At 58.8% G+C, this 57,671-nt stretch carries 53 protein-coding genes; 32 read left to right on the top strand and 21 right to left on the bottom strand.

Translation table 11 applies throughout. The features are described from left to right. Nucleotides 1–235: 235 nt before the first annotated feature. The 6 genes from O3A94_09985 (at nucleotide 236) to xth (ending at nucleotide 7,240) form a co-directional block, all read left to right on the top strand. Nucleotides 236–922 (top strand): outer membrane lipoprotein carrier protein LolA, encoded by a 687-nt coding sequence (locus tag O3A94_09985; protein MDA1356584.1) that lies wholly within the window; start codon nucleotides 236–238, stop codon nucleotides 920–922. Between the two features lie 18 nt (nucleotides 923–940). After that, nucleotides 941–1,711 (top strand): gamma-glutamyl-gamma-aminobutyrate hydrolase family protein, encoded by a 771-nt coding sequence (locus O3A94_09980; GenBank protein ID MDA1356583.1) that lies wholly within the window; start codon nucleotides 941–943, stop codon nucleotides 1,709–1,711. Nucleotides 1,712–1,884: 173 nt separating this feature from the next. Further along, nucleotides 1,885–2,106: a DUF1127 domain-containing protein gene (locus O3A94_09975; protein ID MDA1356582.1), complete on the top strand. Its 222-nt coding sequence runs from the start codon at nucleotides 1,885–1,887 to the stop codon at nucleotides 2,104–2,106. Nucleotides 2,107–2,419: 313 nt separating this feature from the next. Next, nucleotides 2,420–4,480 (top strand): hydantoinase/oxoprolinase family protein, encoded by a 2,061-nt coding sequence (locus tag O3A94_09970; protein MDA1356581.1) that lies wholly within the window; start codon nucleotides 2,420–2,422, stop codon nucleotides 4,478–4,480. 12 nt (nucleotides 4,481–4,492) lie between these two features. Then, entirely contained in the window at nucleotides 4,493–6,391 is a 1,899-nt protein-coding gene (locus tag O3A94_09965; protein MDA1356580.1) for a hydantoinase B/oxoprolinase family protein, read from the top strand. Between the two features lie 45 nt (nucleotides 6,392–6,436). Next, complete coding sequence (xth, locus tag O3A94_09960) at nucleotides 6,437–7,240, top strand: exodeoxyribonuclease III (protein MDA1356579.1); 804 nt, start codon at nucleotides 6,437–6,439, stop codon at nucleotides 7,238–7,240. Nucleotides 7,241–7,244: 4 nt separating this feature from the next. On the opposite strand, the gene O3A94_09955 is transcribed toward xth, so the two are convergent. Next, on the bottom strand, nucleotides 7,245–7,952 hold the full coding sequence (locus tag O3A94_09955; protein MDA1356578.1) for an RraA family protein: 708 nt from the start codon (nucleotides 7,950–7,952) through the stop codon (nucleotides 7,245–7,247). Between the two features lie 94 nt (nucleotides 7,953–8,046). Between O3A94_09955 and O3A94_09950 the strand changes: the two genes are divergently transcribed. Continuing rightward, complete coding sequence (locus tag O3A94_09950; GenBank protein ID MDA1356577.1) at nucleotides 8,047–9,033, top strand: Gfo/Idh/MocA family oxidoreductase; 987 nt, start codon at nucleotides 8,047–8,049, stop codon at nucleotides 9,031–9,033. A gap of 26 nt (nucleotides 9,034–9,059) precedes the next feature. On the opposite strand, the gene O3A94_09945 is transcribed toward O3A94_09950, so the two are convergent. Both O3A94_09945 and O3A94_09940 read right to left on the bottom strand, forming a co-directional pair. Then, nucleotides 9,060–9,467, bottom strand: a complete 408-nt coding sequence (locus O3A94_09945) for a cupin domain-containing protein (GenBank protein MDA1356576.1) — start codon at nucleotides 9,465–9,467, stop codon at nucleotides 9,060–9,062. Continuing rightward, nucleotides 9,427–10,386, bottom strand: coding sequence for a transcriptional regulator GcvA (locus O3A94_09940; protein MDA1356575.1), 960 nt, complete (start codon nucleotides 10,384–10,386; stop codon nucleotides 9,427–9,429). The genes O3A94_09945 and O3A94_09940 overlap by 41 nt, the downstream gene beginning before the upstream one ends. Nucleotides 10,387–10,508: 122 nt before the next feature. Here O3A94_09940 and O3A94_09935 point away from each other — a divergent pair, with 122 nt between their 5' ends. Then, nucleotides 10,509–10,745, top strand: a complete 237-nt coding sequence (locus O3A94_09935; protein MDA1356574.1) for a DUF1127 domain-containing protein — start codon at nucleotides 10,509–10,511, stop codon at nucleotides 10,743–10,745. A 33-nt stretch (nucleotides 10,746–10,778) separates the two neighbouring features. On the opposite strand, the gene O3A94_09930 is transcribed toward O3A94_09935, so the two are convergent. The 3 genes from O3A94_09930 to O3A94_09920 all read right to left on the bottom strand — a co-directional run bounded on the left by O3A94_09930 (nucleotide 10,779) and on the right by O3A94_09920 (nucleotide 14,672). After that, complete coding sequence (locus O3A94_09930) at nucleotides 10,779–11,267, bottom strand: hypothetical protein (protein MDA1356573.1); 489 nt, start codon at nucleotides 11,265–11,267, stop codon at nucleotides 10,779–10,781. A gap of 42 nt (nucleotides 11,268–11,309) precedes the next feature. Continuing rightward, on the bottom strand, nucleotides 11,310–11,783 hold the full coding sequence (locus tag O3A94_09925; GenBank protein MDA1356572.1) for a cyclic nucleotide-binding domain-containing protein: 474 nt from the start codon (nucleotides 11,781–11,783) through the stop codon (nucleotides 11,310–11,312). A gap of 105 nt (nucleotides 11,784–11,888) precedes the next feature. Beyond that, a complete protein-coding gene (locus O3A94_09920) occupies nucleotides 11,889–14,672 on the bottom strand; it encodes an ATP-binding cassette domain-containing protein (GenBank protein MDA1356571.1) in 2,784 nt (927 codons plus the stop codon). 143 nt (nucleotides 14,673–14,815) lie between these two features. Between O3A94_09920 and O3A94_09915 the strand changes: the two genes are divergently transcribed. The 8 genes from O3A94_09915 to O3A94_09880 all read left to right on the top strand — a co-directional run bounded on the left by O3A94_09915 (nucleotide 14,816) and on the right by O3A94_09880 (nucleotide 22,983). After that, complete coding sequence (locus O3A94_09915; protein ID MDA1356570.1) at nucleotides 14,816–16,108, top strand: glycosyltransferase; 1,293 nt, start codon at nucleotides 14,816–14,818, stop codon at nucleotides 16,106–16,108. Nucleotides 16,109–16,111: 3 nt separating this feature from the next. Next, the gene (locus O3A94_09910; GenBank protein ID MDA1356569.1) at nucleotides 16,112–17,275 is read left to right on the top strand and encodes a glycosyltransferase family 4 protein; all 1,164 of its coding nucleotides are present in this window, start codon (nucleotides 16,112–16,114) and stop codon (nucleotides 17,273–17,275) included. Further along, on the top strand, nucleotides 17,272–17,874 hold the full coding sequence (locus O3A94_09905; protein ID MDA1356568.1) for a histidine phosphatase family protein: 603 nt from the start codon (nucleotides 17,272–17,274) through the stop codon (nucleotides 17,872–17,874). Before O3A94_09910 ends, O3A94_09905 begins: the two co-directional genes overlap by 4 nt. Then, nucleotides 17,871–19,010 (top strand): glycosyltransferase, encoded by a 1,140-nt coding sequence (locus O3A94_09900; GenBank protein MDA1356567.1) that lies wholly within the window; start codon nucleotides 17,871–17,873, stop codon nucleotides 19,008–19,010. Before O3A94_09905 ends, O3A94_09900 begins: the two co-directional genes overlap by 4 nt. Then, complete coding sequence (locus O3A94_09895) at nucleotides 19,007–19,783, top strand: polysaccharide deacetylase family protein (protein MDA1356566.1); 777 nt, start codon at nucleotides 19,007–19,009, stop codon at nucleotides 19,781–19,783. Before O3A94_09900 ends, O3A94_09895 begins: the two co-directional genes overlap by 4 nt. Beyond that, nucleotides 19,783–20,370: a hypothetical protein gene (locus tag O3A94_09890; protein ID MDA1356565.1), complete on the top strand. Its 588-nt coding sequence runs from the start codon at nucleotides 19,783–19,785 to the stop codon at nucleotides 20,368–20,370. Before O3A94_09895 ends, O3A94_09890 begins: the two co-directional genes overlap by 1 nt. After that, a complete protein-coding gene (locus tag O3A94_09885) occupies nucleotides 20,367–22,262 on the top strand; it encodes an ABC transporter ATP-binding protein (GenBank protein MDA1356564.1) in 1,896 nt (631 codons plus the stop codon). Before O3A94_09890 ends, O3A94_09885 begins: the two co-directional genes overlap by 4 nt. A 112-nt stretch (nucleotides 22,263–22,374) precedes the next feature. Continuing rightward, the gene (locus tag O3A94_09880) at nucleotides 22,375–22,983 is read left to right on the top strand and encodes a PA14 domain-containing protein (protein MDA1356563.1); all 609 of its coding nucleotides are present in this window, start codon (nucleotides 22,375–22,377) and stop codon (nucleotides 22,981–22,983) included. Between the two features lie 135 nt (nucleotides 22,984–23,118). On the opposite strand, the gene O3A94_09875 is transcribed toward O3A94_09880, so the two are convergent. Further along, a complete protein-coding gene (locus tag O3A94_09875) occupies nucleotides 23,119–23,622 on the bottom strand; it encodes a hypothetical protein (GenBank protein ID MDA1356562.1) in 504 nt (167 codons plus the stop codon). Nucleotides 23,623–24,028: 406 nt separating this feature from the next. Between O3A94_09875 and O3A94_09870 the strand changes: the two genes are divergently transcribed. The 6 genes from O3A94_09870 to O3A94_09845 all read left to right on the top strand — a co-directional run bounded on the left by O3A94_09870 (nucleotide 24,029) and on the right by O3A94_09845 (nucleotide 31,111). After that, nucleotides 24,029–25,951, top strand: a complete 1,923-nt coding sequence (locus O3A94_09870) for an ABC transporter substrate-binding protein (GenBank protein ID MDA1356561.1) — start codon at nucleotides 24,029–24,031, stop codon at nucleotides 25,949–25,951. 25 nt (nucleotides 25,952–25,976) lie between these two features. Next, complete coding sequence (locus O3A94_09865; protein MDA1356560.1) at nucleotides 25,977–27,209, top strand: glycosyltransferase; 1,233 nt, start codon at nucleotides 25,977–25,979, stop codon at nucleotides 27,207–27,209. A gap of 46 nt (nucleotides 27,210–27,255) precedes the next feature. Then, entirely contained in the window at nucleotides 27,256–28,086 is an 831-nt protein-coding gene (locus O3A94_09860) for a class I SAM-dependent methyltransferase (protein MDA1356559.1), read from the top strand. Between the two features lie 103 nt (nucleotides 28,087–28,189). After that, complete coding sequence (locus tag O3A94_09855; protein MDA1356558.1) at nucleotides 28,190–29,188, top strand: ABC transporter permease; 999 nt, start codon at nucleotides 28,190–28,192, stop codon at nucleotides 29,186–29,188. Continuing rightward, nucleotides 29,185–30,366, top strand: coding sequence for an ABC transporter permease (locus O3A94_09850; protein MDA1356557.1), 1,182 nt, complete (start codon nucleotides 29,185–29,187; stop codon nucleotides 30,364–30,366). The genes O3A94_09855 and O3A94_09850 overlap by 4 nt, the downstream gene beginning before the upstream one ends. A gap of 124 nt (nucleotides 30,367–30,490) precedes the next feature. Further along, nucleotides 30,491–31,111 (top strand): cytochrome P460 family protein, encoded by a 621-nt coding sequence (locus O3A94_09845; protein ID MDA1356556.1) that lies wholly within the window; start codon nucleotides 30,491–30,493, stop codon nucleotides 31,109–31,111. Here the strand turns inward: O3A94_09845 and O3A94_09840 are convergent. Both O3A94_09840 and O3A94_09835 read right to left on the bottom strand, forming a co-directional pair. Next, nucleotides 31,108–31,947: a class I SAM-dependent methyltransferase gene (locus tag O3A94_09840; protein MDA1356555.1), complete on the bottom strand. Its 840-nt coding sequence runs from the start codon at nucleotides 31,945–31,947 to the stop codon at nucleotides 31,108–31,110. The two genes, O3A94_09845 and O3A94_09840, sit on opposite strands and share 4 nt — an antisense overlap. Nucleotides 31,948–31,963: 16 nt before the next feature. Beyond that, a complete protein-coding gene (locus O3A94_09835; protein MDA1356554.1) occupies nucleotides 31,964–32,797 on the bottom strand; it encodes an MBL fold metallo-hydrolase in 834 nt (277 codons plus the stop codon). Nucleotides 32,798–32,991: 194 nt separating this feature from the next. On the opposite strand from O3A94_09835, the gene O3A94_09830 reads away from it, so the two are divergent. Together O3A94_09830 and O3A94_09825 are read left to right on the top strand one after the other, a co-directional pair. Further along, complete coding sequence (locus O3A94_09830) at nucleotides 32,992–33,750, top strand: enoyl-CoA hydratase-related protein (GenBank protein ID MDA1356553.1); 759 nt, start codon at nucleotides 32,992–32,994, stop codon at nucleotides 33,748–33,750. 33 nt (nucleotides 33,751–33,783) lie between these two features. Next, entirely contained in the window at nucleotides 33,784–35,019 is a 1,236-nt protein-coding gene (locus O3A94_09825; protein MDA1356552.1) for an MFS transporter, read from the top strand. Nucleotide 35,020: 1 nt separating this feature from the next. Here O3A94_09825 and O3A94_09820 read toward each other — a convergent pair whose 3' ends face one another. Then, nucleotides 35,021–35,710 (bottom strand): response regulator transcription factor, encoded by a 690-nt coding sequence (locus tag O3A94_09820; protein ID MDA1356551.1) that lies wholly within the window; start codon nucleotides 35,708–35,710, stop codon nucleotides 35,021–35,023. A 105-nt stretch (nucleotides 35,711–35,815) separates the two neighbouring features. Here O3A94_09820 and O3A94_09815 point away from each other — a divergent pair, with 105 nt between their 5' ends. The 3 genes from O3A94_09815 (at nucleotide 35,816) to O3A94_09805 (ending at nucleotide 38,052) form a co-directional block, all read left to right on the top strand. Beyond that, complete coding sequence (locus O3A94_09815; GenBank protein MDA1356550.1) at nucleotides 35,816–36,421, top strand: GNAT family protein; 606 nt, start codon at nucleotides 35,816–35,818, stop codon at nucleotides 36,419–36,421. A 125-nt stretch (nucleotides 36,422–36,546) separates the two neighbouring features. Then, a complete protein-coding gene (locus O3A94_09810; protein MDA1356549.1) occupies nucleotides 36,547–37,497 on the top strand; it encodes a hypothetical protein in 951 nt (316 codons plus the stop codon). A 9-nt stretch (nucleotides 37,498–37,506) separates the two neighbouring features. Further along, the gene (locus tag O3A94_09805; GenBank protein ID MDA1356548.1) at nucleotides 37,507–38,052 is read left to right on the top strand and encodes a L,D-transpeptidase family protein; all 546 of its coding nucleotides are present in this window, start codon (nucleotides 37,507–37,509) and stop codon (nucleotides 38,050–38,052) included. 19 nt (nucleotides 38,053–38,071) lie between these two features. On the opposite strand, the gene O3A94_09800 is transcribed toward O3A94_09805, so the two are convergent. Then, nucleotides 38,072–38,770 carry a YggS family pyridoxal phosphate-dependent enzyme gene (locus O3A94_09800; GenBank protein MDA1356547.1) on the bottom strand — a complete coding sequence of 233 codons (699 nt, stop codon included), beginning with the start codon at nucleotides 38,768–38,770 and terminating at the stop codon, nucleotides 38,072–38,074. 38 nt (nucleotides 38,771–38,808) lie between these two features. On the opposite strand from O3A94_09800, the gene O3A94_09795 reads away from it, so the two are divergent. Beyond that, complete coding sequence (locus O3A94_09795) at nucleotides 38,809–39,405, top strand: thiamine phosphate synthase (GenBank protein ID MDA1356546.1); 597 nt, start codon at nucleotides 38,809–38,811, stop codon at nucleotides 39,403–39,405. On the opposite strand, the gene cysC is transcribed toward O3A94_09795, so the two are convergent. The 8 genes from cysC to O3A94_09755 all read right to left on the bottom strand — a co-directional run bounded on the left by cysC (nucleotide 39,402) and on the right by O3A94_09755 (nucleotide 51,198). Continuing rightward, the gene (gene cysC / locus O3A94_09790) at nucleotides 39,402–41,384 is read right to left on the bottom strand and encodes an adenylyl-sulfate kinase (protein ID MDA1356545.1); all 1,983 of its coding nucleotides are present in this window, start codon (nucleotides 41,382–41,384) and stop codon (nucleotides 39,402–39,404) included. The two genes, O3A94_09795 and cysC, sit on opposite strands and share 4 nt — an antisense overlap. A gap of 6 nt (nucleotides 41,385–41,390) precedes the next feature. Next, entirely contained in the window at nucleotides 41,391–42,191 is an 801-nt protein-coding gene (locus O3A94_09785) for a sulfate adenylyltransferase subunit 2 (GenBank protein ID MDA1356544.1), read from the bottom strand. A 52-nt stretch (nucleotides 42,192–42,243) separates the two neighbouring features. Next, the gene (locus O3A94_09780; protein ID MDA1356543.1) at nucleotides 42,244–43,080 is read right to left on the bottom strand and encodes a sulfotransferase domain-containing protein; all 837 of its coding nucleotides are present in this window, start codon (nucleotides 43,078–43,080) and stop codon (nucleotides 42,244–42,246) included. Between the two features lie 18 nt (nucleotides 43,081–43,098). After that, nucleotides 43,099–45,657 carry a tetratricopeptide repeat protein gene (locus tag O3A94_09775; protein MDA1356542.1) on the bottom strand — a complete coding sequence of 853 codons (2,559 nt, stop codon included), beginning with the start codon at nucleotides 45,655–45,657 and terminating at the stop codon, nucleotides 43,099–43,101. Nucleotides 45,658–45,898: 241 nt separating this feature from the next. Then, nucleotides 45,899–48,142 (bottom strand): tetratricopeptide repeat protein, encoded by a 2,244-nt coding sequence (locus O3A94_09770; protein ID MDA1356541.1) that lies wholly within the window; start codon nucleotides 48,140–48,142, stop codon nucleotides 45,899–45,901. A 21-nt stretch (nucleotides 48,143–48,163) separates the two neighbouring features. After that, entirely contained in the window at nucleotides 48,164–48,997 is an 834-nt protein-coding gene (locus O3A94_09765; protein ID MDA1356540.1) for a sulfotransferase domain-containing protein, read from the bottom strand. Between the two features lie 9 nt (nucleotides 48,998–49,006). Continuing rightward, nucleotides 49,007–49,399: a hypothetical protein gene (locus O3A94_09760; GenBank protein ID MDA1356539.1), complete on the bottom strand. Its 393-nt coding sequence runs from the start codon at nucleotides 49,397–49,399 to the stop codon at nucleotides 49,007–49,009. A gap of 578 nt (nucleotides 49,400–49,977) precedes the next feature. Further along, the gene (locus O3A94_09755) at nucleotides 49,978–51,198 is read right to left on the bottom strand and encodes a porin (GenBank protein ID MDA1356538.1); all 1,221 of its coding nucleotides are present in this window, start codon (nucleotides 51,196–51,198) and stop codon (nucleotides 49,978–49,980) included. Between the two features lie 477 nt (nucleotides 51,199–51,675). Here O3A94_09755 and O3A94_09750 point away from each other — a divergent pair, with 477 nt between their 5' ends. From O3A94_09750 to holA, 4 genes are all read left to right on the top strand, one after another. After that, on the top strand, nucleotides 51,676–52,215 hold the full coding sequence (locus O3A94_09750) for a DUF3576 domain-containing protein (GenBank protein MDA1356537.1): 540 nt from the start codon (nucleotides 51,676–51,678) through the stop codon (nucleotides 52,213–52,215). 111 nt (nucleotides 52,216–52,326) lie between these two features. Further along, on the top strand, nucleotides 52,327–54,927 hold the full coding sequence (gene leuS, locus O3A94_09745; protein MDA1356536.1) for a leucine--tRNA ligase: 2,601 nt from the start codon (nucleotides 52,327–52,329) through the stop codon (nucleotides 54,925–54,927). A gap of 34 nt (nucleotides 54,928–54,961) precedes the next feature. Beyond that, nucleotides 54,962–55,444: an LPS assembly lipoprotein LptE gene (gene lptE / locus O3A94_09740; GenBank protein ID MDA1356535.1), complete on the top strand. Its 483-nt coding sequence runs from the start codon at nucleotides 54,962–54,964 to the stop codon at nucleotides 55,442–55,444. Between the two features lie 26 nt (nucleotides 55,445–55,470). Continuing rightward, a complete protein-coding gene (holA, locus tag O3A94_09735) occupies nucleotides 55,471–56,532 on the top strand; it encodes a DNA polymerase III subunit delta (GenBank protein MDA1356534.1) in 1,062 nt (353 codons plus the stop codon). Here holA and O3A94_09730 read toward each other — a convergent pair. Further along, a complete protein-coding gene (locus O3A94_09730) occupies nucleotides 56,529–57,362 on the bottom strand; it encodes a ParB/RepB/Spo0J family partition protein (GenBank protein ID MDA1356533.1) in 834 nt (277 codons plus the stop codon). The two genes, holA and O3A94_09730, sit on opposite strands and share 4 nt — an antisense overlap. A gap of 53 nt (nucleotides 57,363–57,415) precedes the next feature. Further along, on the bottom strand, nucleotides 57,416–57,671 hold a 256-nt coding region (locus O3A94_09725; protein MDA1356532.1), incomplete at its 5' end, for a ParA family protein.

The raw sequence follows: 57,671 nt of genomic DNA, 5'->3' as shown, positions 1-57,671 counted from the left end.
GGTTACGATCTTACCGCGAAAAAAATCGAGGTACCAGCGGTTGTAGATCACCAACAAAACTAACCTGGAGAAATTTTTGCAACTCGCCTAACACGCGCTTTTTGCCCAGCGAGTATGAAGAACCCGTGGGTCAAGCACCGCGTAGCGCTGTCGGCCCATATTAATTTTAATCCAATTAACGGCCGCTCGCAGATAAAGTTGGCGAACTCTGCCCAAGCGCTTACATAATGGCGGCATGATCCGTTATTTCTCAGCCCGCCCGACAGCGCGCCTGTTTGTTCCGATAGTGCCTATACTGCTGTGGGCGCTGCTGGCTTGGGCGCCGCTCCATGCCGAGGAATCGACGGAGTTTGAGGGCGCCATCCCGGCGGTGCTCAATGCCGATGAGGCGAGCTGGTTGCAGCGCGCCGAGGATTATTTCAATTCGATCGATTCGATACGTGCCGTGTTTTTTCAAACATCGTCGGAAGGCGGCACGGCCGAAGGGGTTTTTTATCTCAGCCGGCCGGGGCGGCTGCGCGTTGAGTATTTGCCGCCGACACCGGTGTTGATCGTGGGCGACGGGCTGTTGCTGCATTTTCACGATACCGAGCTTGGCCAGGTAAACGACTGGCCGATTTTCGATACGCCGCTTGGCGCGCTTAGTTCCGACGAGGTCAAGTTCAATGACGATCTGATCGTTACCGAATTCCGCCGGCGCTCGGGCGCGCTCGCCATCACGCTGGTTAAGCGCGAGGACCCCGGCCTTGGCAGCCTCACGCTTTTTTTTAGTGAAGCGCCGATGGAGCTTAAGCAGTGGAAGGTGATCGACGCGCAAGGGTTGGTGACGACCGTGGCGTTGCTCGACGCCGAGACCAATATCGTGCTCGACAATAGGCTGTTCGTGTTTGACGATCCGCGTGAAGCGCGCCAGGACCGTTGAACGGCGGCGGAGCGGGCGATGACTGACGAAGCGCCGACACCTTTGATCGCGCTTTCGGCCTGCGTGCGCGAGATCGGCATTCACCCGTTCCATGTGGTTGGCGAAAAATACATCACCGCCGTGCGCGACGGCGCGGGCGGCTTTCCGTTGCTGCTTCCGTCGCTCGGCGAGGCCAGTGGGCCTGACGAGATATTGGCGCATGTCGACGGCCTGCTGTTTACCGGCAGCCCGTCCAATGTCGAGCCGCATATTTATGGCGGCCCACCCAGCGCCGATGGCACCCTGCATGATGCCCAGCGCGATGGCGCCACCCTGCCGCTTATTCGGGCGGCGGTGGCAGCGGGGGTGCCGGTGCTGGCGATCTGCCGGGGCTGTCAGGAGTTTAACGTGGCGCTCGGCGGCAGCTTGCATCAGGCGGTGCACGAGGTTGCCGGGCGGCTCGACCACCGCGAAGACAAAAGCCTGGCGCGCGAGGCGCAATATGCGCCGGTGCATGGCCTCGATATTGTCGCCGGCGGAATTCTCGCCGAGCTGTGGCCAGACAAAGACGTTGCGGTCAATTCGTTGCACGCCCAGGGGGTCGACCGCCCGGCGCCCGGATTGCGCGTCGAGGCGAGGGCGCCTGACGGCCAGATTGAAGCGCTGAGCGGCACAGAGGCGGCGGGGTTTTGCCTCGGCATTCAATGGCATCCAGAATGGAAAGTGCGCGACAACGCGTTCTCCCTGGCGATATTTACGGCCTTCGGCGATGCCGCCCGGGAGCGCGCCCGGGAGCGCGCGAAGAATTAACCAGTTATTAACCTGACGCAGCACTGAATGTATTTTGATATGCGTATAACGCATGTCAGGCGTGCCATCCTGTGTGTTGTGAGATTTCCTAAAAACGCCATATTGAGTTTTAGACGCTGGTTATGTGGAACTGAAAGTTGGTTTGCATTGCTGGCGAGACGGCCGGCGAAACAATGCCGGAAAGCTCAAACAACCCGTATTCAGGAGATACACCGATGTTTGCCGATACCTTGATCTCAACCTTTCGCGGCTGGCAGAACCGCAGCCGCGTTAACCATGAACTCAGCGCCATGAGCGATCGTCAGCTCGCCGATATCGGCATTTCACGCAATGATATCGACGCAGTGGTCAGTGGCCGCCTTGTGCGCCGCGGCAGTCATCCGACGCGTTCGTAACGCGCCCGGTGCGGTGCGGGCTGGATCTTCACGTTTTTTTGAATTGTCCGTGCCCACCACCGACGCCACATCCTAATCAACGGTCAGTCCGTATCGGATTTCGTCCATCCCCCCCCGGGGCCTGACCAACGGCCCTTCGGACACAGATACGGACCCCTACCCTACTCAGGGTCCCCCACAACTGGCGGATCGGCGCAAGCCGATCCGTCTTTTCTTTGCCGTCATTTCATCATCTGCTCATCCGTGAAATACTCGCGCCGTTCGGTCTGCGAGTGGCGTGGCCCGAAGCAATAATCATAAGCGGAGGGGGCGTATGTCCTATCGTTTGGGCGTCGATGTCGGAGGGACTTTCACCGACCTTTTGCTGATCAACGAAGCAGACTCTTCGTTCCACATCGCCAAAGTCCCGTCGACCCCCGACGATCCTTCGATCGGCGTGTTGAACGGCACCGACCGGGTGTGCGAGCTGGCCGGCATCGAGCCAACCGAAATCGACCAGGTGATGCATGGCAGCACGATCGCCACCAATGCCATTCTCACCGGCCAAGGCGCGCGCGTTGGCCTGGTGACGACTCAGGGCTACCGCCATATTCTGCAAATCGCCCGATCCTTTGTTCCCGGCGGCCTCGGCGCCTGGGTGATCTTCAACAAGACCCCGCCTCTGGCGCCCCTCAGGCTTACAATCGAAGCGAATGAGCGCATCGGCGCCAAGGGCGAGATTGTCCATCCGCTGGACGAAGCGGCGTTGCGCGACTCGCTCCGGCGCCTCAAACGGCGCGGTATCGAGGCCCTCACCATCTCGTTGTTTAACTCGTATACCAACGATGTCCATGAGCGTGCGGCGGGGCAGATTGCCGCGGAGGAATTGCCCGGCGTGCCGGTATCGCTGTCGTGCGACGTGATTCCGGAGATGCAGGAATATGAGCGCGCCATCACCACAGTGTGCAATTCCTATGTGCGCCCGATCGTCTCAAAATATGTGCGCAATTTGAGCGACGAGTTGAAGCGCCGTTCGCGCAAAGTGAAACTCCATTTGCTGCGCTCCGACGGCGGCCTCACCACGCCGGCCGGCGCCGAGACCGTACCGGTTAACCTGCTCATGAGCGGCCCGGCCGGTGGCGTCGCCGGGGCATTGTGGATTGCTCGCCAGGCCGGCTTCGATAATTTACTCACCTTCGACATGGGCGGCACATCCACTGATGTCTGCCTGATCCAGGGCGGCGTCGCGCAGACCCGGCGCGACACCACGGTCGGCGATTTGACGGTGCGCGCATCGTCCCTCGACGTGCGCTCGGTCGGGGCTGGCGGCGGCTCGATAGCCCATGTGCCCGAGCTGACCAAGGCGCTCCGCGTCGGCCCGGAAAGCGCTGGCGCCGATCCCGGCCCGGCCGCCTACGCCAAGGGCGGCGTGCAACCAACCGTCACAGACGCCAATGTCGTGCTGGGTTATTTGCCGGCCTCGTCACGCCTCGGCGGCGACATGGAAATCGACCGCGCCAAGGCGGAAGCAGCGATTGGCCACATCGCCGACGCGCTCGGTTTTTCCACCGAGCGCGCCGCCCAGGGAATTTACGATATCGTCAACGAACACATGATCGGTGCGCTCAGGCTGGTGTCGGTGCAGAAGGGCAATGATCCGCGCGACTTTGCGCTCATGGCATTCGGCGGCGCCGGGCCGCTGCATGGCAACGCGCTGGCTCGCATTTTGAATTGCTGGCCGGTGATTGTGCCACCCGGGCCGGGGGTGCTGTGCGCCTACGGCGACGCCACGACGCGCTCGCGGGATGAAGCCTCGCGCAGCTTGATGCGGCGCTTTTCCGAAACCAGCGCCGACGAGGTCGGCGATATATTTGCCGAACTTACCGCCGCCGCGTCGCGCACGCTGGACGGCGAGGGAATTTCCGAATCCGAACGCAGCAACAGCTACGAGGTCGATGTGCGCTATTCCGGCCAGATCCTGTCGCTGCCGGTGCCGGTCGATATCGACGCGTTCCGCGAACATGGCCTCAACGCGATTGCCGAGACTTTCGACAGCCTGCACGAGAAGCTCTACACCTTCGCGATTGAAACCGAACATGAGCTCATTAATCTCCGCGCCATCGTGCAGGGGCGCGAGACCCTAGCCTATGCCGAGCGCATCAAAGACGGCAGCGCCGATGCCAGCGCCGCCAAATATTCGGAGGAGAATATCTTCGCCGATGGCGAATGGCAGCAGGCTGCCGTGTACCGCCGCGATCTTCTGAAATGCGGCAATGTCCTTGTCGGCCCAGCGATCGTCACGCAATTGGATTCAACCACACTGATCTTGCCCGGCCATAACGGCGAGATCGACAGGTTCGGCAATATTTTGATCCGCCCGATCGGGCCGAGTTGAGGGAGCGACCACATGCCCGCGACAATCATAGAGACCAATCAAACCCCGTTTCAGACCGTCGATGTTGATCCCGTCGATCTTGATATCATCGAAAATGCGCTCAGAAGTGCGCGGTTTGAGATGGACGCAGTACTGTTCCGCACCGCCATGTCTCCGGGCATCCGCGAACAGCATGATGAGTTTCCGCTTATCGCCAACCGTGACGGCAAGATGGTCGTCGGCCAGTACGGCGCTTTTATCCATACGTTTTTGCAAGTCTATGAAGGAGAAATAGAGGAAGGCGATATCTTCCTGACCAATGACCCTTATTCCTGTGACGGTGCGATCAGCCACACGCCGGATTGGCTGGTCCTGCTGCCGGTCTTCAAGCAAGGCCGCGTCATCGGCTGGGCCTCGATGTTCGGCCATATGACCGATAATGGCGGGCGCGTTCCGGGCAGCATACCAACCGACGCGCAGCAGATTTTCGAGGAAGGGATCATAATTCCGCCGTTGAAGCTCTACCAAAAGGGCGTTCTGCAAAGCGACATTCTCAAGCTCATCCTGCACAATTGTCGCATGCCAGAATGGAACCGCAGCGATCTGCACTCGTTGATCGCGGGCTGCCGCCTGGCAGCCAATCGGGTGAGCGAATTGTCCAGCCGCTTTGGCGACGATGTCTATTACTCGGCTCTGAATGAACTGCTAGAGCGCACCCGGCGCGCAGTGCGCGATCTGATCATCGCCAATGTTCCAGAGGAGAAACAATATTTCGAGGATTGGGTGTGCGACGACGGCTTGGGCATGGGCCCTTACCGCATTGCGTGCTCCATGTGGCGCGAAGGCGAAAAGCTGATGATGGATTTCACCGGGACCGACCCGCAATCCGCCGGCCACATTAACTTCTACTGCAATGAAGAAATGACCAAAATGTATTGCGGCGTATTTATGATTTATCTCGCCGATCCGCAAATATTGTTCAATGACGGCTTTTACGATGTGATGGATATCAAAATACCTAAGGGCTCCCTGCTTCTGCCGCAAAAGCCGGCGGCACTTTCGGGCCGCACACATGCGCTTGCCCGGGTGTGTGATGTGCTGAACGGCCTGTTCGGCCAAGGCAATCCGGACTACCTCTGCGCCGCAGGCTTCTCCGCTAGTCCGCATTTTTTCTTTTCCGGCCACAATGAATATGGCGAGTGGTTTCAGCAATATCAGATCGGCTTCGGCGGTATCGCCGGCAAGCCGTCAGGCGATGGCGCCGACGGCCACGCGATGTTTCCGGATTTCATGAATGTGCCGAATGAATTTGTCGAGGCGATGTATCCGCTCAGAATCGAGATATACGCGGCGATACCCGACACCGGCGGCGCCGGATTGCACCGCGGCGGCAACGGCATCCACACCGGCTACCGCTTTTTGCGCGAGGGCCAAGTATCGATCCATGACGATCGCTGGCTGACTCACCCGTGGGGCGTCAAGGGCGGCCTGCCGGGTGCGCGCAGCTCCAAAATTCTTGAGCGCGCCGACGGCACGCGCACGGTGCTGCCGGCCAAAGTAGACCGCGTCAAAGTGGTGCCGGGCGATATTTTGCATTTCCGCACCTGGGGCGGCGGCGGCTGGGGTGACCCCTTCGCGCGGCCGCCAGAAATTGTTCTGGAGGAAGTGGAAGGTGGGCTGGCGACGATTGAAGGGGCGACGCGCTATGGCATCGTCATCGTCGAAGCAGACGGTGATTTCAGCATCGATGCGGACGCCACCGCAGCACTCCGCAAAAAAATGATCGCGGCGCGCGGCGACGATATTCCGCTATTCGACAAAGGCGGCACATTGTCCGAGCTGATCGCGCGCTGCGAGGAAGACACCGGGCTCGCCCCGCCGTCGCCACCGGTGTTTCCGAGCTGGGTGCAAAGGGACCAAGCGGCAGAGTAGATGCGCGACCGTCACAGGTGACAGAAAAAGAAAGATCAAAACACCATGCGTATCTGTACTTGGAATGTGAATTCCGTCCGTATCCATACCGAGCATATCGAACGCCTGCTCAGCGAACAGCAGCCCGACCTTCTCTGCCTGCAGGAAATCAAGGTGGTGAACGAATTGTTCCCGCCGGGGCTGGGCGAAGCGCTCGGCTATCAGCATCAATTGATCCACGGGCAAAAGGCCTATCACGGCGTCGCCATTCTCTCGCGCCTGCCGTTCACACACAGCGAGACACGCCACTGGTGCGGCAAGGAGGATGCGCGCCATGCCTGGGTGACGGTGAAAGCCGAAGACGGTAAAAAGCTTGAGCTGCATAATTTTTACGTGCCCGCCGGCGGCGATGTACCGGACCCGGAGGAAAACGAAAAATTTGCCCACAAGTTGCAATTTCTTGACGAGATGGCAGCGTGGTTCACGGAACGGCGCAAGAAATCAAATCGCTTCGTGCTGGTCGGCGATCTCAATGTGGCGCCGCTCGAAAACGATGTGTGGTCGCACAAGCAGCTGTTGAAAGTGGTCAGCCACACGCCGGTCGAAGTGGCGGCGATGGCGCGGGTCTATGACTCGCATGACTGGGTCGATGCGATCCGCCACTTTGTGCCCGAGGACGAGCAGATTTTTTCGTGGTGGAGCTACCGCGCGCGCGATTGGGAACTGTCGAACCGCGGCCGGCGGCTCGACCATATCTGGGTGACGCCGGCGCTGAAGGACAGCCTTGCCGCAGTGGCGGTGATCAAAGAAGTACGTGGCTGGACCAAGCCGTCCGACCACGCGCCGGTTATTGTCGATTTAAATTTATGATCGCTTAGTGAATATCGCCGGCCTCGGCGAACGCCTTCTCGATCATATCGACGGAAAAATTGCCGCTCTTGCAGGCGTCCAGCACCGGTTTTTCACGCCGCATGCAGAGCGCCGCGGCTTCGGGCACCTGGCGCGCTACGTCATGCGGGATGATGACCGCGCCGTGACGATCCGCATGGATCAGATCGCCCGAGCGTGTGACCATGCCATGGACATTCACTTCGCCGCCGCAATCGACCAGATGCACAAAGGCGTGGCTCGGGCTGACCGAACCGGAGAGCAGCTGAAAACCTTCGGCGATCATGTCGAGATCGCGCACCGAGCCGGAGGTGACGACGCCGAGCGAACCCAGCGCCTTGTGCACATTGGTATGCACTTCTCCCCACCACGAACCGAAACCGGGCGGCGTGTCGATATCCTCGATCACCATCACGGTGGGACCGGCGCCCGCTTCGATATAGCGATAATAGGCCAGGCGCGCCGCGGTCTGATCCTGATTGTCGGCCGAAGGCGATGCCGCCGCGCGCACCCGCGCAGTGCGGGCATAGCCAACCATTGGCGGCAATTCGGGAAAGGCGCAATGCAGATGGCTCACGGTGAAGCCGACCGCGCGCCGTTCCGGCGAAACAATTTCCAACGCGTTGCAGATTGTGGGAGTGTCGATCTCGCTCAGCAGCGATAATTCCTGTTCGTTCAGCGGTGTATCGGTCATCAGCGGTGTATCGATCAATGGACTGGCCTTTCTGGTTCACGCATGTGATCGCAACGGGATATATAACGCGCCCTGAAGGGCAAGGACAGGAAGCGTGGCAAAAAAGCTAAGAATGGGCGTCGCCGGCGTTGGCCATTTCGGCAAGTTTCACGCCGCCAAGATCGCCGCCTCACCGGCCGCCGATCTGGTGGCGGTGGCCGATAGCAACGGCGAGCAGGCGCGCGAAGTGGCGGCGCTGTACGGCATTCCCGGCTTTGACGACCCGCGCGACATGCTCGGACAACTCGATGCCGTGACAGTAGCCGTGCCGACACGGGCGCATTTCGAGGTGGCACAGGGCTTTCTCGAAGCCGGCGTGCATGTGCTGCTGGAAAAACCGATCGCCGACAATCTTGATGACGCTCGACGCCTGATCGCGCTGGCGCATGAAAAAAACCTGGTGTTACAAATCGGCCATCTGCCGCGCTTCTCCGGCGCGGCGCAATTTCTTCACCGCCGCCTCAACAACCCGCTGTTCATTGAGAGCCTTCGCATCGCACCGTTCAAGCCGCGCGGCACCGATGTCAGCGTGATCCTCGATCTGATGATCCACGATCTCGATTTCATCCTATCGCTGGTGCAGGCCCCGATCGCGTCGATCGACGCCGCCGGCGCGCCGGTGTTTTCTGATTCGGAAGATATCGCCAACGCCCGGGTTAAATTCGCCAACGGCTGTATCGCCAACATTACCGCGAGCCGCATCAGTCTGAAGACCGAGCGCCAGATGCGCATCTTCCAATCGGACGCCTACATCGCCGTTGATTTCGACAAGCGCAAGACGCGCATCGTTGCTAAGAAAAGCGCCGGGCCGGTCGCCGGCTTTTCTGACATCGATGTGGAAGAGCAGAGCTATGAGGAAGTGGACGAGCTTGAGCGCGAGGTCGAAGCCTTCATCGCCGCGGTGCGCGACGGCACGGCGCCGGTGGTGAGTGGCGAGGATGGTCTCAGGGCCCTCGAAGCCGCGTTGAATGTAACCGACAGCCTGCGCGCCAACTGGGACATCGTGCAGGCCGCGACGAGTAAAGCCGAAGACGACTCGTAAACCGGCCGCCACGCTGACTCGGTGAACTAGCTCTCGGTCGTGCTGAAATCAGCCGGGCTTGTGACTTCGAGCAGCTCGAGATCCGGCGAATGGCCGAGCACGGCATGGTGGATGCCGGGCGGTTGAAGAACGCTATCTCCGGCTTCGAGGCGCACTTCGCCGACGCCTTCATAGTCGAACGTCATCCAACCCTTGAGGATATAGACAAGCTGGAAATCAAGCTCATGCCAATGTTCCGCCGCGACCTGCTGCCCGGTGCCGCCGATGCGCACGATTTGGGCATGAAACCGGCCTTGCGTCGCTGCGGCAATATCGAGATCGCGGTATTCGAATTTCTGCCGCAAGCCGCCGCTCTTAAATCCACCGTCCCGCGCGCGCGAAATTGCAAAGCCTTCAGGATTGATTTGCTTCGGCTTGGCTACGCTCTTCGCCATGACTCGCCTCCTGGCTGGTACGCGCTTCTTCCAGCAACCAATTGCTAAAAGCAGCGACCGCAGGGCGCTGCATTGCTCCCTCAGGATAGGCGATATAATAGGCAAAGTCGCCTGGTAAGCCCATGGCTTCGAACGGCCGCACCAAGCGACCGTCCGCCAAAGCGTCGGCGACTAAGACGCCACGCCCCAAGGCGACGCCCTGACCATCGACAGCGGCCTGAATCACCAAATAGGAATGGCCAAAAAATGGGCCGCGTTCGCTGTCGATACCGCCATCGGCACCCACCGCACGCAACCAGGTTTGCCAGTTCACGTCGCCATGCGCGTGGGTCATGTCATCGTGCAACAGCGTATGATGGATCAAATCTCTAGGTGTGCGGAGGGGATGCGGGCCGTCGAGCAGGGCCGGGCTGCACACCGGAAAGATTTCCTCCGTCATCAAGGGTATGGCGGCAACGCCGGGCCACATGCCGCTGCCGTAGCGGATCGCCATATCGACTTCCTGGCGGTTGAAATCTACCAAGCCATCCGATGGCAGAATGCGCACGTCGATCTCGGGATGACGCCGGCGGAAATTTTTTAGGCGCGGCATCAGCCACTGAGCGGCAAAAGAATCGAGTGTCGTCACAGTGATCGAACGCGAATTGATGTCGCGCAACAGTCGCGCGGTCGCGCCTGCCAATCCGTCCAAAGCCTGAGTCGCCGCGGGAAAATACGCAGCGCCCTCCTCGGTCAAGCTGACGGCACGGTTGAGGCGGCGAAACAACGGCAGGCCGAGCCATTGCTCGAGCGATTTGATCTGGTGGCTGATCGCCGCCTGAGTCACGTTCAATTCATCCGCAGCATGAGTAAAGCTAAGGTGCCGGGCCGCCGCCTCAAAGGCACGAACCGCATTCAGCGGGGGAATTTTACGAAACATTGCAATATATTACATTAGAAAAATTTATCATTCCATGAATTCTTATCGTTTGCGCCGACCCCGCGACCGCCATAATTCTTGCACTGTGCAGGAGCGCTATGGTTGCGGGAAGGAAGGCGAATATGGCCCGGGAACAGTATGTCGGTAGCGACGCCGCAACCCGCCACATGGTGCGGCCGCGGCGCGGTTTGGCGATCCTTTCGGCCGGATCTTGTGTCTTGAATGTTCTCTATCTTTGGCAGGCGCGCATTGATGAGCGGCGCGAATTGGGCTGCGTCGACGAACGCTTGTTAAAGGATGCCGGTATCACTCGGGCCGACGTCGTGCAGGAAACAAGCAAACCCTTCTGGCGAGCGTGACGCCAGCCACCAAAATCACCGGAGTCACCGGTGTCACAAGGCGCGGTACATGAAATAACGCTCGGCTTCGACGCTTGGCGGCGCCTCAAGCGGCTTGAGGCCGGCATCATGCAAAGGCTGATCACACACCACCACAGCGCCCGGCGCCAGCAACGGCCGAATCGCCGGCGCCAACCAGGTGGCAAGAGCCGCCGTCTTCACGACGTTGCCACTGCCGATATCGCCGTGCAGCAAAGCAACTGGCGCGCCGAGACGCGTCATGGCGTCAGGCAGCGTCGCACGGAAATCGCCGAGAAACAGATGCCCTGCGTCGGGCACACAATCTGGATGCGCGGCAACTTGGCGGTCGAATACGAAAATCTCGCGTGCCGGAAGAAGGTGGCGCAAATGGTCATAGGTGCGCCCGTTGCCAAGCCCCAATTCGATCACCGGCCCCGGGAGATCGGCGATCCGCCGCGCCGCGTCGGCGAGGCAATCGCGCTGCGCGGCGGCGCGGCGGACGAAGCTGTCGAGCCGGCTCATGGGTAAAAATCGCGGTAAATATCGCGGTAAATATCGCGCCGCCTATTTTTGTTCGGCCTCTTTCAATTTACCAACGGCCTCCTGCAGCCGGCGGTTGGTGCGCTCCAGCCGAAACGCCAGCTCGCGCATGACCTCGACCGACATTTGTGGAAACTGCATGACCAGCTGGAAAAACACATCCTTGGAGATGCGCAAGGTGGTCAGTTTGCTTTTTGCGGTGATCGTCGCAGTACGCGGCACATCGCAAAGAATGGCGATTTCACCCACCCAATCGTTCTGCTTGACCGTTGCCACGACGATTGGGCCGCCCGGCGTGTTGATGATGATGTCGGCCTCACCTTCAACGATCACGTATGCGGTATCGCCCGAATCACCCTGGTTGAACAAACTGTCGCCCGCGGCATAGGTGAGGCGCTCGCTGGTAAAGGCCAACAATTTGAGCTTGGCGGCGTCGAGGTTGCGAAACAGTGGAACGTTTCTAAGAAGATCGACGTCCTGTTGTAGATCCGTGGCCATGAGTTGCTCCTGAATCCTATCAGTCCCGCCGCAGGACAATTCACTTATATCGGGTCGCGGCCGTACAGGCCCAAGGGGTGAAGGAATAAATTTATTAATTCTCTCTTATTCGTTGTCCAGTAGTTCCTTGAACGCGGTGCCAGGCTGGTTCAATGCGGCAAAGTCTCCGTCTTCCACCACCCGGCCATTCTTCATCACCAATATTTGTTTAAATCGCTCGGCGTCGCTGGCGCGGTGGAGAGACCAGATGACTCCCTTGCCCGAAAATTCCGCCAATACATTGTTGAGAATGCGCGTTTGCGTGGTGTTTTCGAGAACCACCGTGGCCTCAGACAAGATGAGCACTTCGGGGTGCTTCATCACGGCGCGGGCGATGGCGAGTTTTTGGCGTTGCGTGGAAGAAAGACGCGAGCCTGCAATGCCGGCCTGAAAATCGAGCCCGACCTCCATAACCGTGGAGCGCAGATCCTGCACGTCGATGACCTCGGAGACCAGCTCGCCGATTTTCTCCGCCGCTTGCGCCTGACCATAGGCCAATTTACCGAACAAAATATTATCCTGCAGAGTTGCCGCTGAATTGTATTTTTCGGCGTCGAACATCTCGATCGAATTCTGCAATTCCTCAGGCAGTTCCTCGTGAAAGATACGCCGCGCCTCGAGGATTTTAACTTGCATATCCTCATCGATGAGACCGAGCCGGTGCCGCGCGGGGATCAATTTGAACGGCAGTGACAACAGACGCGTGCGATCTTCGACGCCCAATTCGGAGAGCTTGTCCTTATCGGTATGGGTTGCCAGAGTCTGGTATTCGGGCAAATCGTCGGCGCTGATAAAGCTGAAGCGCTGGAACAATTCGTGATCCGGCGGCAAATCGGCGAACAGTTCGATCATCGTGGCGGTGAGTTGGTGGCCGCAGCTCAGCAGATCGTCGATCAAATCCGCTTTTTCCAGCACTTCCAAAACATAGGAATTCTCGGCCAGCTTCTCCATATCGAAGGCGTCGCCGACTGGATTTCCGAAGATAAGGTTTTCCGCCAAAGTGGCATTCAGATTATAGCTCGCGCGGTCGAACGGCTCGACCAGTTCGGCATAGGCTGGCTCTTTGAGGCGCGCCATCAGCGCGGCGCGGGCTTTGAGAATACGCTCAGCCGCCTCGCCGCTCTCCGTCGGGTCGAGCGAGCCACGCATGCCGTATTGGTAAACATCCTCCTCCATGTCGGCGATTTTGATCGCCTTGAGCGCGGCCGTCGCGACGCCATCCGGCGAGCCCATGCCGGCGCCATCGTAATCCACCCAATCGTGATAAATATCATGCTTGGAATTACCGGCGCGAGCCGATTCGGCGAGCCAACTCCGGCGCGACGCAGCAGCGTCCGGCGGATCGTCGCCGCCTTTCTTCCGCTTCTTCCGTATCTTTGCCTGCTTTCCTGCGGGTTCCTGCGCCTCGGTGGCTTCCGACGTCTCGACGGCCTCTGCCGGGGCGGACTCCTCTTCCTCACGCGGACGATGCTTCAGGCCATACAGCAGATTCTCCATCAGGCTGGACGAAAAGATGTAGGCGTTCTGCCCAACAAAGCCAATGCGCCGCCCGGTCACCGATTCCGGCAAGTCGCTCAACTCTTTACCGCCGGCGTTGAGCCGCCCGCCGGTCGGCTCGATGAGGCGCGCCAGCAACAACATCAGCTCTTCCTTGCCGCTGCCCGAGGAGCCAACGATGGCGACATGATCGGAAACCGGAAACTTGAAACTGACGCCGTTGACGATGGTCACCTGGTCTTCGTCTTGCAGGCTCAAATTGGCCGCCGCGACTTCGCCCTCCCACGACTCAAACTCGTCGGCGTCCGAATATTGTTTGTCTTCATCCATCAGGCCTTGAGGCTCAAACTGGCTGATCACCTGGTCATATTTGATCCGCGAATCGGCCTGAATTTGGTAATAGGTCAACAGTTCCTTCCACGGCGGCGACAGGTCCTTATAGGCGGCCAATACGGCAACCAACGAACCCATCGATATTTTTCCTTCAATCACCAAATAGCCGCCAATCGAAAAGAAAAAGAACGGTGTGAGCTGGGCCAGCAGATTGTTCAGGAACTTGATGAAGAACTTTTTGTTGTAAATCTGAAAACGAATGAGGTAGATCGTGCCCAAGCGCTCGGAGAAATCGGCCAATTCATACTGCGCTGTGTCGTTGGCGTGGATTTCCTGAATACCGGAAACCGATTCACCGATCTTCTCCGACAGCTTGCGCACCTCGCGCACACGCGCTTTGCCCAGCATATTCACGCGCTTTTGCAGCTTCGGGATGATCCAGCCCTGAACCGGATAGAGCAGGATCGACGCCGCCCCCATCAGAGGATCCTGTGAGAAGATGTAAAAGATCGCCGTCAACAGCAGGCCACCCTGGAGGGCCGGCACGGCGAAGGCATCGCCGATAAAGCCGCCGAGCGGCTCGACCTCGGCGGTGATCATTGGAATCAGCTCGCCCTGACTCACCTTGCGGAAATGCGACAATGGAAAGCGCAGGATGCGCGAATAGAGCAGGAATCTGAGACGCCGCAGCATGCGCTCACCCATGCGGCCTTTATAGATGTTGATGTACATCTTAAAGCCGCCGTTAACGAGCACGAGAAAGAGGAAAATGATGCACAGCGACCCCAACAGGGTCAGCTGTTCCATGTCCACTAATCCGATACCGAACATCTTCAGCGGGCGCGGAAACTCATCGCCGATAACGGCCGGATTGTCGACCTCCAACGCCGAATTGATGATCAACTTGGGGATATCAAGCGAAGCATAGTAAAACGGCATAGAGAATACCGTCACCAAGAGGATATAAAGCTGCTGCCCCTTGGTGTGTTTGAAGATAAATTTATAGATATTCTTGTCCATACGGACAGACGCTCGCTAATAGCTCCCCGGGCTCGGCGGTCTAGGTTAGTGTACCGGCCCGCTGCGGTAAACAGTGCGTTCATGAAATGCTTGCAATTACATACCTGTAGAGCCAACCGCCCAGGCGAGGCGCGGCATCGGCTATGAGCGACGCTGTGGCATTTGTGCTCAAGGGCTATCCGCGGCTCTCCGAAACCTTCATTGCGCAGGAAATCAGGGCGCTGGAGAAGCGTGGCCTTGATATCCGGCTCTATTCGCTGCGCCATCCCACCGACCGCGAACGCCATCCGGTGCACGGCGAAATCGTCGCTCCCGTGTGCTATCTGCCGGAATATCTGCACCACGAGCCGATTCGCGTGGCCCGCGCCTGGCGGGCCCTGAGGCGCGCCCCCGGTTACGCCGCCGCGCGGCGTTGCTGGCTCGCCGATTTCCGCCGCGACCGTACGCGCAATCGCATCCGCCGGTTTGGCCAAGCCCTCGTGCTGGCGCATGAATTAGCGCCCGACATCACCCATTTACACGCCCATTTTCTCCATACTCCCGCCTCCGTGACGCGCTATGCCGCCCTGTTGCGTGGCCTCAAATGGAGCTGCTCGGCCCACGCCAAGGATATTTGGACTTCAGCGCGCTGGGAAAAATCGGAAAAGCTTGCGGATTGCACCTGGGCCGTGACCTGCACGCGGGCAAACTTCGAGCATCTATCTGCCCTGGCGCCCGAGGGCCGCGTGCATTTGAGCTATCACGGCCTTGATCTGACGCGCTTTCCACCCGCGCCACAGCCGCTAGAGTTGCCGGAGCCGTTGGGGGCCCGACCGGAGCGCGACGGCAGCGTGGCCGAGAATCCGATGATGATTCTCTCGATCGGCCGCGCGGTTGAAAAAAAGGGCCATGACGATCTACTTGCTGCGCTGGCGCGCCTCCCCGATACCCTGCATTGGCGATTTGAACTAATCGGAGGCGGGCCCTTACAGGAGCGTTTGAAGGACCAAGCCGAGCGCCTCGGCATCGCCGACCGCTGCATCTTTCGTGGCGCCTTGGCGCAAGCCGCCGTGCTCGACGCCTACCGCCGCGCCGATCTGTTTGCGCTGATGAGCCGCCAGGCGGCCGATGGTGACCGCGACGGCCTGCCCAATGTGCTGATGGAAGCGCAGTCCCAAGGCCTCGCTGTGGTGGCGACCAATATATCCGCCATCCCCGAATTGATCGCGCCGGAGCGAAACGGCCTGCTTGTCGCTCCTGGTGATATCGACGGCGCGGCTCAGGCGCTGAGGCGCCTGATCACTGACGCAGGCTTGCGCGATCGCCTCGGCAGCGCTGGACGGGTTCTGGTGCACGAGAAATTTTCCCTCGAGCCCTGCATCGAATCGCTGGCGCTGCGGTTCGGGCTGGCGCCACGCTTTGGGCTGGCGCCAGTGGCTCCAACGCCGGTACGTTAACGGATGCGCATCGCTTTTTACGCGCCGATGAAGGCGCCCAACCATCCGTCGCCCTCGGGCGACCGGCGCGTCGCCCAACTATTGTGGCGGGCGCTTGAAATGGGCGGCCATGAGGTGACGTTGGCGTCGGATTTTCGCGCCTATGACGGTGACGGCGATGGCGCGGCGCAGCGCGCGCTGGCGAAGCGCGGCGCCGCGATTGCGGCGGCGATGATCGCCGACTGGCAGGCCGCCGACGGCCCACCACGGCCCGATCTCTGGTTCTCCTATCATCTCTACCACAAGGCACCGGATTGGCTCGGCCCGGCGGTCAGTGCGGCGCTCGACATTCCCTATGTTGCCGCTGAGGCGTCTTACGCGCGCAAGCAGAGCGGCGGACCCTATGGTGCCGGCCTCGAAGCGTCGCTGCGCGCCATCGCCCGCGCCGACGCGATCTTGTCTTTTACGCCGGAAGACCAGGAAGCGCTCTTGCCGGTGGTAAAGAACCCGGCCTGCCTGCATCGCATCGCGCCGTTTCTCGAGGCGGCGCCCTACCGCGCGGCACGCGCCGAACGCCTGCGGCACCGCGAGGCGCTTGCCGTGCGTCATGGCCTTGACGTAAATCGCCCGTGGTTGCTGACGGTCGCCATGATGCGCCCCGGCGACAAGCTGGCCTCCTACCGTCTGATGGGCCGCGCGCTCAACCTGATCGCCGATCCGCCGTGGCAGTTGCTCGTCGTCGGCGATGGCTCAGCACGCGAGTCGGTGGAGGAAGCGCTGCGGCCGATCGGCAGCGACAATGTAGTTTTTGCCGGCAAACAGAACGCCGAAGATTTGACCGCCTACTACGCGGCGGCGGACTTGCTGGTTTGGCCGGCGGTGAACGAAGCGTTCGGCATGATTTTTCTAGAAGCGGCGGCGGCGGGACTGCCAGTGGTCGCGGGAAACTGGCGCGGCGTGTCTGAGATTGTCGCCACTGGCGAAACCGGCATACTGATCGACCCGTGGAACGAAGTTGATTTTGCCGAAGCGGTGGTCGATCTGACCCGCGACAACGCGCGGAGGATGGCCATGGCCGAAGCGGCGGCGGCACGGGCGGAATCGAAACACGGCATGACGGCGGCAGTTACGGTTTTGAACCAGGCTCTCGCGGCGGCGCAGGCCATACGACGAGGGACACGACAATGACACGGTTGGTCATGATCCGTCATGCGACGACAGCCTGGAACGAGGCGCGCCGTCTACAAGGACTTACGGATATTGCGCTTAGCGCAAAAGGCTGGGCCGAACTCGCCGGCTGGCGTTTGCCGGCGGAATTCGCCGACGGACGCTGGGTCTCCAGCCCCTTGCTGCGCGCGGTGCAGACGGCGCGCGCATTGGGCGCCTGGCGACTGACCTGCGAGCCGCGCCTGGTCGAGATGCATTGGGGCGAATGGGAAGGCCGGACGCTCGACGAATTGCGCCTCAATGACCCGCAATATATGACCGAGGTCGAAGCGCGGGGCCTGGATTTTTCTGCCCCCGGCGGCGAAAGCCCGCGCCAATTGCAGGAGCGCTTGGCGCCCTGGCTGCGCGAGATCGCGGCGGATAAGGGCACGGTGATCGGCGTCTGCCATAAGGGCATCGTGCGCGCCCTTTTTGCCCGCGCCGTGGGCTGGGATATGCTCGGCCGCCCACCGATCAAGTTCGATTGGAACGCCGCCCAGGAGTTTCACCTGGATGCCGAGGGCCGGCCCAGCCTGGCGCGCAGCAATGTGAGTCTGATCGCGGCCCCGAGTGCGGGATGAGCGAGGGGCGGGCGCTGATCTGGGTACAGCATCTTCTCGGCATCGGACATCTACGGCGCGCCGCCGCCCTCGCCCGGGCTCTGGCGGAACGCGAATTCGACGTGCTGCTGGTGTCCGGCGGCATGCCGCTGCAAGGACTTGATCTGGGCGCCGCAAAATTCGAACAATTGCCGCCGCTGCGGTCCACCGACGCCACCTTTTCAGCCACCGTGGATGCCGACGGGCGCGAGCCCGATAGCGCCTTTCGCGCCGCCCGCCGCGACCGCTTGATCAGCCTGTACCGCGCCCATCGGCCACAGGTGATCATCACCGAAATGTATCCGTTCGGACGGCGTCAATTCGCCGCCGAACTCCTGCCGCTGTTTGAGGCGGCGCATCACAGCCGGCCGAAACCGGCGATTTTCGCGTCGGTGCGCGACATCCTCACGGAGCGTGGCGACCCGGCACGCAACAGCGAGATGGCACGCCTGGCGCTGCGCTGGTACCGCGCCGTCCTGGTGCATGGCGACCCAGAGCTGATCCCGTTCGAGGCGAGCTTTCCGGAAGCCGCGCGCATCTCTCATCTGATCCGCTATACCGGCTATATCGGCGCCGTCGGCCCCGGCGGGCCTTACGGCGCATCGGGCGAAGTTGTCGTCTCAGCCGGTGGTGGCGCGGTCGGTGCCCATCTCCTCCAAACTGCCCTCGAAGCGCGCGAGTTGAGTGTCTTGGCGGACCGGCGGTGGCGTCTGCTGGCGGGGCCCAATTTACCGACGGAATGGTTCGATGCGCTGAAGCGCTTGGCGCATGACGGCACGGTCGTGGAGCGCGCGCGTAGCGATTTTCCCGCTCTTCTCGAAGCCGCCGATCTTTCTATTTCGCAGGCCGGTTACAATACCGTCCTGGACGTGGTGAGCGCGCGGGTGCGTTCGGTTCTCGTCCCGTTTGCCGCCAAGGGCGAAACTGAACAAACTGTGCGCGCTGAGCGCATGGCGGCGGCAGGATTGGCGCAGATTGTGCGCGAGGACGGGATGACACCAGAGCGCCTCGCCGCGGCTGTCGACGCGGCCTGGGCGGCGCCGCGGCCCGACGTAAATATCGGCGTCGCCGGGGCCGGAGAGAGCGCCCGAATCATATCCGAATCGGTTTCATTATGACCAACTGGCAAGCGTTGGACGATGAACTAAGCGTCTGGGCCGGGAACGGGCAGCGCGCCGGATTGTGGTGGCGCGACGACGACGCGGCGGAAGATTCACCGGCGCTGCGCCAATTGCTCGGCCTCGCCGGCGGCGATGCGCCGCCGGTGGTGATCGCCGTCATACCAGCCAAATTAAGCGACGCAGCGGCGGACCAGATCAGCGCTGGCGCCGGGCAAGGCCATTGGGTGGTGCAGCATGGTTACGCGCACGCAAACCATGCGCGCGATAATGAGAAAAAGATCGAACTGGGCGGCAGTCATCCGGCCGATCTGTGTGAGAGCCAGTTGCGCGCCGGACTGGCGCTGCTGTCGGCGCGTTTCGGGACGCAATTTCTGCCAATTTTGGTGCCGCCCTGGAACCGCATTGCGCCGCACCTGATACCGCGCCTGCCGGCGCTCGGCTATGCCGCAATCTCGACCTACGGCGCCCGCGATGCGGCGCAAGCCGAGACCGGCCTCAGTCAGATAAATTGTCATGTCGACATCCTCAATTGGCGCCAAGGCGCCGTATTTGTCGGCGAAACCGAGGCGTTGAAGCTTACCTGCGAACATTTATTGGCGCGCCGCCGGGGCACTGCGGATGCCGACGAGCCGACCGGCTTGCTGAGCCATCATTTGCGCCACGACAAAGCTGCATGGCGGTTCCTGGCGGAATTTTTCGCCCGCACGACCGACCATCCCGGCGCCCAGTGGATTGCGCCCGCCGACTTGTTCGGCGCGGCAACCGCATAATGGACGAATCCAACCAACAGCCCAGCCAGCGCCCCACCCAGCGTCTGCGCTATCCGGCGCGCGCTATCATACTGGATTATTTCTATACGGCGCTGGGCCTGGCCTTCACCTTGGTTCCCCTGGCCCTGGTCACGCCACTTCCGGCGGTCACCGGTGTTCTCGCCGGGTTCGCGGTTTTGTTTTTCGTATTTGGCCTGCGCACCGCGATCCGTCACAATACATTTGTCGAGGTCTCGAATGGCGGTGTAACGTTGCGTAGCCTGTGGGGCTCAAAGGTGACTTGGAGCGAATTACGCGAGGTCAAGCTGAGCTATTTTTCGACCAGACGGGACCGGCATGGAGGATGGATGCAGCTTCGTCTGAGAGGACAGAAACGGACGATTCGAATGGATTCCACGCTCGAAGGATTTGAAATACTTGTGGCGCGCGCCGCACGCGAAGCGCGGGCACGGGAGCTCGAACTCGGCCTGGAGACAGTGCAGAATTTAATCGCGCTGGGCGTTGTGGATTCGGCTGACGCGATGTCTGGTGCCACAGATAATGTTGGCAGGGATGGTCGCCACGACGGTGGCGGGAGCGCGACGTGACAGACCTCCTGCAAGTCAACAATCTCAAAGTTCATTTCCATGTCGCCGAGGGAATCATCAAGGCGGTCGACGGCATCTCGTTCCGCATTCCCAAGGGCGGCACCGTGGCGCTGGTCGGCGAATCCGGATCCGGCAAATCGGTCGTGTCGCAAACCATCATGCAAATCCTACCCAAAGTGGCGAACATTGAGGGTGGTGAGATTTTGCTCGACGATCCGGCGACGGACGGCCCGCCGATCGACATCGTCAAACTCAACCCCAACAGTGCGCGCATGCGCGGTATCCGCGGCGGACGGATCTCAATCATTTTCCAGGAGCCCATGACCTCGCTCTCGCCGCTGCACACCGTCGGCGATCAGGTCGGTGAAGCATTTCGCCTGCATTACGACGCCGGCAAGAATGAGGTTAAAAGCACGACCCAGGAAATATTGCGCCTGGTGGGGTTTCCCGATCCCGCACGCGCGCTGAAAACATATCCGTTTGAGCTATCCGGCGGCTTGCGCCAGCGGGCAATGATCGCCATGGCGTTGATCTGCCGCCCGGCACTGCTCATTGCCGATGAGCCGACAACCGCGCTCGACGTCACCATCCAGGCGCAAATCCTCAAATTGATGAAGGATTTGCAGGGTGAACTCGGCATGGCGGTGCTGATGATCACGCATGACCTCGGCGTCGTCGCCAATGTCGCCGATGAGGTTGTTGTGATGTATCACGGCAAGCTCATGGAAAGCGGCACGGCTGAGGACATCTTCCGCAATGCCGAGCACCCCTATTTGAAATCCTTGTTGCGCGCGGTGCCGCGCTTCAACATGAAGCCCGGCGAACGGCTGGTGCCGATCCGCGAAATCAAAGCGGAAACCGGGACCATGCTCGAACAAACCAAGTTCGAGCCGCACGCGGCAGGCGCTGATCAAGCCTTGCTTAAGGTCTCGCATGTCACCAAAAACTTCATCATCCGCAAGGCCGGACTTATTGGCGACAAGTCGGCGGGCACCCTGTGCGCGGTTGACGATGTCAGCTTCGAAGTGCGGCGCGGCGAATGTCTCGGCCTGGTCGGCGAAAGCGGCTGTGGCAAAACGACACTCAGCAAACTGATCCTGCGCGCCATCGCCGCGGATTCGGGCGAGATCAAATTCAACGACCGCGGACAGGAAATCGACATACGCGGGCTCTCGACATCCCAGCTCATTCCGTTCCGTCGCAAGATCCAGTTCATCTTCCAAGACCCGTTCGGCTCACTCAATCCGCGCATGACGGTTTTCGACATCGTGGCCGAACCGCTGATTATTCATCGCATAGGCGACAAACAGGAGCGCCGTGAATTCGTACAGGAATTGATGCGCCTCGTCGGCCTCGACCCGCGCTATCTCAGGCGCTATCCGCATAGCTTCTCAGGCGGCCAACGCCAGCGTATCGGCATTGCGCGGGCGCTGGCGTTGCGCCCAGAAATGATCATTTGCGACGAACCGGTCTCAGCCCTCGATGTGTCCATTCAGGCGCAGGTGCTGAATTTGCTCAAGGATTTGCAGGATAAGCTGGGACTGACCTATCTCTTCATCTCGCATAATCTCGCCGTGGTCGATTACATCGCCCAACGCATTGCGGTGATGTGCGCCGGGCGACTGGTCGAAATTGCGCCACGCGAGCAACTATTTAAGAACCCCATACACCCCTATACCCAGGCACTGCTGTCCGCGGTGCCGGAGCCCAATCTCGACAACAAGCTCGATCTGAGTGCGTTGATGGAAGGCAAAGCTTCATCGCCCGCGGCCTGGCCGCAGCCGTTCACTATAGATGGCTCGGGTAGTTTGGGTTTGGTAGAATTCGAGCCTGGCCATTTTGTGCGCGCCGATCCGGCCCGGGCAGCCGGCATATCCGCCGCCGCATCGTGAGCGGCAAACGGCTCGAAGCGAAAGGATACTCCAGAAAATGAATATGTTAATCACACTCAAAAATCGCGCGGCACGGACACGCGTGGCTTTTGCCTTTTCGCCAGGCCTTTTTATGTTGCTTGCACTCGCGGTTTCTGTCGCGGTTTCCGTCACGCTTTCGATGGCGCTCCAGTCATCCGCCGCCTACGCAGAGGGCGCGCAAGCCGCCGACCCACAGCCTGAGGCCGACGTGCTCGAGCCGGGCCTCGCCGTCGATTACTACTATATGAAGCTGAATTCTCTGGACGAATTGTATAGCTGGTTGGATCACAAGAAGCCGGATCCGGGCGCGCCGCTAGCGAATATAGATTTTGTCGCCAACCAGAAGGGTCCAGTGCTTGGCACCGATCGTGGCTCAATTGTGGCTGCCATCATTACCGGCTTTGTCCGTTTTCCGGAATCGGGGCGATTCAAGCTTCTCGCCCTGGTCAATGATGGCATGCGCCTGTGGGTCGGGCAAAACGATAGCAAGCCGCTGCTAGATGACCCGCGTAGGCTCGCGGACCGCTTAGTCGGCCCCGCCGACATCAGCGTGGAAGCCGGCATATGGTATCCCTTGAAGCTCGAATATTTCCAGAAGAAGGGCACGTCGGCGCTTGTATTGGCGTGGATGCGGCCGGGCGCCGATGAAGGCGAAGAAGAGGTCATCGAAGCAGAATATTTCGCTCACCTCCCGAAGTAGGAATTTTTCCGAATGAAGATTCGCGGCGTCTCCTAGAGCATTTCACGTTCACTTGCGTTCACGCGAAATGCTCTCGCGCTATTTGATTCAAGCAAATGCGTAGTCGCAGGTGATGCCACCTGCTCGGGGATTGCTCTAAGGCAGCGCCACGGCGCGGTACATAAAATAGACCCCCGGCGCGACACCCTGCGGCAGCGACTCTAGCGGCCAAATCGCCGCACCGAGCGCACGATCGCTGAGGATGACCGCACCGGGCGCAGCCAAGGGGCGGAGCGCCGGTCCGAGCCAAGCAACAAGTTCGGCGTCGCGCGCCGTGTCGGCGCTGCCAATATCGCCATGAATAAGGACGGCCGGAGCGCCGATCCGCGCCAACGCGTCAGGCAGCGTTTCTTTAAACTCGCCGCGTAGTAAGTGCGCCGCATCGGGAATGCAATCGGGATGGGCGGAAACGTCGCGTTCGAAGACATAGATATCACGCCCGGGGAAAAGTTCACGCAGATGGTCGTAGGTGCGGCCATTGCCGAGGCCAAATTCCAATATGGGGCCGTCCATGCCGGCAACCAGCTGCGCCGCCATATTTAAGCAGGCGCGTTGCGCCTTTATCCGGCGAATGAATTGATCGAGACGGCTGTCTTCCATATCGCCTACTTATTGGCTCCTTCATCAGCCGCCCAAACGGCGCTGAAGCAATAATAAACGGCACCAGCCGGGACTTACCAGCGCGATTGATTTGTTCGACCGGAAAAGGCCTATATGATAACCTCAGCGAACTTTGGCGGCCGGCAGGCGCAAGGGCCGATAAGACGTGAATGAAGGCAATGACCGGAATTCTGGGGGCGAAACAATGGTTACAATTTGCGCGCTGACGCGGGCAGGGAAAAATCATCGCGACATGCGCGGCGGCGGATATGCCTGCGACAGCAACACACGCGCCCGCACGACCACGGTGTGTGCCACAGTTCGCGCTGCGGTGTGCGCCATCAGGACTTGCCGCTAGGCAACGCTGCGGAATCGCGATTTCGTGCCAGTTCAACAACCCCTTTGCTTGAGATTGCCCGGCACCGCACTGCTGGCCAGCGTGCTGGCCGTAGTGTTGCTCGCTGCCGTCATGGGCGGGGCGGAGAGGGCTGACGCCCAAACTTATATAGAGACCCCATCGCTCGAAGCGCGGGTTGCCGCAGGCGAACTAGCGCCGATTGCCGAACGCCTGCCGACCGAGCCGCGGGTGGTCGCGATGGATGGCAAAAAACGCGTGGCTGGCCGCCATGGCGGCCGGTGGCGCATGCTGATCCATCGTTCCAACGATGTGAAAATGTTCTCGGTCTATGGCTACACCCGTCTCGTAACCTACAACGAAGCGCTGGACCTGGTGCCTGATATTCTCGCCGACGTGATCGCCGAGAACGAGCGCGTCTTTACGCTCAAACTCCGCGACGGACATAAATGGTCGGACGGCCATCCCTTCACGAGCGAAGATTTTCGCTATTACTGGGAAGATGTCGCCAACAATGAAGAGCTCTCGCCTTCTGGTCCACCGCGCGCGCTGCGAGTGAACAGTGAACTGCCGGTGGTCGAGATTATCGACGAAACGACGGTACGCTATAGCTGGTCGCAGCCCAATCCGACATTTTTACCCTCGCTCGCCGGCGCGGCGCCGCTGTTCATTTACCGGCCGGCCCATTATCTCGAACAATTTCACGGTCGATATAAAGAAAAGAAAAAGAAACTGGGCGCGCTCACCAACCGGCTGTTGCGGAGTTGGGCGGCGGAGCACAATAACAAGGACAATCTGTACAAATTTGACAATCCCGACCTGCCCACCCTGCAGCCCTGGACCAACACAACCCGTCCGCCGGCGACCCGCTTCGTCGGGTTGCGTAATCCCTATTTTCACCGCGTCGACCCGAACGGCCGGCAGCTGCCGTATTTCGATGAGGTCACGATGACGGTGGCCGACAGCAAGCTGATCCCGGCCAAGGTTGGCTCGGGCGAAGTGGATTTGCAGGCCCGGAACTTAAACTTTAGCGACTACACATTTCTCAAGGAAGGCGAAGAGCGGCACAACTATACTGTGCGGCTGTGGCGCACGGCGGGTGGCGCGCGCCTGGCGTTGTACCCCAACCTCAATATCAAAGATGAGCGCTGGCGCGCCCTGTTCCGCGACGTGCGCTTCCGTCGTGGGCTGTCGATGGCGATCAACCGCCACGAAATCAATCAGGTGATGTATTACGGCCTTGGTATCGAGGGCAACAACACGGTGCTTCCTGGCAGCCCGCTGTTTGAGCCGCGCTATCGCGACGAATGGGCAAACTATGATGTGGTGGCGGCAAACCATTTGCTGGACGAGACCGGCCTGACAGATGTCGACGACGATGGATTCCGCTTGTTCGCCGACGGCGACCGGCTTGAAATCATCGTCGAGACGGCAGGCGAAGATACCGAGCAATCGGATGTGCTGGAGTTGGTGCGAGATGCGTGGGCTGAGATCGGCATCAAAGTCTATACCAAGCCATCACAGCGCGAAGTCTTCCGCAACCGCATCTACGCTGGCGAATCGCAAATGTCGATCTGGACCGGCTACGAAAATGCCATGCCCACCGCCGATATGAGCCCCGAAGAATTCTCCCCGACCAGGCAAACAAGTTTGCAATGGTCGCAGTGGGGCCAACATTACGAGACCTCAGGCATGTCAGGAGTGGCGCCCGAATTACCCGCCGCAGCGCGGCTTTTGGAATTGCACGAAGAATGGTTCCGTGTCGGTAAGGGACCGGAGCGCCAACGCATTTGGCATGATATTCTCGACATCCATGCCGATAACGTCTTTACGATCGGGCTTATCAGCGGAGTCCTACAGCCCGTCGCCGTGGCGAATAACCTTCGCAACGTGCCTGAAGTCGGAATTTACAATTGGAATCCTGGATCACATTTAGGCATCTACATGCCCGATACATTCTGGTTCGACGAGTAACCGGAAGCTCAGGGAAACGAAGCATATGAGCCAAAATGGTAGTTCGCGCATACTGATATACAGCCATGATACGTTCGGATTGGGGCATCTGCGGCGGTGCCGGGCAATCGCCCATCATCTGGTTGAACAGAACAAGCAATTGACGGTGCTGATCCTATCGGGCTCGCCGATCATCGGCAGTTTCGATTTTCGCACCCGCGTGGATTTCGTACGCGTGCCAGGCGTGATCAAGCTGAGAAACGGAGAATACACGTCGCTCAGCCTGCACATGGATATCGAAGACACGCTCAGGCTGCGCTCCTCCATCATCAAACACACGGCGAGCATATTCGACCCAGACGTGTTCATCGTCGACAAGGAGCCGATTGGTCTCCGCGGCGAAGTCAAAGAAACTCTGGAAATGCTGAAGGAGCGCGGCACGCGCCTGATTCTCGGGCTGCGCGATGTTATGGACGAGCCAAAACTCCTCGCCGCCGAGTGGCGCTCAAAAAACGTCCGCCCGGTGGTGGAAGACCTGTATGACGAAATTTGGATCTATGGCTTGCCGCAAATATGCAATCCGCTAGAAAATTTGGGGCTGAGCGAGAAGACCCAGCGCAAGACTATCTATACCGGCTACCTGCCGCGCCAAGTCGGCACCGCGCCGATTTTGCCCAACCTCGACATCGTCAAGCGCCCGTTTCTGCTGGCCACCACCGGCGGCGGCGGCGATGGCGAGGAGCTGATGGATTGGGTGCTGAGCGCCTATGAATCGGATCCGCTGCTGCCCTATCCCGTGCTGCTGGTGCTCGGACCGTTCATGCAGCCCGAAGCGCGCGCGCGTTTCGCTGAACGCGCCGACAAACTGGAGCGGGTCGAAACCATCACATTCGATCCGCATCTGGAGAGTTTGATGACCCATGCCGCCGGTGTTGTCGCCATGGGTGGCTACAATACTTTTTGCGAGATTCTGTCGTTCAACAAACGGGCGCTCATCGTGCCGCGCGAGAAACCGCGCCTTGAGCAACGCATCCGTGCCGTGCGGGCGCAGGAGCTTGGGCTGGTCCAGGTGCTCATCAACGACAACAAACGGGACCCGGCCAAGATGGCCGCGGCGCTGCGCGCCATGCCCAAGCAAAAGCTGCCTTCTGAAGTGGTAGTGCCAGGATTGATGGAGGGCCTGTTTAACGTCAACCGGCTGATGACGCCGTGGCTGTACCGCGCTTCGGAGCCCGACGCCGACGCCAAAACCGTGCACAATCTGATGGATGAAGCCTAGTGCCTGCAATTGCAACACCGCCAAAGCCAAAGCGGGCATCAGACCAATGACGGAAGCGCCCAGGGCAGCAATAGGCTTTGCTCCCGCACTGTTCCGTAGTGTCTTCCGGCACCGCTTGCGCAAACTTGCGTTCCGCATGGGCTATAATTTTTCGCTGCGCAAGATTCCTCAGTACGACCGCCACCGCCGGATTCTGAATGTGCCGCACGACATGGAGCCGGAATTTATCGCGCTCTACGAGCGCGCGCGCGCCTATACCCTGACTTCTGTTGAATGCATGTACACGCTCTATCAGACTGTTAAATTCATCTCTCGGAACAATATCCCGGGCGACATGGTGGAATGCGGTATATGGCGCGGCGGCAGCTCGATGATGATTGCGCTGACACTGGAAGCCCTGGGCGACCGGTCGCGCGATATTTTTCTCTATGACACCTATACCGGCATGACCAAGCCCGAGAATGTCGATGTACGCAGCAAGGACGGCATGGAGCAGGTTTCCCGTTGGCAGGCGTTTCAACGCGACGGCTATAACGAATGGGCCCATGCGACATTGACGGAAGTCCGCGCCAATATGGCCGCCACGGGCTATCCCGAGAGCAAGCTGCATTTTGTTGAGGGCGATGTGGAGATGACCATACCCACCACCGCGCCCGAGAAAATCTCGTTGCTCCGGCTGGACACTGATTGGTATCGCTCGACGCGTCACGAACTGACCCATCTCTATCCGAGACTATCGCGCCAGGGCGCCTTGATTATCGACGATTACGGTGCTTATGAAGGTTCCCGAAAAGCCACCGACGAATATTTCGCCGACGCGCCGATATTTCTTGGCCGCATCGATGAGGCGGCGCGGATCGGGTTCAAATGGGATTGATACAGACCCCAGCTGACATAACGGGCTGGCGCCAGCGCCGTGACGCGCGGCCGGGGTTTTTGTGTGACAGGCCCAGGTCGGCGCGCGACTCAGGAGTTGCACGATGCTGACGTTCATCGTGCGCCGCATGCTGATCATGATTCCGACGATGCTGGCGATCAGCATCCTGACATTCATTATCATTCAGCTGCCGCCGGGCGATTATCTGACCACCTATATCTCCGAATTGCAGGCCCAGGGAGAAGGCTCCAACATCGAGAAGATCGAATTCCTGCGCCAGCAATACGGCCTCGACAAGCCGATGATCGAGCAATATGGCGTTTGGCTGCTGGGCATGCTGCAAGGCGATTTGGGATATTCGTTCGAATATAACATGCCGGTTGGCGACGTCGTCGGCGACCGCCTATTTCTCACCTTCATCGTCTCTTTCACGACCATCATTTTTACCTGGATCGTGTCGTTTCCGATCGGCGTGTATTCGGCAACGCATCAATATAGCGCCGCCGACCACGGCCTGACCCTGTTGGGGTTTCTTGGCCTGGCGACGCCTAATTTTCTGTTGGCGCTGGTGCTGCTCTATGTCGCCAATATCACTTTCGGCACATCGATCGGCGGATTGATGGATCCGGAATATCTTGGCCAACCCTGGAGTGGTGGGAAATTCCTCTCGGTGCTCGAACATCTGTGGGTTCCGGTGATCGTGATCGGGACCTCCAATACGGCTGGCATGATTCGCCGTTTGCGCGCCAATCTACTTGATGAATTGCAGAAGCAATATGTCGTCACCGGCCGCGCCAAGGGCCTGCCGCCGGGGAAATTGTTGATCAAATATCCGCTCCGCATGGCGCTCAACCCGTTCATCTCGGACATTGGCAATATTCTGCCGCAGGTGATCTCCGGCGCGGCCATCGTCTCGGTGGTGCTATCGCTGCCGACGACCGGGCCGATGCTGCTGGATGCGCTACGCACCCAGGATATGTATCTGGCCGGCTCGTTCCTCATGTTTATGGCGTTCCTCACCGTTATCGGCGTGTTCGTCTCCGATATTCTCCTGGCGGTGCTTGACCCGCGCATTCGCCTCTCCGGCGGTGTGACGCGATGAGCGAACGCGACCAAAAGGATTCCGGGTCCGAACCGCTGAAGCATTTCGTCAGCGACGCGCCGTTCGATCCTTATTCGACCGATGAACTGACGCCCGAGCAGGCGCGTTTCTACATGGCCTCGCAATGGCAAATGATGTGGTGGAAACTGAAGCGCCACCGCATCGCCGTGATCGCCGGCATCTTTCTTCTGGTGCTCTATTTCGTGATCATCATCGCCGAGTTCGTGGCACCGTATAATTTGCACAGCCGCGATATCGACCATATCTACGCGCCGCCGCAAGCGGTGCAGCTATTTCACGAAGGCAGCCTGCGTGCGCCCTTTGTGTACGGTTTTAATTATCACCTCGACATGGAGAATTTGCAGCGCGTCTATGAACGCGATACGTCAAAAATCCATACGATCCGCTGGTTCTGCCTTGGCGATGAATATGAATTTTGGGGCATGATACCTGGGCGATTCCATTTCATATGTCCGGCCGAAGACGGCACTCTGTTCCTGTTCGGTACCGACAGACTAGGGCGCGATATGTTTTCGCGCGTCATTGCAGGCTCGCGCATCTCGCTGACGGTCGGCCTTATCGGCATCAGCATCAGCTTCCTGTTGGGCCTCATTCTGGGCGGCATATCGGGCTATTACGGCGGCTGGATAGACACCGTCATCCAGCGCCTGATCGAGATCATCCGCTCGTTCCCTGAGCTTCCGCTATGGATGGCGCTCTCCGCCTCCTTACCGGTCAACTGGTCGCCGATCATGGTCTATTTCGGCCTCACTATCATTCTCGGGCTGATCGACTGGACCGGCCTGGCGCGCGGCGTACGCTCGAAACTCCTGGCGCTGCGCGAAGAAGATTTTGCCACGGCCGCGATGCTGCTCGGCGCCCGGCCGAGGCGAGTCATCGGGCGCCATCTGATCCCCAGTTTCATGAGCCATTTGATTGCTTCGGCGACGCTCTCCATTCCGTCCATGATTCTCGGAGAAACCGCGCTGTCCTTCCTCGGGCTGGGGCTTCGCCCGCCGATCACAAGCTGGGGCGTGCTGTTGAACGAAGCACAGAACATCAACGCGGTGGCGCTCTATCCGTGGCTGATGCTGCCCGTTGTGCCGGTTATTCTGGTCGTGTTAGCGTTTAATTTCTTCGGCGACGGTCTGCGCGACGCCGCCGATCCCTACAAATAAGAGACCGCGCACGCGCTATCACGCATTGTTGAGCGCGATTTATTGGCGCTCGGCGCCCTGCAGCAACATATATCTCACAGGGCTGCTATCGCTCAGGGCTGCCACAACTGTTGGACCTCTGGTAATGATTCGTATTCGCACGCTGATGCTCGCCGCGCTTTTTCTGGTATTTTGGCCCGCTTATATTTCAGCAGACGACGTGGTTCTCGAAAGATGGCCCGAGGGCGGCCATATTCGCGTTCTCGATCCGCGTGCTCTTGCACCCGACGAGGCGGAGAAAATTTACGACGCGCTATTGGACAGCTTGGTCACCGGCTATCTCAAATCGGGTATGGATAAAATGGATTACCGCGCCTGGAAGCGGCTCAACACCACGCCCTATATTTCGGATCAGCACGGCTCTCGGTTCGTCAATGTGTACCTCAACGACAAATCGAGTGATTTCTTCACAGCGAGTGCGGATCAGCCGATGCCGGTCGGCAGTATCGTAATCAAGGATTCGATTTCCGCGGTCGAATCTGGCGGCATTTCACGCGGGCCACTGTTTACGATGGAGAAAATGCCGCCGGGCTTCGCGCCTAGATTCGGCGATTGGCGCTACGCGATGATCATGCCCAACGGCAAGCTATTCGGCACAACCGGCGGCGACGGCAACCGGGCGGTTGAATTTTGCGGCGAATGCCATCTCCAGGTAGCAGAGCGCGATCACCTGTTCGAGCTGCCGGAGGAATTTTTGCGGCGCTAAATCTTGCGCAGCCAGAGCGACGATTCGAAAGCGCCCTCCGGTCGTAAAATGCGCGAAACGCCAGTGCGGCCGAGAACTTCACGCATTCTCGATACCACGAAGTGACTGGCGAACACCGGTGCGTAGGATTTCGAAGTCAACAGCGCTGCCACGGCAAGCTGTTCGTTGTAACCGCGCCACGCCCAGTGCGGCGGATAGTCATCAGGCAGGAAAATATCGTGAAAATGTACCAGAACGCCCGATGGCAGGGCGGGCAGGGCGCGGTTGATCAACAGGTCGACATCCGAGCCCGGCATCAGGACATGGCTTGAATCGATAAACAGCATATCGCCCCGACTGAGCGAATCGAATACTTGCAGGCCGATGTCCTGCACTGGCGCGCGCAGCAATTCGAGGTCTGGAATGCCAGCCAGACTGCTGCGCGGATGAGGATCAATGGCGGTGATGCGGCCGTTGATGCCACCGTCGCGCATGGCGCGGGCGAGAAAGCGTGTGGAATGGCCGGAGCCGACTTCAACGATATGACGCGGCCGTCCAGCCCGCACCAAGGTATAGGCCGCCGCCGCATCAAGGCGGGGAAACCAATCCTGGTTCCAGCGCGGCTCGGGCGGCGAATCCACGCTAATTTTCTTGAGGTCGGGGAGGAGCCCATCCATGCCTTCGAGCAAGGTGCGGAAATCATCCTCATACGCATGTAGCAATTCACCGAGAACGGCGTAAGGCGCCCGCCCGCCCGGGCGCGGCAAGGCATGCGCATAACGATAGGGAATAAAGAAACCCTTCTGCGCCAACCCTAATACTGTTGCCAGACCCATCACCGTGCGGCGCATGCTCATGACATCGCGCGCTTGGTCAAGGGCGCAGCACCAAACCCTCGCGCGCGACGACAGTGCCGGGGCGCGCCGCGGCCGCGTCATGCGCTATTTGGTCCATGAACTTGTCGTCATGTCCCGGATCGTGATGAAAAACAACGAATGTTCCTGCGTCCGCAATGTTGCACAGCTTGACGCCTTCGTTCCAGGTCGAGTGACCCCAACCAACATGTTTAGGATATTCCTCTTCCGTATAGGTCGAATCATAAATCACCAGATTTGCTGATCTGGTCAATTCGACCAGCGCTTCGTCGGGACCGTCTTCAGTGTGTTCGTGATCAGTCAGATAACAAATGGAGCGGCCGTCAAATTCAATACGGTAACCAGAGGCGCGGTTGGGGTGATTGAGATGGGCGGTACGCACCACGATACCAGGCCGAGGTTCGATGGTGTCACCGATGATGAAATCTTCGAACACAATATTGGCGCGCAGGGTCTCTGAATTTAGGGGATTTAGGGGGTCATTCAAAAGACCGAGCATAAGGTCCTCGATACGATGCTCGGGAATCAAATGCCCGGCCCGAATATGAAGCCGCGTTTCCGCGTCCAAGCCGGGAGAAAAATGCGGCCAGCCCCAAATGTGATCATAATGGGTGTGCGTGAGGAATAGGTCAGCATCGAGCGGGCCTTCGCCGCGCAATCTCTTTCCCAGTTCTGAAAATCCGGTCCCGGCATCAAAAATCAGCAAATGTTCGCCGCACCGCACTTCGATGCACGATGTGTTGCCACCATAGCGCGAGGTTGCCTCTCCTGGGCAGGGGATGCTGCCTCGCACGCCCCAAAAGCGCACGAAAAATTCGAGCTCTGTGGCCACGCGTTTCCCCGCCAAAGTTTCATCTAGAATTGGCCGCAGTCTGCCTCAAGCGCCGCTCGGGCGAAACCCCAAATCGAATACATTCTTTTTCACGTCGTCTACACAGGAGCGCTCACCTGAAGTAGGGTTTGCCCAGATTCGCCGTGCCGGCCCGCCGTCGCCTCTCGCAACCTTCGCCAACCAGAGAAATCCTCATGACTCCGTCGATCGAACTGACCATAGATGGCCACTGCGCCACATTGACGCTCATGCGCGAAGCGGAACTTAACCGTCTGCGCGAGGCTGACTTGACGCGTCTGGAGACACTAATCGAACAAATCGATGCGGCCGCGGATGTTCGCGTGATCATTCTTACCGGGAGCGGAGCGAAATGTTTCAGCGCGGGGTTCGAGATCAGCGAAATCGAAGGCGCCGATTGGGAGAAGAATCAGTTCGAGCGGACCGTCCGGCGGCTCGAAGAGGCACGCCCGGCCGTCATCTGCGCGCTCAACGGTTCGGTTTATGGCGGCGCCTGCGAATTGGCGCTGGCCTGCGACTTCCGCATCGGCGTCATCGGCATGGAACTGCGTCTGCCGCCTGCGGCGCTTGGTCTGATCTATTTCGCGTCCGGATTGAAGCGGATCGTCTCGCGCGTTGGCCTCGGCGCCGCCAAGCGCCTGTTGCTCACCGGCGAGCGCATGGACGGCGAGACATTGCTGAACATCGGCTTTCTCGATCGTCTGGTTGAACCTGAGGCGCTGGCCGGTGAATGCGACGCATTAGCGGCCCGCATCGCCGCCCTCTCGCCGCGCGCGGTCGCGGGTATGAAGGGTCTCTTAAACGATATCGCGGCGGGACAGTTGGACGAAGCGGCGGCGCGGCAAATCGCGCTGGACTCGTTCCGCTCCGAGGACGCCAAAGAAGGCATTCGGGCGTTCAAGGAAAAACGCGCGCCACGTTTTACCGGCCGCTAGACCCATAAATCTGACAGCAAACTCGGAAACTTAGTGGCGTCAGAACCTCATTCCGCCAGCGTCGCGGTGGAGCCGCCGACAAGCTGGTCTGGTGTTGCGCTCGGCCTCGGCCTTGGTGCGCTCGCCGCCTATCATTTGTTCAAGCTGCCACCGGTCCTGCCGATACTGCTCAGGCAATATGACTACGGTCTGTTCGCGGCCGGCGGCTTTATGTCGATCTATGCCGCCATCGGTCTCGCCACCTCAGCCTTGTTGGGCGCGAGATTGCAGCGGTACGGGATGCCGCCGTTCCTGCTCGCCGCGGCGTTGCTCTTTATCGTCGGCAGCGTCGTTACCTTGGCCGCGCCTGCCGCCATTCCCTTAATGTTTCTGGCGCGCGGATTTGAGGGACTGGGCTTTGCGATTCTCGCCGTCACCGCGCCGGTGCTGGCGACCACCAGTGCCAGCAGCCGCCACAAGACCATCGCCATCGCGCTTTTTGCGGCGTGGATTCCGTTGGGGCAATTGATTGCCATGGGCGTCGCGCATCCGTTTGTCGGGAATGCCGAATGGCGCCCGGTATGGTGGGTCGGCATCGGACTCACCGTGGTGGTGATCGGATTGGGCTGGCGCGCGGCGATCCACAATGCGCCACGCCGCGCCGCGGCAAACTCCGGCGGCCCCATGCCGCTTGGCGATTTCTCCCGGCGCCACCGCTTGGCACTGGCCCTGGTGGCGGCGAGTTTTACCCTGTGGTCGACGGAAATGTTCGCCATGTTGACATGGCTGCCGCAATATTTGGTGGAGGCGCGAGGTCTGGGCGCCGAGTCCACCATTCTCGCCTATGCCATACCGTCAATTTTGATACTTATCTTCAGTATCGCGAGCGGCTTTCTGTTGCGCGCCGGGATGCCACTCGCCCCCGTCCTCGCACTCAGCCTAGCCTTTCAGGCTGCGGTTTGGTTTGGGTTACCCTATTTGGACAACAGCCTTCTCGGGTTGGCAGGGCTCATTATTTTCGGCATCGCTGCAGGAATCTCGGCGACTTTTCTGTTCGCGGCGCCAGCGCTGATCCTCGGCGCCGCAAACGCCGGCGGCAGCGCTTTCGGTATCATCATGACCGGGCGCAATTTCGGAGTCCTGCTGGGGCCGATCCTGCTGCCGCCCGTTTTGCTTAGCATGGGTTCATGGCAGGGCATCGGCCAGGTGTTCGGCGGCGTGTCAGTGGCCGGAGCATTTGCAGCCCTGGCGCTCAGCCTGATGTTGGCGCCGCGCGGCGGCGCGCGTTAACTTATCGCACGAGCCGGTAACCGCCGCCTTCCGTTACCAGAAGCTGAGCACTGGAAGGGTCTACCTCAATCTTCTGGCGCAGCCGGTAAATATGGGTTTCCAACGTATGTGTGGCAACGTCGGCGTTGTAGCCCCAGACTTCGTTCAAAAGGACATCGCGTCCGACCACTTCGTCGCGGGCGCGGTAAAGATATTTGAGGATCGCGGTTTCCTTTTCGGTCAGGCGAATTTTGCGCTCGGTATCTGGGTCTATCAGAACCTTAGCGGCCGGGCGGAAGGTAAATCGGCCGATGCTGAAGGTCGCATCCTCACTTTGTTCATGCTGGCGCAACTGGGCGCGGATACGCGCCAACAGGACGCCGAGGCGGAATGGTTTGGTGACATAATCATTGGCGCCTGAATCGAGGCCAAGAATCGTGTCGGCTTCGCTGTCGGCGCCGGTCAACATGATGATTGGCGCCTTGACGCCGTTCCGCCGGAAGAGCTTGCACAATTCGCGACCGTCCATGTCGGGCAGGCCAACATCGAGCAAAACCAGATCGAAGCTTTTAGTTTTGACGATTTCAAGCGCCTCACCGCCATTGACCGCCTCGGTGGCGAAAAATTCCTCGTAGACGCCAAGCTGCTCGGCCAGGGATTGGCGCAAGGCGTCGTCATCGTCGACCAGTAAGATACTCTTGCGGGTAGTCATAAACACATCCGAAGCAATGTCATCATCAGATAAGGTAAATAGCCGTCACCTATACAGGACATAGATAATGGTGAAAATTCATCAAACCGCAATGGCGAGGTATCGATGGCTGGTGACGCACCTATGAATATTTCGGCCACCACATTGAGTGGACCGGTGGTGATGCTAGAACCATTGCGGCGGAATCATTTGCGCGGCCTTAGAGAAGCGGCACGGGGCACTGATATCTGGCAATACATGGCCGCCGATCTGTCCGACGCAGACAGCTTGGAGCCGTGGTTTACGGAAACCCGTCGATTGGAGAAAACCCGGCAGCAACTATCCTTTGCCATCCGAATGACGCAAGGCGGTGCGCTCGTCGGCAGCACCCGCTATTTGAATATCGCAGCGGAGCACCGCCGCCTCGAGATTGGCTGGACCTGGCTCGCGCCAAGCCATTGGGGCGGGCGTGCCAATGCGGCGGCAAAATTGCTACTGCTAGAACATGCCTTCGAGACACTGGGCGCCCAGCGGGTCGAACTGCGGACCGATGCGCTCAACCAGCGCGCTCGCCGCGCGATCTTGAAATTGGGCGCGGTGGAGGAAGGATTGTTGCGCCGCCATATGGTGATGCCCGGAGGCCGCGTGCGCGACACCGTCCAGTTCGCGGTAATCGACGAAATCTGGCCCGCGGTCAGGGCCACGCTCGAAGCACGAATCAGCGAATCCTAGGCGCATTCAGCCCGGCAAAATTTGCCGCTGTGGTGATTTGACTGTGAAGCACCGCCAAAAGCTTTTGATATCGCACCACCAATTTTTGGCCCGCCTTTTGCAAGAGTAACGTGAAAGGATTCGCCGTGGCATTCGACAATCTGCAATTCATGAGCACGCGCGATCGCGCGAGCGTTCAATACCATGACAAATTGTTTGGTCTCTCCGGCGCGCCGAGAGAGCCGAATAGCGGCAGGGAGTTCAGCCAAGTCATCGCCGAGGCCGCCGGATTGGACGGCGAAAGCGTGCTGGCCGAGCGTGAGACCGAGGCGTTTTTCGGTGCTGACGGCTTCGGCTTTGACGATTTTCTCGATCTCATCAATCCACTACAGCATATTCCCCTCGTCTCAACCATCTACCGCGAACTTACCGGCGATACGATCTCCCAGGGCGCACGCATTCTGGGTGGCGCCATTTTCGGCGGCTCGATCGGCTTCGCGGCGGCGCTCGGCAATGCGGTGGTCAAACAGGTAGCCGGCAAAGATGTCGGAGAACTTGCGCTGGCGCTGTTCGATTCAGATCCGCGCGAAGACGAGAGCCGCAACGCCGCGTTTACGCCGACACCAGTGGTAAGCGATCCGGAAACTGAAGTTCTGACCAGAATCGCTCCCGCGGCTGGCCCGACGCCGGCGCCGCTGATTGATATCGCGCCCGAAGAAAATCCGGCCGAATTGACACCGCGCCCAGACGCGCTTGGATTTCTCGACCGCATGGATGAAGGACAGAAAGCGTTGCTGCTGTCCTCGCTCGGCGTCGTGCCCGACTCGGTGGAGACTCCCGCGATCGATACAGCTGTGCGCAACGCAATCCTTCATTCGAAAGAAGCGAAGACGCTCATCCCGCACGCTTCCGCGGCTTCGGACACTGTATTCTCGGCCGGCAACAAAATGGATTGGCCAGAAGTAGCTGTGCCGCCGGGCGTCGATCCAGCCTCGCCTGATTGGGTCGCCGAAGCCATGAGTAGGGCTCTCGACAAATACGAAAAATCCTTTGGCGGCGCGCACGATCGCGGCGATCTCTTGGATTCCAAAATTTAGGATGCGGGCATGAGCGGTGGTCCATCCGATCGAAATACGGCTCCGGAAAGCCGCGACCTGAGGGTCGATGAATCGGGAATACTGCGCTGGAATGAGGCCCGCTTTCCGTGCGCGCTGGGCCAGGGCGGCGTCCGCCGCGAGAAAATCGAGGGGGACGGCGCCACGCCGCTTGGCATGTTTCCCTTGCGCCGCGTGCTCTATCGCCCCGACCGGCTGGCGCCACCGCGCACGGCGCTTCCTCTGGCGCCGCTGTCGCCGCGCGACGGCTGGTGCAACGACGCCGAGCACCCGCTTTATAATCACCAGATCCGCCAACCCGTGCAGGCGAGTTGCGAACTTCTGTGGCGCACAGATTCGCTCTACGACGTAATCGTCGTGCTCGGCCAGAATGACAATCCTGTGGTGCCGGGTGCCGGAAGTGCGGTGTTCCTGCATATCTCGGGCGAGGACCTCAAACCGACGAATGGCGGCGTGGCGCTACGTAAAGAGGATTTGCTGGCTATTCTCAGCGCCGTGCATCCGTGTGCACGGCTCTGCGTTGAGAAATCAGAGTGACGAGAATCGCTGGGCGGCTCTAAACCGGCCGCGCACCGAAAATTGCGCTGCCGACTCGGATATGCGTGGCTCCGAAGGCGATGGCGGTCTCGAAATCAGCGGTCATGCCCATGCTCAATTTGGTCAGACCATGGCGCTCGGCAATTTTTCTGAGCAGGGCAAAATGCGGCGCCGGCTCCTCGCCGTTCGGCGGCAAGCACATGAGCCCGACCAGCGGCAAGGCGTATGTTTCCCGGCAAGCCTCGATCAGGGCATCTGCGTCGCCCGGCAGCACACCCGATTTCTGCGCTTCCTCACCGGTATTGACCTGGATGAAACATTCCGGCCGGCGCCCGGATTGTGCCATTTCATCTGCAACCGCGCGGGCCAGCTTGTCGCGGTCGAGCGAGTGAATAGCGTCGGCCAGAGCGACCGCTTCGCGCGCCTTGTTGCTTTGCAAGGCACCGATGAGATGAAGCCGCGCCGCAGGATATTGCGCTTTCAGGGCCGGCCATTTGCTTTCGGCTTCCTGCACCCTGTTTTCACCGAAATCAATCTGTCCGGTAGCCAGCACCGGCAGGATAAATTCCGCCGCGCGTGTTTTCGACACGGTGATCAGGGTAATATCCGCCACGTCGCGGCCGGCCGCCTTGGCGGCGGCGGCAACGGCTCCAACAACTCGCGAATAATTCGCGGTAACAGATGACGATCCATCCGATTGCATGCTTTCTTGCGCCATGACAGCCTGTCCACCTCGTTGCCCATGAAAAGAATTCGATGAAGCTAACAGAGCTGGCGAAACGGCTCAATTCAGAGAACGCCGCAGGCTGCGGCCTGCCGCCGCTCTTATTGATCACCGACGCCCAACGCCTGCCCGATCCGGCCGGTGCGGCGGAGCGGCTGCCGCGCGGCAGCGCCGTGCTGCTGCGCGATTACGACCTGGTGGCGCGCGAAGCGCTAGCCCGCCAGCTTGCCGAGGTAGCGCGGCGGCGCGGCCTCAAACTGCTTATCGCCGGTGACGCAGTGTTGGCAATGCGCGTCGGGGCCGCGGGAATTCATTTGCCCGAAGCGCGGGCCGGCGAAGCGCGGCGCTGGCGCCACCGCCGTCACTGGCTGATCACGGTGGCGGCGCACTCAAGACAGGCGCTACATCAGGCTGCAATGTGCGGCGCCGATGCCGCGCTTCTGTCACCGGTCTTCGCAACTGCGAGCCATCCGGAAGAGCGGCCGCTCGGGTTAGAAGGATTCAATTTATTGGCCGCAAGGTCGAGGCTACCGGTCTACGCCCTTGGCGGGATCAACCCGAATAATGCGGCTCGGCTGTTGAACGGGCGCGCTGCGGGCATTGCCGCCATCGCTGCTTTCGCGGATTAGGAAGTTTCGATCGCGAATTCACCATCAATATAGGAAACCAAAGCGGTAACACTTTGTTCCACCGATTGCGCGTCGGTGTCGACGATTAGGTCTTGCGTCTCGGGCGCCTCATAGGGTGCGGAGATGCCGGTGAATTCGAGGATATCGCCGGCCCGCGCCTTGCGATACAGGCCCTTTGGGTCGCGCTCTTCGCAGAGCGCTAGCGGCGCCTTAACATAGACTTCGTGAAACGCCCCGCTGGGGTAACGCTCGACCGCCGCGCGGGCACGCACGCGATCCGAACGGTACGGCGAAATGAACGCTGTGAGCACGACGAAACCGGCATCAGCGAACAGCGCCGCCACTTCACCGACACGGCGAATATTCTCCGCCCGGTCTTCCGGCGAAAAACTTAAGTTTGCGTTCAGCCCACCGCGCACATTGTCGCCGTCGAGCACATAGACCTGATAGCCTTTTTGGAAAAGCTGACGTTCCGCCTCGAGCGCGATTGTGGTTTTGCCCGAACCGGAAAGCCCGGTAAACCACACCACACCGCCTTTATGGCCGTTACGTTGGCGCCGCAAATCCAGGGAAATACCGGCATCGACAGCAAACAGGTTGCTCGACTTGCCGGTGATGAGCTGGCGTTGATCCGGGTAGCCGCGCATCGAGATAATGCCGCCGCCGGCGATGTCGTAACCGTCGACGATAACGAACCGGCCCGTGCGGCGGTTTTCCGCGAACTCATCCAGCGCTAACATGGCGCGGCCGCGCAACACCACTTCGCCGACGCCGTTGCGTTCGATCACCGCATCGCTCGCAGCAACTTCAGTCATCGCGAGATCGTCGATATCGATGACGCGGTCGATGGATTGCACTTCCACCGGCGCCTCATGTGTGCCGAGCTTGAGCTTGTAGCGCTTTCCGGCGGCAAGCGGCTCTTTGCCGAGCCAGAATACATGGCCGCGAAAGACGTTCGATTCGAGCGGCGGCCGAGAGACATGACTGATCACTTCACCGCGCTCGATGAATATCTGATCATCGAGAATGAGGCCGACCGATTGCCCCGCCTCGGCGCTGGTGCGCGCGTCCGTCTCCGGCCAGCTTTCGATACGCAGCACATGCGCCTTTTTGTTGGACGGCGAGAACAACAGCTCATCGCCGACTTCCAACGCGCCCGATTCAATTCGCCCGGCAATGATGCGGCGGTCATCGAAATGATAAATATCTTGTACCGGCATGCGGAGCGGCGCTTCGGAATCAGCTTCCGGCAACTCGATCGCATCGAGCGCTTCGGTAACAGTTGGCCCATCATACCAAGGGCTGCGGTCAGACCGTTTGTCGATATTGTCGCCATCGCGCGCCGACACCGGAACAACATGGCTTGGCGATATACCAAGCCCAGCCAAATAATCACGAATATCTGCCTCGACGACGGTGAACCGCGCGGCATCAAAATTGACCGCGTCCATCTTGTTGACCGCGACAACGATGCGGCTGAGACCGAGCAGATGAAGAAAATACGCATGGCGGCGGGATTGCTCGCGCACCCCTTCTGCAGCATCGATCACCAGCAGCGCCGCCGAACAAGACGCAGCGCCGCTGACCATGTTCTTGACGAACTCGCGGTGACCCGGCGCGTCGACGATCACATAATCGCGCATCTTCGTGCTGAACCAAATATGCGCCGCGTCGATGGTGATTGCCTGATCGCGCTCGGCTTGGAAGGCGTCCATGACAAAGGCCCACTCGAAAGCCATGCCGCGGCGTTCGCACATCTTGCGAATTGATTCGACCTTGCCATCAGGAAGCGTGCCCGTATCGTGCAGCAGGCGGCCGACCAGAGTGGATTTGCCGTGATCGACATGGCCGACGATAGCGATATCGAGGCGGCGCGCACCGGGCGCTTGTGCGCCTGCCACCTGTGCACCGGCCACTTGTGTGCCGTCGGTGTGTGTGCCGTCAGTGAAAACAACGAATTTGCGGGGTGGTTTGGCCATGGCGGGCTACATGTAACCGTCAGCGCGCAAGCGCTCGAAGGAATCTTCCGCTTCATGGTCCATCGCCCGCCCGGCGCGCTCGGCCGCCGTCGTAACCCGTAGCTCAGCGATGATTTCATCGATCGTCGTTGCCTCGCTATCGATCGGGGAGGTGATGTCTTCGTCGCCGAGCGAGCGGTAGCGTTTGCCGTCGCGCGCGAAATAGAGCGGCACGGTCGGGATGTTTTCCCGCTTGGTATAGAGCCACACATCTATTTCAGACCAATGCAGCAGCGGATGGATGCGGATATGTGTGCCCGGCGGAAAATCCGTCTTGAACTGATCCCAGAATTCTGGCGGCTGATCCTTGAAATGCCATTGCCCCGCTTCGCCGCGCGGACTAAACACCCGCTCCTTGGCACGCGTGCTTTCTTCATCGCGGCGGATGCCGGCAAACACACCGGTAAAGCCTTCGCTTGCCAACAAGGATTTAAGGCCCGCGGTCTTGCGCGCCGCGGCGCGCGCCGCCGGCGGCAAGGTGGCGTCCATGTCTTCGATCGGCGGGCAATCACCGACGATCAAATTGAGGCCCCATTCCTTGGCGTAATGCTCACGAAACGCATACATTTCGGCAAATTTCTTGGCGGTGTCGACATGCACCACCGGAAACGGCACATGGCCGAAGAACGCCTTGCGGCAGAGCCACAACATCACGTTGGAATCCTTGCCGAGCGACCACAACATACCCAACCGTTCGAGCCTGTTATAGGCCTCGCGGATGATATAAATGCTTTGATTTTCAAGGGCTTCCAAATGGTCCAGCATCATATTCACAAAATAATTTCGGTATTTACTAAATTACCCAATTTCTTGCCGTCTTTTAGTATCCCTTCGGCACATAGTCAAACCGTTCCATCTGCTCGCGGTGATTGCCGAGCAAACGGCGAATTTGTGCTGGCGTTAGCTGAGTGCGCCAGTTTCCCGACTTTCCTGAACGGAAGAAAGACTTTTGCACCGGCGTGCGTTCGACAAAGCCGCTTTTCTTCTCCTGAGTACGCAGCACTTTGAAGGATGAAAAACGCACTGCTCGCAGCAAAGCCTCACGCGCCGGATTCAAGCCAAGGAAACGCGCAATGGCGGCAAAGGTGACGGCCGGCCGGGACGCCATATCTTCGTAACGCACGACATGAAGCGCGGGATGTGCGATTTGAGTCCAGCTTTTGACATGGCTCGACCAATCACTGTGATGTTCGGGTACATGGCTTGCACTGACTGGCGTTTCGAATCCGCGCCTCGCCATGAGATCGAGAATATCGTCCACCTGCATGCCTAAATGGTCGGCGTAAGAGAGCGTAATATCGAGAGGATTGCGCACCACATATATCACACCGGCGGTCTCAGACTGGCTAATCATGGCGGTGCCGGCGACCTCGACCAGGGCATTGTGAGTTTTCACGAAAACCGAATTGACAGAGCTTGCGGCGATGCGCGCATGCACTTTGGGCCGAAGGCGCGCTAAATCCTCAACGCTTAACGCCGGCGGCGGGCGGGCATCAAACTCGGCATACCAGTTCGCCTGGCTGTCGCCGTGTGTCAGCGCCGCCATCTTGTTAATATCCACAGGCTGTTCGGAATTGGTGATCAGGTTGAGCAAGAACGCGCGCAGCCAGGTGTTGCCGGATTTCGGATAAGAAGCGAGCCAAACGATATTACCCATGCAACAACCCGTGCCTGTTCAGCCGGCAGCCGGCACGTCGCGCGGCTTGACCCAGAATTGATACATCGCCACGAATGTATGGGGATTGTCGGTCTCGAAGAGATGCCAATTTTCGAGATTTAGGGCGCCGGGGTCATTGGGAAAACGAGCCCGGTAACGATCGATGACCGCACGCTCGCGCATCTCAAAGCCGATAAATTCAAGGTCCAACGCGTCCAAGCAGCGGGCGATCTCAGGCAGGGTAAAACGATGCTCCTCGACATGAAAAAGAAGATCGCGGCATTCCGAAAGGGTATAAAAATCGTGCAGCGCCAATACCCGTTTCAACGGCGCATCGTCGGGCAAAGCGATGATCTCCTGGCGATAGGATCGGATGCGATCCGCCGGATCTTCATCCGTCACCAAATCTGCGCCCAGTTGAACGAAATCAGCACGCGCCAGTTCGCTGTAGAGGCCTATTTTCATAACGCCCCCGGGTTTCAGCAAGTTGCGCAGAATGCGCCACCCCGTCATCGGTTCGCGCATGTGATGCAACACGCCGCCGCAATCAACCATGTCGAAACGGCGCTCAAATCCGGCCAAAGCGAGAATATCGCCACGTGCCCACTCGATGCGATCAATGCCCAACGCCTCGGCTTGGCGATTGCCATAGGCCAGGCTGGCCAGGCTGAGATCCATCGCCAGCACGCGTGAATTTCGGTAGTGCAAAGCTGCGGCGATGGCATGCGCCCCGGTGCCGCAGCCCGCAACCAACAGATCGGGCTCAGCCGAGATATTCAAGCCGGCGAGATTCGCGTGCGGAAAGAGATCACCGAGCAGCGCACGCACCGGCATCGATTTGAGCCGGGCCCGGCTGGTCCAGCGTGGATAAGGGCTTTCTTCGTACTGACGACGCACCTTGCTGGAAGTTTCATCATCGCTGTCGCCAAGCTCGGGCAGGTTCGCCGCCAGTTTCCGTTCGGCGGCGGCGTGGCGGATTTGTTGCGTAATCAAGTGGCCGTAGGCATCGTCGCGCGCAGCCCATTCATGGCCCGCCAAATTTCCACTCGACACCAACCCATCCAACGAACGGTAGCAGGCAAGAACCGCGACGGCGGCACGCGGCGGGCGTTCATCGGGTTGACGCAGGCGGTCGTCGATTTGCTGTTGCAGGACCGCTGCGTTGGCCTTTTCCTCGCCACTCAGGAGATAGACATACTCATTGAGAAAACATTGCCGAGCCAGCGTGCAAAGAAAATGTAGTGTTTGCTGCGTTATCTGTTCGGGCAAACGGCCCGCAACCGCGAGCGTCAGTAGATTTTTGCGTATAGCCGTAAAAAGTTTTTCCAGAGCCGCATCCGGGACAATCACTCGCTGCAAGAGAAGGCTGGCAAAATCCGTACACAACGGCGCCAGCACATCACCCTTCTGTACCTCTTGCGCGCTCAAGGTGAAATCGCCGCGCTCTGCCGCGTGGACCAGCGGCGCAACCTGATGAGAGTTTCGCAGCAAACGGGCAGCCGGCGCCGCCAGAGGCTCGTGGTCGATTCCCTCAATCTTGAGACAGCGCTCCAGATCCTTCCACAATTGCGCGTTGGCTTGCAGGAAATTGGCGCCGCGTAAGCTGTTGGCGAAGGCCTGGGCGCGGTCCACATTTCCGGCGTCGAGATCTAGGGCGCGGCGAAAACAGGTGATGGATTCGCCCCATTTTTGTTGGCGGCGAAAAAGCGCCCCGAGGTTCATATGCAAAGTGGCGTCATGCTGATTGAACGACAGCGCATTTTGCAAGAGGGCTTCAGCCTCATCCAGCCGCCCCTGGTTGCTCCGTACCAAAGCAAGATCATTCAACGCCTGATAATTATCAGGATCAAGTTCTATCGCGCGTTCGAACTCAGCCTCCGCCGCCGCCAACACGCCGATGAATTTTAGCGCGGCGCCCAAATTGATATGCGCATTCGCGTCATGAGGCGCGAGCGCTACGGCGTCACGCAGAATTTTTTCAGCCTCCTCCGTTTCGCCCAATTCCAGCAACAATGCGCCGAGTGTGACCAGTGCCGGAACATAATGGGGAGCCAACGCCACCGCCGCACGCGCTTCGCTTAGTGCTTCTTCCGGCTGGCCACGTGCTTTCAAGAGAAGCGCCAGATTGTTCAGTGCCGGGACATATTTTGGATTGTGCTCAAGGGCCCGGCGGATATGCACCTCGGCCCTTTCGATCTCATCAGGCGCGGCCAACAGGATGCCGGCAATTGCGTTATGCGCCTCGAAATTTCGCTGCTCTACCGCGATGGCGCGGCGGAACGAAGCGAGTGCTTTTTGCTCTTTGCCCTCGGCGCGGAGCGCCAAACCGAGATTGTAGTGCGCCTGGCTGTTTTTGGGATCGCTGCCAACCGCCTGCTTTAGCAAGCGGATGGCGTCATCGGCGTGGCCGCTTTGCATTTTGGCGATGCCCATGAATTGGAGCGCATCGGCATGGCGCGGCTCGCGCGCGAGGACAGCCTCATAACCCGCCACCGCTTGATCGATATGGCCGTCACGATGCAGCCCCGTGGCGCGCTGCATCATCTCCCGCAATTCGGGATCCATGCTACCCGGCATCGCGGCGGCGGGACTCTTCTTTGTTCATTTGATCTCCGGTTTTAGCGGCCAGCGTCTCGCCTGGGCGCCGGACTTTAACCTCGCACCGGTCCGGAGGGAAGCGATTCTCCGGCGCCTCAATGTGCGTTCAGAATATAGCCGAAACACTCCATCATATTTCCGGTTTGGCCATCAACTTTGGGGGGCGCCCAGAGCGGCTAGTTAATTTAGTCCTTCTTCCTCACTGCCAGCCCGGTGCCGGCTAAAGAATGGAATCGGGCGGCAAACTGTTGATCAGCGGCTGGAGCTGCTCCTCGTATTGCCGCCAGCGCCCCACCGAGCTTGCATATATGGGTTGGCGCACTTGGGTGTTGCTGGCCGTAAACACGGGTCGCTTGGATCGGTGAAATTCAAGACAATCGGGATGCCAATCAAGTCCGCAAAAATCCAGCAGGCGGCGCGCTTGTCCAGGTAAATCGGCGACAACGGATTCATATTGGATGTCGTAAATAGGCAGCGGTAACACGCGCCGCCAATGCGCCATTAAATCGAGATAGAGACCGTAATATTCGCCAATTTCTCTTAGATCAAAACTCCACCCCTGGCCGTGGACGAAATTGGTGATGAAGCAGGAGAGGCAAGTATCCAAAGCGCTGCGGCGGCAGTGAACGATACGGGCATTGGGAAACAGCAAGTAAATGAGGCCCAAATATTGGAAGTTGCCCGGCATTTTGTCGCTGATGTAGGGCTCGCTTTTTTTTCGATCGAGCTTGTCAATATAGAGCTTTGCGGCGCTCGCCAAATTGGTTTCATCAAACCCGGCCAAGGCGAATGGATGTCCGCCGTCGGTCTTTGACCATTCGAAAAAGGCGTTCGCGATAATGCTGAGATGAGGCAGTTCTCCCAAGCCGGCGACTTGTGGATGGCTGGCCAGAATTTGCTCAGCCAAGGTCGTGCCGGAGCGCGGCATGCCGACAATAAAAATAGGTGTCGGCCCTTCAACGGGATTGCGCAAACGGCGTTCGAGAAGCTGCGAATCGAAGATCGCCTGGTAACTATCGAAAATCTTGCGGCTGTCCGCTATGGCATATTCAATGGCCTTGCGCCGCAAGCTGGCGCCTTGCGCCCAATGGGTAAAGGCCGCTTTGTGACTGCCGCGGTCGCTCTCCACCTTACCGGCGGCATAATGCAGGTCGGCGCGCTCATTATCGTTCCAATCCCGCTCGGCGAGGGCGACAAGCAGGGTGTCAGAAAACGCATCCCCCTCGGCCACGCGACGCGCATGAGCATAGTTTACATAAGCCCCGGTAAGGCGCCCATTCAGGGTGATCGCCTTGCGGAAATGGGAAATCGCCTCCTCGATACGGCCGCAAACCTGCAGTGCGCTGCCCAAACTCTGATGCCCTTTGGCGGAAGATGGATCGAGCCGTACGGCGGCCTCGCCGCAACGCATCGCATCATCAATATGTCCGAGGAAATGCGCTGCCTGACTCAAATAAACATAAGCTTCGGCAAAATTAGCGTCCAATGCGATAGCTCGTTCGTAATGAGTGATGGCGGAATTATGCGCTCCCTTCCGCCACAGAATGGCACCAAGATTCACATGCAGGGCGGCGTCGTCGGGTTTAACCGACAACGCGCGGCGCAGGAGGACTACGGCTTCGTCTTGCCGATCCTGATTTTTACGGATCAACGCAAGATCATTCAGGCTTTCGCTGTTGTCCGGGTCAAGTTCCAGCGCGCGTTCGAATTCCGCCTCGGCCGCTTCCTGTGCGCCCCTATTAATGAGCGCAGCGCCTAAATTGGTATGCGCGCTAGCGTCCTCGGGAGCGAGCGCCACGGCGTCGCGAAGAATTTGTTCGGCTTCCTCCGTTTCGCCCATTTCCAACAATAACGCGCCCAGCGTGACCAGCGCCGGAACATTTCGTGGCGCCAATGCGACCGCCGCACGCGCCTCGCTCACCGCGTCTTCCAGCCGGCCACACGCCTTCAGGAGAAGCGCCCGATTGTTCAGTGCTGGGAGATATTTTGGATTGTTCTCCAAGGCCCGGCGGATATGCGCCTCAGCCGTGTCGAGCTGATCGGGCGCGACCAGCAGAATGCCGGCAATCGCGTTATGCGCCTCAAAATTTCGTGGCTCTACCGCGATGGCGCGGCGAAAGGACACAAGCGCATCTTGCTCCTTGCCATTGGTGCGGAACGCCAAGCCGAGATTGTAGTGCGCCCGGCTGTTTTTGGGATCGCTGCCGACCGCCTGCTTTAACAAGCCGATGGCTTCATCGGCGTGGCCGCTTTGCATCTTGGCGACGCCCAAGAACTGGAGCGCATCGGCATGGCGCGGCTGACGCGTGAGGACAGCCTCATAAGCCGCCATCGCCTGGTCGATGCGTCCGTCGCGATGAAGCCCCGTCGCCTGCTGCATGATCTCCTGCAATTCGGGATCCATGCTGCCCGGCGGCGCGGCGCGGGTCTGTGCTTGGCGACTTCGGCGCTCTTTTCTGTTCATCCGATCTCCGGTCTCAGCGCGTCAATAGGCATCCGGGATATAGCCAAAACGCTCCATTTGCTCAGCATGGCGCTCGACGACGCGGCGCACCTGATCGGCGCTCAATACGCCCCGCCACTGATCCGATTTGCCAACCCGAAGTAATTTTGTTGAAGCTTCGGTGCTACGCGCATAAGTGGATTTTTCCTGTTCCACCGCTAGATTGTCAAACGTGGAATACCGTATCGCTCGGTCGATCCGCGCCGGCGAAGCATCGAAACCGAAGAATGTGGCCACGGGCCCAAAAGATTTTTCCGGTACCGACAGCATGTCTTCATAGCGCAGGAGGTGAAGCCCGGCATGGCGCTGCTGGGTCCAACTCAAGACATGGGTCGACCAACTGCCGTGGAATTCGTAGGCGAATTGATCGCTGTTCTCGGATTCATATTCGGTCTCGAGCCGGAGGATCGCGTCATCGATGCTGCACTCATCCGCCGCCGCCAGGGACAGCGCCAAATCGAGCGGATTGCGGACCAGATATATCGCCGCTGTCGTATGCTCCATAGTAATGGTGGCAGAGCCGCCGCGCGACGCCAAAGCCGCCTGGGTGCTGGCGAAAACATTGTCGGACCGAAGCTCGGCAATGGTCTGATGTGCCGCGGCTCGGCGTTCAGCCGTTTCATTCCGCGACCAAGCGCTGAGGGGGCGGGAATCCAACTTCATGAAATGCAGGGCGGCCGCCTCCGGCGTGCAAAAGTTGCGAATTATTTCCGCACTCGGTGTCTGATGGGCGTCGGAAATCAAATTGTACAGAAAGGCTTGCAGCCAGATATTGCCCGATTTGGGGTAGGAGGCAAGCCAGATGATGTTGCTCATTGTTTGTGCCTATCGCCAGAAAACGACTCGGTGCGAGTATAACTGCTCGACCCCGGCTAAGCGACGGAAGCGGGCATGCTCGCCGTCTGTCCAACCTTGCGCGCCAAGCGCGGCAGACAAGGCGTCGGCAAACTTGTCTCCCTCGGCAACGCGACGCGCATAGGCGTAGTTCTCATAAGCTTCGGCAAGGCGCTCATTTAGTGTAATGGCCTGACGGAAACGGGATATCGCTTCTTCGATGCGGCCGCCCGCTTGCAGGGCGCGGCCCAAATTTATATGCCCCTTGGCGGAAGACGGATGGAGCCGCACGGCGACTTCGCCGCAGCTGAGCGCTTCATCGAGGCGGCCGAGAAAAAGCATCGCCTGACCCAGATAGACATAGCGCGGTGAGAGCTTGTTCATAGTGTTTTACGGCGGCGCCACGATCGCCTTCTTGCCACAACAGGGCGCCCAGATTTAGATGTATGCGCGCCTGGTTCGGATCAAGTTTGAGCGCCCGAAGATAGTGGGTTTTTGCTTTGTCCGGTTTCGACAAACCTTCGTACGCGACCACAGGCTGCCATGCGTGGTGGAATTGCCATCGTCGAGACGAAGCGCCCTTTTGATCAGGGGAACAGCCTGCGCATGCTTGCCAGCTTGTACTTTCAGGGTGCCGTGAAAGTCTAATATATCGCCATTGTTGGGCGCAATTTTCGCTAATTTGACGAGAAGTTTTTCGGCCTCGCGGATTTGCCCGGCGCGGGCCAGCTCGGAAGCGCGCACCCATAAGGCGTTTGCATCCTGGGTGCCGCCTCCAGCCCTATTCGCGCGCCGTGTCACATCCGCCTCACACCACCGCAATGCCTGCGTCGAAATCTAATGCGGAGAATATTCTCCTGCCACCAGCATGACGCATGGAAGCCGAAATAGCCGGTTTGCGATAGGCAAAAAAAGGGGACGGCCCAAGGGCCGTCCCCAAAATTTCGAGATAAAATGACTGCTTAGAATGTCATAGCCGCACTTATCGCGAATTCGGTGAATTCGTTGTCCAACCCACCCACTGCAGTTCCATCATCAAAGTCGCCTCTGCGGATGGTTGCGCCGACATCAATCCCCGGGCCCAACACATAGGTGCCATTGAGCTCGTAAATCGTGAAATCGTCGGTCGTGTTATCAGCAGCCACCTCGACTTCTGCACTGCCATACATAAGGCCCACACCAAACGGTCCGGACCACCAAGACACGCCGATATCATAGTCCGTGCGCTCCATGCCGCGGCCGGCCGCATTATTAGAAACCTGATCGGACTCAAGCCAACCGCCACCGATGGACCATTCGCCGAAGCTAATTTTGCCGCCGAACTGCGTCGACCCGGGATTATTTTCGCAATTCTGATCCGATGCGTTGGCGATAGTAGTGGTAAGAGCCGGGGTTTGTGTAACTCTCGAAGCTACGGTAGTCACACCTGCTGCATTGACGTTGCAAGTCTCAAGTGTGTAGGCCTCGTAGCCGGCCATTAAACGGATATTGAAGTCGCCGAAATTGTTGCTGAACTCAGCAGCAACCGCAGCGTTGTTCTGGAGCCCGCCAAGAGCGTTACCGGCATTACCGCCATATTGATCGCCGTTGCTGTCGCCCGGTGAATAGCTCGCGCCGATGCGGAAGCCATTGAAGGTTGGTGAGAAATAAACCAGCTTCAAGTTATCTTCGATGCCCAGGCCATCGTCATAGGTACGGACGTTGAAGATACCGGTGGTGCCGTTGTTACCCGGGTTGCCAAAGATGAAGAACGGCGTGTTGACGCCGAAGTTATAGTTGCCGCTCGGCGCGAAATTCGTCATTTCCTGGCGCGCGCTTTCGATCTGACCAAATTTAATCTGGCCGAAGCTGCCTTGGAAGAAAGCATGACGTTCGTCGAGAGACTCACTACCGGCGGTGGCATCGGCGTTACCTTCGATGTTGAAGCTGACGCCAGCAGTGATGCCGTTATCAAGCGTCGTCGAACCCGAAATGGTGATTTCGATATCGTTAGCGATGGTCATGCTATTGGCAGCATTAGCAAACTGGCCATCGGCGCTATTCTGGTCGATAAAACCCATGGCGCTGCGGACATAACCGCCAACGCCAACTGAGATCGGATCTTCAGCTGCCTGGACTACACCGCTCGACACAACGCCAGCGGCGATGAGTGCGGTCGTCCCCAATAAAAGTGTTTTTTTCATGTGTTCAATCCTCCTCTGGAGAGATTATGGTTTCCCAGTTCGTCGCTGGCAGGGCCAGACCGCCTGGATGTGATCGCTATTAAGTCGCCTGCCTGCACATGAAAGTCACCAGCTTCCGGAGCTTATCACTCCTATTTTTCTTGTGACCATCTTGCCGACTAAAGGCTCGTCCAGCCGCCCTACTTGGGTCGACCGAAACTGAACCTATCCCTATTGAATCAAAGATCAAGCAAAATTGGACGTGCCCATTCTTCATTTTCGCAACACGTTGCAAAAATGCCGCACGAGTGTGTCAGAGACGATTATTTGTTTCACTGCGGCGCAGCGTCCGCCATGATTTTGCCGAATTGAACCAGTTTGTGATATGATAGGCGTACACCGTTATACTGCGTCGCATTCAACCGGTAAAACAGTGGCACGGCACGCTTTATTTGGCGGGCATACTCAACAATTTGGGCAACCGCACCGAGTGACGCAATGAGACTGAACATAGCAATATTCATCGCCCCGGTAATCCTAACTGGTCTGATTTCGGCACTCGGCGCGTGCGGATATTTCGATCCCGACCAGGTTCTGGTCACTAACCCGAAGACATCGCGCGGCCCTAACGCCGGCACCAGCGTTTTCGGCGAGGGCGGTATTAACTTTTTTGGCAACGCTGGAGAAGAGGAAGCGGGCGGAGGCGGCGCTGGAATCGGCGTCAACAGCCATTTGTGGCGTGCGTCGCTCGATACCATCTCCTTCATGCCGCTATCTTCGGCCGATCCCTTCGGGGGTGTGATCATTACTGATTGGTACGCGCCGCCGGATTCGCCGAGCGAGCGTTTCAAGATGACAATATTTATTTTGGACCGCGCGCTGCGGGCGGATGGCTTACGCGTCGCGGTATTCCGGCAGCAACAAAGCGACAAAGGTGACTGGATAGACAGTTCGATCAACCCGTCGACAGTTACCAGCCTCGAAAATAAGATTCTGGAGCGTGCCCGCCAGTTGCGCACTGGCGGCATCGGCGAGTAGCCGAACGCCACCAGCCGCAGGCGCACGGCGCGCGAGACCGACGCCCGCGCGGCGCCACGGCGTCAAAATATTCTCTTCGTCAACCTACAGTAAATTGACGTCATACCGGACATCATGAGCGAGCGATACAACGCCAAGGAAATAGAGGCCAAATGGCAAGCAAGTTGGGAAACTGACGGTGCTTTTCGGCCCGATCCCGATTCCCAGCAGCCGAAATATTATGTTTTGGAAATGTTTCCCTATCCGTCGGGGAAAATCCATATGGGCCATGTGCGTAACTACACCATGGGGGATGTGGTAGCGCGCTACAAACGGGCGCGCGGCTTCAATGTATTGCATCCGATGGGCTGGGATGCGTTTGGTCTGCCGGCGGAAAATGCCGCCATGGAGCGTGGTATCCATCCCGGCGAGTGGACCTACGCCAACATCGCCACCATGCGCCGCCAACTCAAATCGATGGGCCTGTCGATCGATTGGGAACGCGAAATCGCAACCTGCCATCCCGGCTATTACGTCCATCAACAGCGCATGTTCCTGGATTTTCTCGAGGCCGGCCTAGCTTACCGTAAGGAATCCTGGGTCAATTGGGATCCGGTCGACAATACAGTGCTTGCTAATGAGCAGGTGATCGAAGGGCGAGGCTGGCGATCCGGCGCGGTGGTGGAAAAGCGCCTACTATCGCAATGGTTTTTCCGCATCACAGAATATGGCGACGAGCTGCTGCAAGCGCTCGATGGTTTGGAACGTTGGCCTGACAAAGTGCGCGTCATGCAGAGCAATTGGATCGGCCGCTCGACCGGCGCCCGGGTCAATTTTGAGCTGCTCGGCGGCACGGGCGGCGAGGAGGCGGCGAAACCGCTTGAGGTCTATACCACCCGCCCGGATACGTTATTCGGAGCATCGTTTTGCGCGCTGTCGCCCAATCATCCGCTGAGCGCTGAGCTGGCGCGCGAGAATCCCACAATTGCGGCCTTCGCCGAGCACTGCAATCGTGTCGGTACAGGTGAAGAGGTCATTGAAAAAGCAGAAAAAATTGGCGTGGACACAGGGTTGCGCGCGCGCCATCCGTTTGTAGAAGGGCGCGAATTGCCGGTCTATGTGGCGAATTTTGTCCTCATGGACTATGGCACTGGGGCGATTTTCGGCTGCCCGGCGCATGATCAACGCGACCTCGAATTCGCGCGCAAATACGAACTGCCAGTAATCCCCGTGGTGTGCCCGCCAGACCAGGATGCCGAGTCGTTTGAGATCGGTGCGGAGGCCTATACCGATGACGGCGTACTGATTAATTCGGGATTTCTCAACGGTCTCGATGTCCCGAGTGCACTTGAGAAAGTCATCGAACGGTTAGCCGCATCCAACATCGGCGAGGCGACAATCAATTATAGATTGCGCGATTGGGGAATTTCTCGACAGCGCTATTGGGGCTGTCCGATTCCGGTCGTGCATTGTGCTGCCTGCGGCGTGGTGGCGGTGCCACGCGAAGAATTGCCGGTGCGCTTACCGGATGATGTCACCTTCGACACGCCGGGCAATCCGTTGGACAATCACACGGGCTGGCGAGAAGTGCCTTGTCCGTCCTGTGGCGCACCGGCGCGGCGCGACAGCGATACCATGGATACCTTCGTCGATTCCTCCTGGTACTTCGCGCGTTTCTGTTCACCGCGGGCCGACGAGCCGGTGACGGCAGCGGATGTCGATCATTGGCTACCGGTGGATCAATATATCGGCGGCGTCGAACATGCCGTCCTCCATTTGCTCTATTCCCGCTTCTTTGTGCGGGCGATGAAACGCTGTGGCTATGTGTCGATCGACGAGCCGTTCGCCGGACTGTTTACCCAGGGCATGGTGTGTCACGAAACCTACCAGGACGCGGCAGGTGGTTGGCTCTATCCGGAAGAAGTGACATCCGACGACAAGGGCGGATTGGTGCGCGTTAGCGATAGCGCGCCGGTTACGGTCGGCCGTTCTGTATCGATGAGCAAGTCAAAACGTAATGTCGTCGATCCGGAAGAAATCATCGATTCCTATGGTGCCGATACGGCGCGGCTCTTCATGCTTTCAGACAGCCCACCCGAACGTGATCTCGAATGGAGCGATACCGGGATTAAGGGTGCCTGGCGTTATCTTGGCAGCGTGTGGCGGATGGTAACCCAGCTTGACCAAGCCGCCACCGCTTCAGATAAGGACGGCACCGATGCGATAATCCCACCGGGGGATGTAAACCTTTTTGCCACCCAGCGAACCATTCACCAAACCATCGCCGGCGTCACGAACGATTTGGAAAAATTTCATTTCAATCGAGCTGTGGCGCGGGTTCGCCAATTGACAAATGAGCTCGGGGAAATGGACCGGAGTTCAGAGGCCGGCGCGCTAGTCTATCGTACTGGGCTGGAAATTGTCCTCCGGCTATTGATGCCGATGACCCCACATATATGTGCTGAGCTGTGGGGCTATTTGAAAAAAGATAAATCATTATTTCAACTGGAATGGCCGCAAGCCGAGCAAAGATACCTGAGTCAGGACAGCGTGACGCTGGCCGTGCAGGTAAATGGGAAAAAACGGGCAACCATTGAACTGCCTATTGATCATGACAATGCGAGCGCGGAAACCGCGGCGTTGGCCGACGAAGGGGTCCAACGTGCCATTGCGGGAATGGCGGTTCGTAAGGTGGTTGTCGTAAAAGGCAAGATCGTCAATGTCGTGGTTTAGCCTTCATCGAAGCGCGTCGTTCGGATTTGTGACGATGGCTATTCTTGCCAGCATGTTGGTTACGGGATGTGGTTTCACACCAATTTATAGCCAGGATAAATCAAATTCTGTTCGCCAGTATCTGCCTCTAGTTGAAGTTGCCAAGATAAGCGGGCATAGCGGCCTGCTATTGCGCAACCGGTTAAACGAAAAACTATCGCCAAAAAGTGTTGCCGATGTGCCGCAGTTTCGGTTGTCGATCGATCTTGAAAGCTCAACGCAAGCCCTGTTGATACAGTCGGACAATACGGCTACGCGCCAAAATTTGCGGATGAGAGCATCGTTCGCCTTGGTCGATTTGTCGAGCGGGGCCACAGTGTTTGAGGGAAATTCTGTTTCGGTTGGCAGTTACAATGTAGTCGGTTCTGAATTTGCAACGATCTCGGCTGAGGACAACGCGGCGGAGCGCGCCGCACAGGAAATCGGTAAAGAAATATTCGATTTGTTGGTGGTTTATTTTAATCGCAAAGAATCCTAATACCGAAAGCCAAAAGCGGAATAATCATGGTGGCGTTCAAGGGCTCACGAGGCCAAAAAATTTGCGCTCAGCCTCCCGCCAATGTGAAGGCTCTGCTGATTTATGGTCCAAATGCCGGATTGGTGCGAGAGAGTGCCAGGGGCGCAATCAAGTTCGCTGTGGAAGATTTGGCCGACGCCTTTCGTCTGTGTGAATTGCAGGCCCGTGATATTGTCGGCGATCCAGCCCGTTTGGCTGATGAATTAGGTGCGCTTCCATTTGGCGGCGGGCGACGGGCGGTGTGGCTCAAGGATGCCGGAGATAGCCACACGGGAATGATCTCGGCAGCGCTTGAGACTGAATGCGGGGATACTCTGCTTGTTGTCGAAGCCGCCAATTTGGGGCCCGGATCTTCATTGCGGAAGTTGTTTGAGCGGGACGCGGATCTCGGTGCCGTTGCCTGTTATGAAGACGACCAGAACAGCCTCAGAGATTATGTTGCCGAATTCCTGTCATCGAAAAATGCCAATATCGAGCCGGATGCCCTTTTTTGGCTACTGGAAAGGCTAGGCAACGACCGCATGCAGGTGCGGAATGAACTGGGGAAATTGATTCTCTTTGCGTTAAACGATGACCCATCTACGGATACGGGCGCGACGCGGATTACGTTGCAGATCGTCATGGATGGTGCCGGGGACGCCGGCGTGTGGTCTCTCGATCAATTGGCTGATGCCGTGGCGAACGGTGAATTGGCAAATGTGGACCGTTTTTTGGAACTTGCCGTCGAGCAGGGTGTTCAACCTATTAGTGCGCTGCGCTCCGTCGCCCGGAGATTTCTACAGCTGCACTATGTTGTCGGTCTGTCAGCAGCTGGCGGGTCCCTCGAAAAATTAATCTCGTCTCTTCGCCCGCCAATATTTTTTAAGCACCGGCCTGCCTTTCACCTTCAGGCAACGCATTGGTCTTTGCCGCGCATTGCCCAGGCGATGGGTATATTGTGCGAAGCGGAAATCGACTGCAAAACAACCGGCATGCCGGCTCATGAAATTTGCGCGAGGGCCCTGGTGCGAATCGGCGCGGCGGGGCGGGCTGGCAGGGCGCGCGGCTAATCTAGGCGCTTTAGGAATTCGTCTAATTGTTCCAATGTTTTATATTGGACGCTCAGGCTACCTCCGCGTTTTTTCTCGGTAATGATCACCTTTAATCCGAGACGATTGGACAATATTTGTTCCAGGTCTTTGAGATCAGCGCTTTTCTTGGAATCAGGATTGCGCGATGGCTTAGATTGGGTGGTCGCGGCGCGCATCATATTTTCTGTTTGCCGGACATTAAGGTTTTCGTCGACGATTCTTTCAGCAATTTCGACTGCATCAGGCGAACCCACCAAGACTCTGGCGTGACCTGCGCTCAATTTTCCGGCAATGGTGAGATCCCTAACTTGGGACGGAAGCGTTAGCAGACGAACTGTGTTGGCGATGTGGCTGCGACTGCGGCCGAGGGCCCGGGCGACTTCCTCCTGAGTATTGCCAAAGTCAGAAATTAGCCGCTGATAGGCTTCGGCCTCTTCGATAATATTTAGATTTTCGCGATGTATATTTTCAATCAGAGCGATTTCCAGCGCGTCCTGGTCGCCAATGAAGTGAATGATAACAGGTACTTCATGAAGACCCGCGCGCTGTGCGGCGCGCCACCGACGTTCACCAGCGATAATTTCATAATCGCCGTCTGAACCCTTTGCTGGGCGTACCAATATAGGTTGGAGGATGCCTTGTTGGCGAATTGAGTCCGCTAGGGTAGCTATCTCAGAATCGGCAAATTCTTTACGCGGTTGCAATCTGCCGGCCCGAAGGCTGGCGATCGGTAGCACACGGGCCGAACTGGGTGTCGTTTCAGCAGCTAAGCGATCGCCACCGCCACTATCTCCAAGCAACGTGGCCAAACCTGAGCCCAAACCGCGTAGGCGTTGTGGTGCCTGATTCGATGATTCTGCGTTCATGACACTCTGATCCCTTCGCGTTTCAACATCTCGCTGGCAAGATGCGCGTAGGCCTGCGCACCGGCGCAGTGAATGTCATATAGTAATACAGGTTTTCCGAAAGACGGCGCTTCTGAAATACGCACATTTCTCGGTATAACGGTGTCATACACCTTGGAACCCAAGTGATTTCGTACGTCCTCGGCGACCTGCTCGGACAAATTGTTTCGCTTGTCATACATTGTGAGAACAACACCTTGAATTTGTAGGACA

Source organism: Pseudomonadota bacterium (genome assembly GCA_027624955.1).
Lineage (GTDB): Bacteria > Pseudomonadota > Alphaproteobacteria > UBA828 > UBA828 > PTKB01.
The sequence above is the reverse complement of the archived record's forward strand: the minus strand, read 5'-3'. Positions and strand labels throughout refer to the sequence as shown.

Excerpts from the sequence above, each read along its gene's own strand:
- O3A94_09965 (MDA1356580.1), top strand. The coding sequence starts at position 4,493 with ATGCCCGCGACAATCATAGAGACCAATCAAACCCCGTTTCAGACCGTC.
- O3A94_09975 (MDA1356582.1), top strand. The coding sequence starts at position 1,885 with ATGCCGGAAAGCTCAAACAACCCGTATTCAGGAGATACACCGATGTTT.
- cysC (MDA1356545.1), bottom strand. The coding sequence starts at position 41,384 with ATGGCCAAACCACCCCGCAAATTCGTTGTTTTCACTGACGGCACACAC.
- O3A94_09770 (MDA1356541.1), bottom strand. The coding sequence starts at position 48,142 with ATGAACAGAAAAGAGCGCCGAAGTCGCCAAGCACAGACCCGCGCCGCG.
- O3A94_09750 (MDA1356537.1), top strand. The coding sequence starts at position 51,676 with ATGAGACTGAACATAGCAATATTCATCGCCCCGGTAATCCTAACTGGT.
- O3A94_09760 (MDA1356539.1), bottom strand. The coding sequence starts at position 49,399 with ATGAACAAGCTCTCACCGCGCTATGTCTATCTGGGTCAGGCGATGCTT.
- O3A94_09905 (MDA1356568.1), top strand. The coding sequence starts at position 17,272 with ATGACACGGTTGGTCATGATCCGTCATGCGACGACAGCCTGGAACGAG.
- O3A94_09970 (MDA1356581.1), top strand. The coding sequence starts at position 2,420 with ATGTCCTATCGTTTGGGCGTCGATGTCGGAGGGACTTTCACCGACCTT.
- O3A94_09935 (MDA1356574.1), top strand. The coding sequence starts at position 10,509 with ATGGCCCGGGAACAGTATGTCGGTAGCGACGCCGCAACCCGCCACATG.
- O3A94_09940 (MDA1356575.1), bottom strand. The coding sequence starts at position 10,386 with ATGTTTCGTAAAATTCCCCCGCTGAATGCGGTTCGTGCCTTTGAGGCG.
- O3A94_09945 (MDA1356576.1), bottom strand. The coding sequence starts at position 9,467 with ATGGCGAAGAGCGTAGCCAAGCCGAAGCAAATCAATCCTGAAGGCTTT.
- O3A94_09860 (MDA1356559.1), top strand. The coding sequence starts at position 27,256 with ATGACGGAAGCGCCCAGGGCAGCAATAGGCTTTGCTCCCGCACTGTTC.
- O3A94_09765 (MDA1356540.1), bottom strand. The coding sequence starts at position 48,997 with ATGAGCAACATCATCTGGCTTGCCTCCTACCCCAAATCGGGCAATATC.
- O3A94_09780 (MDA1356543.1), bottom strand. The coding sequence starts at position 43,080 with ATGGGTAATATCGTTTGGCTCGCTTCTTATCCGAAATCCGGCAACACC.
- O3A94_09845 (MDA1356556.1), top strand. The coding sequence starts at position 30,491 with ATGATTCGTATTCGCACGCTGATGCTCGCCGCGCTTTTTCTGGTATTT.
- O3A94_09805 (MDA1356548.1), top strand. The coding sequence starts at position 37,507 with ATGAGCGGTGGTCCATCCGATCGAAATACGGCTCCGGAAAGCCGCGAC.
- O3A94_09820 (MDA1356551.1), bottom strand. The coding sequence starts at position 35,710 with ATGACTACCCGCAAGAGTATCTTACTGGTCGACGATGACGACGCCTTG.
- O3A94_09865 (MDA1356560.1), top strand. The coding sequence starts at position 25,977 with ATGAGCCAAAATGGTAGTTCGCGCATACTGATATACAGCCATGATACG.
- O3A94_09900 (MDA1356567.1), top strand. The coding sequence starts at position 17,871 with ATGAGCGAGGGGCGGGCGCTGATCTGGGTACAGCATCTTCTCGGCATC.
- O3A94_09920 (MDA1356571.1), bottom strand. The coding sequence starts at position 14,672 with ATGGACAAGAATATCTATAAATTTATCTTCAAACACACCAAGGGGCAG.
- O3A94_09915 (MDA1356570.1), top strand. The coding sequence starts at position 14,816 with ATGAGCGACGCTGTGGCATTTGTGCTCAAGGGCTATCCGCGGCTCTCC.
- O3A94_09800 (MDA1356547.1), bottom strand. The coding sequence starts at position 38,770 with ATGGCGCAAGAAAGCATGCAATCGGATGGATCGTCATCTGTTACCGCG.
- O3A94_09875 (MDA1356562.1), bottom strand. The coding sequence starts at position 23,622 with ATGGAAGACAGCCGTCTCGATCAATTCATTCGCCGGATAAAGGCGCAA.
- lptE (MDA1356535.1), top strand. The coding sequence starts at position 54,962 with ATGGCTATTCTTGCCAGCATGTTGGTTACGGGATGTGGTTTCACACCA.
- O3A94_09980 (MDA1356583.1), top strand. The coding sequence starts at position 941 with ATGACTGACGAAGCGCCGACACCTTTGATCGCGCTTTCGGCCTGCGTG.
- O3A94_09795 (MDA1356546.1), top strand. The coding sequence starts at position 38,809 with ATGAAGCTAACAGAGCTGGCGAAACGGCTCAATTCAGAGAACGCCGCA.
- O3A94_09910 (MDA1356569.1), top strand. The coding sequence starts at position 16,112 with ATGCGCATCGCTTTTTACGCGCCGATGAAGGCGCCCAACCATCCGTCG.
- O3A94_09830 (MDA1356553.1), top strand. The coding sequence starts at position 32,992 with ATGACTCCGTCGATCGAACTGACCATAGATGGCCACTGCGCCACATTG.
- O3A94_09890 (MDA1356565.1), top strand. The coding sequence starts at position 19,783 with ATGGACGAATCCAACCAACAGCCCAGCCAGCGCCCCACCCAGCGTCTG.
- O3A94_09755 (MDA1356538.1), bottom strand. The coding sequence starts at position 51,198 with ATGAAAAAAACACTTTTATTGGGGACGACCGCACTCATCGCCGCTGGC.
- O3A94_09840 (MDA1356555.1), bottom strand. The coding sequence starts at position 31,947 with ATGAGCATGCGCCGCACGGTGATGGGTCTGGCAACAGTATTAGGGTTG.
- O3A94_09985 (MDA1356584.1), top strand. The coding sequence starts at position 236 with ATGATCCGTTATTTCTCAGCCCGCCCGACAGCGCGCCTGTTTGTTCCG.
- O3A94_09930 (MDA1356573.1), bottom strand. The coding sequence starts at position 11,267 with ATGAGCCGGCTCGACAGCTTCGTCCGCCGCGCCGCCGCGCAGCGCGAT.
- O3A94_09785 (MDA1356544.1), bottom strand. The coding sequence starts at position 42,191 with ATGATGCTGGACCATTTGGAAGCCCTTGAAAATCAAAGCATTTATATC.
- holA (MDA1356534.1), top strand. The coding sequence starts at position 55,471 with ATGGTGGCGTTCAAGGGCTCACGAGGCCAAAAAATTTGCGCTCAGCCT.
- O3A94_09850 (MDA1356557.1), top strand. The coding sequence starts at position 29,185 with ATGAGCGAACGCGACCAAAAGGATTCCGGGTCCGAACCGCTGAAGCAT.
- O3A94_09955 (MDA1356578.1), bottom strand. The coding sequence starts at position 7,952 with ATGACCGATACACCGCTGAACGAACAGGAATTATCGCTGCTGAGCGAG.
- O3A94_09855 (MDA1356558.1), top strand. The coding sequence starts at position 28,190 with ATGCTGACGTTCATCGTGCGCCGCATGCTGATCATGATTCCGACGATG.
- O3A94_09815 (MDA1356550.1), top strand. The coding sequence starts at position 35,816 with ATGGCTGGTGACGCACCTATGAATATTTCGGCCACCACATTGAGTGGA.
- O3A94_09880 (MDA1356563.1), top strand. The coding sequence starts at position 22,375 with ATGTTGCTTGCACTCGCGGTTTCTGTCGCGGTTTCCGTCACGCTTTCG.
- O3A94_09775 (MDA1356542.1), bottom strand. The coding sequence starts at position 45,657 with ATGCCGGGTAGCATGGATCCCGAATTGCGGGAGATGATGCAGCGCGCC.
- xth (MDA1356579.1), top strand. The coding sequence starts at position 6,437 with ATGCGTATCTGTACTTGGAATGTGAATTCCGTCCGTATCCATACCGAG.
- O3A94_09925 (MDA1356572.1), bottom strand. The coding sequence starts at position 11,783 with ATGGCCACGGATCTACAACAGGACGTCGATCTTCTTAGAAACGTTCCA.
- O3A94_09895 (MDA1356566.1), top strand. The coding sequence starts at position 19,007 with ATGACCAACTGGCAAGCGTTGGACGATGAACTAAGCGTCTGGGCCGGG.